The organism is Streptomyces malachitofuscus (assembly GCF_055571035.1).
This window is the reverse complement of the sequence record NZ_JBVIGA010000015.1, coordinates 110626-166840: the sequence shown is the minus strand read 5'-3', so window position 1 is coordinate 166840 and position 56215 is coordinate 110626. Positions and strand designations below refer to the sequence as shown.

Genomic DNA, 56215 nt, shown 5'->3' with positions numbered 1-56215 from the left:
GGCCTCCGCGCCCTCCTGGAGCGCGCGGTGGCGCGCTATGTCCGCCGCGGCCGCCTCCCGCACGAGCGCCTTCATGGACGTACCGCGCTCCTTGGCGATCTGCCGCAGGTCCTCGAGCTCGCGGTCGCTGAACTCCACGTTGAGAGCTGGCATGGGTTCACGGTACCGCTCGGGTACTTACTCGTAAATATGCCCAGGTCACCATGCATCCGAAGGGGTACTGACCGGTGTACGGCACAACGGTGTACCGAGACGCGACGGAGGACGACGCGGGCGATCCCGCGCTGCGCAGCGAGTCGGTGTCGCCGGTGGTGCTGGAGTCGCTGAGCCCCCTGGAGCGGGCGGTGTGCGTCCTGGGCGAGGTCTTCGCCTGTCTACCTGGTGCTGCTGGCGGGCGGCGGCAACGACATCGTGGCGACCCGGCTGCACCTGTCCGTCAACGCGGTGACCTGGGCGGTGCGGATCGCGGTGTTCGCCGTCCCGGCGGTGGTGCTCGTCGTCACCCGGCGCGTCTGTCCCGGCCTGCAGCGGCGTGACCGGGAACTGGTGGCGCACGGCAGGGCGACCGGCGTGATCAAGCGGCTGCCGCACGGTGAGCACGTCGAGATCCACGAGCCGCTCGACCGGGCCCGGTTGCACGCCCTGACCGCGCACGAACGGCCCGCGGAACTCGTGGAGCACGGTCCGGCGGCCGAACGGCCGCCGGACCGCGGGGAGGAACGTCAGCCCTGATCGGCCACGAAGGAGGCCATCCGGGTCAGCGCGGCGTTCCAGTTGATCGTGTGCTCGTTGGTCGACCAGGACTGGATGTCGTCGATGAAGCAGAACTGCCCGACACAGCCCTGCAGTTTCGACTGGGCGTACGGGTCCTGAATGCTGGAGTTGGGCCCGCCCGAGAGCGTGCCGGCGGGCGGGTTCGGCAGGTTCGGGTCGAGCTGGCGGGCGTACCAGCGGCTGTGCTGGTTGTGCGCGTTGACCTCGCCGTAGCCCGTGACGTACGACATGTTCAGGGCGTTGCGGCCCAGGATGTAGTCCATGCTCTGCAGCGCGCCGTCACGGTACTTGCGCGCGCCGGTGAGGTCGTAGGCGGTGGCGAGGACGACCGCGTTGTTGAGCACCTGGTGGCTGGAGCCCCAGTCGTAGACGTTGCCGTCCGGTGCGTACGGCATGCCGTACGCATGCGCCTTCAGCGTGGCCAGATAGCGGTCGGCACCCTTGATCACCGAGCGGCGCACCGCGTCCCGGCCGGGCAGCCGGTTCGGCACGGTCGCCAGGTCGAGCCGGCCGGCCGCCGCGGTGCGCGCCCAGTCGAAGCCGGTCGGGCCGAAGATGTCGGCGGTGTGCACCGGGGAGTTCAGGACGTACTCCTTGAACCGACGTTCCCCCGTGGTGATGTACAGCTCGGCGGCCGCCCAGTAGAACTCGTCGGTCACGGTGTCGTCGTTGTAGGCACCGCCGCCGATGCCGTCGCTCGGGTCGGCGAGGACGTCCGGGTGGGCGAGGGCTGCCGCCCAGGCCTTGCGTGCGGCCGCCAGGGTCGTGGCCGCGAACTCCTTGTCGTAGGAGCGGTAGAGCCGGGCCGCCTGAGCGGCCGTGGCCGCGAGGTTCAGGGTGGCCGCCGTGGTCGGCGGGTGCAGTTCCCGCTTCTGCGGGTCGTCACTGGGCAGCAGGGGCAGTCCCGTCCACTGCTCGTCGTGGATCTTGTGGTGGGCCATGCCGGCCAGCGGCTCGCCCTCGGGGACCTGCATCTTCAGCAGGAACTCCAGTTCCCAGCGGGCCTCGTCGAGGATGTCGGGCACCTTGTTGCCGCTCTCCGGGATGTTCAGCGTCCCGTCGCCGAGCTTGTCCGCCTCGCCGGTGCGGGCGTGCCGGGCGCGCTCGTAGGTGCTGAGGACCTCCCAGGTGCTGATGCCGCCGTTGACGACGTACTTGCCGTGGTCGCCGGCGTCGTACCAGCCGCCGGTGACGTCCAGGGTGTAGTCGCAGACACCCGGCTGACAGGGCACCGCGCCGTCGCCCTGGTTGGGGGCCACGTCCACGTGTCCGGCCGGGCGGCCGTATCCGGGGCGCAGGTCGTCGCGGATCGCGGTGCCGCTGCGCTGGGTGTAGTAGTACTTCGCCGAGTCCAGCCGCAGCCGCTCGTACGCGCGCGCGTCGATGTCGAAGGGGCGGCTGGTCTCGCCGTCCACGACCAGGGTGTAACCGGTCCCGCGTCCCCGGTAGGAGCCGAAGTCGAGGGAGTGCACGTTCTGCCCCGAGGAGCCGTCCACACCTCGCGGCACGGTCCAGCCCTTGCGGACCACCCGGCCGTCGTCGTCCTTCAGTTGCCAGGGCAGCCGCTCACCGGCGTCGGTGACGACGGTGGCGTTCTTCGGCCCCGAGGGCAGGTAGGCGAACTGGTTGACCCGTACCCGGGGCCCGGTGTCGGGTTCGTACGGCTCGGGGGCGACCCCGCCCAGCAGGGAGACGTCGTCCACGCAGAACCGCCAGGGATCCGCGCTGCCGCCGAGCTGGAAGCCGACCTGCCCCTGTGCGGTGTCGACGGGTGAGGTGAAGGTGTACGAGTAGGTGTCCCCCGAGACGCTGAGCTGCGGGGACACCTCGTAGTAGGTGTCGTACGGCTCGACCTGAAGACCGACGATCGCCCGCACGACATGGCCCGCGGGCGCGCCGGTCGCGCTGAAGGAGAAGCGGTACGACTCGCCCTTCACCAGGGTGATGTCGTTCTGGCCCACGGCCGCGTCCCAGCGGTTGGCGGTGCCACCGGGGACGTCGGCGCACAGGCGGCCCTCGGACGGGCCCGCGGTGACGTTGGCGGAGGCCCACCAGGGGTCGGTGCCGGTTTCGAAGGTGCCGTTGCGGACCTGCTCGACCTCGTCGGCGCCGGCCGGTGCGGCGGGCAGCGCGGTGAGGGCGGTCGCCAGCAGGCCGGTCAGGGACAGCAGAGCGGTTCTGCGTCTGTTCACGTATGGGCTCCTCTGCGGAGGTGCGGGGTTATGGGAGCGCTCCCATCTCCGTACGCGGACCATGGTTGTGTCAGGTGTGACGGTCCGTCAACGGTTGGGACAGGACTGGTGACGTTCCGCCCGTCCGCGGGGCGGACGCCGGCTTCGCGTTCGCGTCGGGCCCCGACGCACTAGGCTGGGACCCTGGCGATACACCGGTTCACGGTGAGTGTGCGCGTGGGAGTGGCGACGATGAGGCCGGACGACCCGTTCGACGATGCCGTGACGGCCCGGGCCGTCATCGCCGCCGACGGCACGCTCGCGCGGTGGAGCGAGGGTGCGCGACTGCTGCTGGGCTACCCGCCCGAGGAGGTCGTCGGCCACCCGGTCGCCGAGCTCCTGGCCGACGGGGCGGTCCCGCCCCGGCTTCCGGACGCCCGCTGGAGCGGCACCCTCGTGCTGCGCCGCCGGGACGGTGGCACGGCGACCGTGTGGGTGCTCGCCCATCACAGACAGCCGTCCGGCGGGGGCCCCGGTGAGTGGCTCGCCGTCACCCCCCTGGAGGCATCGGAGCACGAACTGCCCGACGATCCGCTGGTCAGAGCGGCCGTGTACCAGTCACCCTGCGCCGCGATGGTCTTCGACGACGCGCTGCGGCTGCGCGGGGTCAACGACGCGATGGCGCACCTCCTCGGGCTGCCGGCCGGGCATCTGCGCGGCCTCAGGCCCACCGACATCGGCGGCCGGCCGCAGCACACGGAACTCGAACAGCACCTGGACCAGGTGCTGCGTACGGGCCGGCCGCACGAGATGCAGACGCACATGAAGGCCACCAGCGAGACCCGCGCGCACGCCTGGCTGGCCCGGCTCGCTCCGCTCACCGACTCGTCCCGCCGGGTGCGCGGGGTGTGCGTGACGGCCCACGACTTCACCGAGCAGTACCGGGCGCGGGCGAGGCTGCAGTTGGTCAACGAGGCCAGCATCCGTATCGGGACCACCCTGGACGTCACCCGTACGGCGCAGGAACTGGCGGAGGTCTGCGTCCCCGCGCTCGCCGACTTCGTCAGCGTGGACCTGCTGGATCCGGACGAGCCCGGAGGCGAGCCCGCCGAACCGCTGACCACCCCGGTCTCGCTGCGCCGCGTCGCCCATCTGTCCCGCACCCCGGGCGATCCCGAACGGACGGCCGAGGTGGGCGAGATGGTCGTCTACCCGGCCGCCGCGCCCCATGCCGACTCGCTGATCGCGGGCCACAGCATCATGGCCTCGGTGTCCTCGGGCGAACTCGACCCGTGGCTGGCCGTGGACGAGACACGGGCCTGGCAGATCCGGGAGCACGGCATCCACTCGATCCTGTCCGTCCCGCTCCAGGCCCGCGGCACCACGCTCGGCGTCGCCGCCTTCACCCGCTTCAGCCACCCCGAGGCGTTCACCCACGACGACGTGCTGCTCGCCGAGGAGGTCACCGCGCGCGCCGCCGTCTGCATCGACAACGCCCGCCGCTACTCGCGCGAGCGGGAGACCACCCTCGCCCTCCAGCGCAGCCTGCTCCCCCGCACCCTGCCGCGGACGGCCGCCGTGGAGGCCGCCACCCGCTATCTGCCGGCCGCGCGCACCGGTGTGGGCGGCGACTGGTTCGACGTGATCCCGCTGTCCGGGATGCGGGTGGCCATGGTGGTCGGGGACGTGGTGGGGTACGGCATCCAGGCGTCCGCGACCATGGGAAGGCTGCGTACCGCGGTACGCACCCTGGCCGACATCGACCTGGCCCCCGACGAACTCCTCACCCATCTGGACGACCTCGTGCACCATCTGTCGCAGGAGTCGGGCGGCGACCCCGGTGACGGCGAGGTCGGTGCGACCTGTCTGTACGCGGTGTACGACCCGGTGTCCCGGCGCTGCACCTTGGCCCGGGCGGGTCACCCCCCGCCGGTCCTGGTTCCGCCGGGCGGCGCGGCCCGGCACCTCGAGCTGCCGTCCGGCCCGCCGCTGGGCATGGGCGGGCTGCCGTTCGAGTCGGCCGAGCTGGAGCTGCCGGACGAGGCGGTGCTGGCGTTCTACACCGACGGGTTGGTGGAGTCCCACGGACGGGACACCGAGACCGGTCACGCGCTGCTGCGCGAGGCGCTGTCCCATGCCGCCGGCCCGCTCGACGAGACGTGCGACCGCGTTCTGCAGACGGTTCTCGCGCCGGGCGGCGCGACCGACGACGTGGCCCTGCTGCTGGCCCGTACCCACGGGCTGCCGGCCGCGCAGGTCGCCACCTGGGACATCCCCGCCGACCCGGCGCTGGTCGCCCCCATCCGCAAACAGGTCGTCGACCAGCTTGCCGCCTGGGCGCTGACCGAGGCCTCGTTCACCGCCGAGCTGGTGGTCAGCGAACTGGTCACCAACGCCATCCGGTACGGATCCCCGCCCATTCGGCTGCGGCTGATCCACGACGCCTCGACGCTGATCTGCGAGGTCTCCGACACCAGCCACACGGCCCCGCATCTGCGCCGGGCGAAGACGTGGGACGAGGGCGGTCGGGGCCTGCTGCTGGTCGCCCAGCTCACCCAGCGCTGGGGGAGCCGGCACACGGCCGACGGCAAGACCATCTGGTCGGAACTGGCCCTGGTGGACGAGATGTGAGAAGGGGTGACCCATGGTGAACAGGTCGCGGCACCTGGCCGCGTCGGCGTCGGCTGCGCTCGTGGTGCTCGGCGCCCTGGCCTCCTGCGGCACCGGAGGCGGTACACCGGGGACCTCCGCCCGCACCTCGCCGTCCGCCGCCCCGGCGTCGAGCGCCGTCCCGAGCGAATCGGCGGCCTCCACGGTCGCCCGGACGGCCACCGGGCACGCCGACCGTCCCGTGACCCGCTGTCGCACCGCCGAGCTGAGCGCCGCCGTCGGCCGCATGGACCCGGGTGCGGGTCAGCGCAACTTCCCCGTCGTGCTGACGAACGTCTCGTCGCGCACCTGCACCCTGTACGGCCATCCGGGTGCCGCCTTCGTGGACGCGGCCGGAGAGCAGCTGGGCCCGGACCCGAAGCGCACCCCCGGCGGGGCGGCGACGGTGACGCTGGCCCCCGGCGACAGCGCCTGGGCGGGGCTGCGCTACGCGAGCCCCGGGGTCAGCGGCGCACGTACGGCCACCCCGGCGGCCCTGCTGGTCACTCCGCCGGACGAACGGGACCCGCTCGAGGTGCCGTGGCGGGCCGGTGAGGTCCCGGTGTCCGGCAACTCCTCCTCGGTGTTCCTCACGGTGCTGCGTCCGGGGAGCGGGCCCTGATCAGTGACCGGCGATCGGATGCGGTGTGCAGGGCTGCTTCACGTACCGCATCGTCGCCGCTCCTGCCTTTCGGCAAGGGGTCCTCGCCGTCCTCGGTGGCGGACCTGTCAGGTGGAGCGTACGTGTTGGCGCGCACTCGAAGCCGGGTGGACGTCACTCCCGCCGCAGCAGGTCCAGTGCCCGCTCCCAGCCGAACTCCGCCCGGCCGGCGCCCGGTTCCGCCTCGCCCGCGTACGGATCGCCGAAGCGCACGCCCATGCCGCGCAGCCGGGTGAGGCTGTCCCGGTAGGCGGGGTGGGCGGCCAGCGCGCCGGCCACGCACGGCAGGACGGCGATCGGGACCTGGAGGCCGACCGCCTCGCACAGGGTGCCGAGGGCGAGGGTGTCGGCGATGCCGGCCGCCCATTTGTTGACGGTGTTGAAGGTGGCGGGCGCGACCACCACGGCGTCCGGGGCGGGGAAGGGACGGGGGTCGCCGGGAGCGCGCCACGCGGACCTGATCGGGCGGCCGGTCTGCGACTCGACGGCGGCGGCGTCGAAGAAGCCGTTCATGGCGACCGGTGTGGCGATGACGCCGACCTCCCAGCCCCGCTCCTGCGCGCAGATGATCAGCTTGCTGACGTCCGCGGCGACACCCGCGGCGCAGACCACGACGTAGAGGAAGGGCTTCTCGCTCACCCGGGAAACCCTAGTCACCCACGGGAAAACCGATTGCCCCTGCCCGGGGGGACGCCCCAGGATCCTGCCATGACCACCGGATCACTCCCGTCGCCGCTGTCCGCCACCGCGTCCGCCGCGGGCCGACAGCAGCAGTCCGGTCCGTGGGAGGGGCCGACACCGCAGCGGTCATGACGGCCGCGCTGCTCGCGGGGCTGCTCGCCGGCTACGGCATCGCCGTCCCCGTGGGTGCCGTCGGCGCGTACCTGGTCTCCCTCACCGCCCGCACCTCGCTGCGCACCGGGGTCTGCGCCGCCCTCGGCGTCGCCACGGCCGACGGACTGTACGCCCTCGCCGCCACCCTGGGCGGCTCGGCCCTCGCGACGGCCCTGCGGCCGGCCCTGGGCCCGCTCCACTGGGTCTGTGTGCTGGTGCTGCTGGCGCTGGCGGCCTGGGGCGCGGCCACCGCCGTACGGCAGTACGGGAGCCACCGGCTCGCCACCCGGCCCGGGGCCGCGCCCCCGGGCCCCGCCCGGGCCTATGCGACGCTGCTGGGGATCACCCTGCTCAACCCCACCACCGTGATCTACTTCGCGGCGCTCGTGCTCGGCTCCCGGGACGGGGAGGGGGCCGGAGTCCCGGAGCGGGCCGTGTTCGTGACGGCGGCCTTCGCCGCCTCCGCGAGCTGGCAGGTGCTGCTGGCCGGGGGCGGAGCCCTGCTGGGGCGGGCCCTGACCGGTCACCGGGGGCGGCTGGTGACCGCGCTGGTGGCGAGCGGCGTGATGACGGCGCTCGCCCTGCGGATGGCGGTGGCCGCCGCCTGAGCCCGGACCGCGTCCGGATGAAACCGGCGTGCGGTGGTGTTGCACGGGTGATCGACTCGGCCGTGGTACACGAGCGACGATGGGAAGGATGCCATGCCCCTTCAAGGCGAGTACGAACCCAGCCCGACGCGATGGGTGCGCGAACAGGTGGAGCTCTACGAGAGCTCCGGCGGCACCCGGGGGACGACTCTGCAGAACACGCGGCGCCCCGTCATCCTGCTGACCAGCGTGGGCGCGAAGAGCGGCAAGCTGCGCAAGACGCCGCTGATGCGGGTCGAGCACGAGGGGCGCTATGCGGCGGTGGCCTCGCTCGGCGGTGCGCCCAAACACCCGGTCTGGTACCACAACCTCAAGGCCGACCCCCGGGTCGAGCTCCAGGACGGGCCGTCGAAGTGGGACATGACGGCCCGTGAGGTGACCGGGGAGGAGAAGGCCGAGTGGTGGGCGCGCGCCGTCGCGGCCTTCCCGCCGTACGCCGACTACCAGGAGAAGACGGACCGTGAGATTCCCCTCTTCGTGCTGGAACGGTCCGAGCACGACTGACGGACGGGTGCCCGGCGGGTGCGGTGAAGAATCTTCGTTCCGGTGTGCATGAAGCGCCGGCCGCCGGGCATCCGTGCCTCAGGCCCCGCCGCGCTCCCCCGTCGCGGCGGGGCTTTCCCATGCCTCCCGCGCCTCCGGGGAGCCCTGTTCGGTGATGTCGAGGAAGACCTGTTCCGCTTCGGGGAACGCGCGGGCGATGGACCGTTTGATGCGTACCGCGACCTCCTCCACCTGCTCACTGTCCAGTCCGGGCGCCAGATCGACGCGGGCGGCGACCAGCGCGGTGTCCAGGCCGGTCTTCATGGTGAACAGCGCTTCCACACTGTCGATCTCGGGCTGTGCGCGCAGCAGCTCCCGGATGCGTGCGCTCGCCTCCGGGTCGGCGGCCTCGCCGATCAGCTGGTCACGCGCCTCGCGCCCGAGCCGGTAGGCGACATAGACCAGCAGCACCCCGATGGCGAGCGACGCGGACGCCTCCCACACCACCTGCCCGGTGACCATGTGCAGCGCCATGCCGATGATGGCCAGGGTCACGCCCACCACCGCGGTGCCGTCCTCGGCGATCACCGTGCGCAGCGCCGGGTCCCGCAGCCCGCTGCCCCGGCCGCCCTGCCTGCGCACCTGGTACACGGCCCGCAGCAGTGAGCCGCCCTCGGCCAGCAGGGCGACACCGAGCACGACCAGTCCCGCGACGTAGCCGCTCAGATGCTCCTCGCCGCCCTTCCTGAGCGCCTCGACGCCCTGGTAGAACGAGAAGCAGCCGCCCATGACGAAGATGCCGACCGCGGCGAGCAGCGACCAGAAGAAGCGCTCCTTGCCGTAGCCGAACGGGTGACGGCGGTCGGGCGGGCGCCGGCTGCGCCGGAGCGCCGCCAGCAGGAACACCTCGTTCAGACTGTCGGCGACCGAATGCGCCGCCTCCGACAGCAGCGCCGGGGAGGAGGCGGCCAGTCCGCCTACGGCCTTGGCGGCGGCGATCACCAGATTGGCGGCGAGCGCCACCAGCACGGTGATCCGGGTTCTGCGATCCGATCGAGTACTCACCTTCGGCCGATTGCCCCGGTCGGCCCAGGCCACACCGTGCTGTCGGCGGAAAACGGGGAACGCGGTCACAGGGACATCCCAACGGCGACGAGGAGGGCACCATGGGCCGCGACGACGGGGGCGGCGGCAACAGCGCGTACGGCAGGAAGGCTTTCAAGAGGTCGAGGGCCCACTTCACGGACCGGATCACCGCGGACGGCCGGGACGGCTGGCCGGTGGCGGCAGGACGCTACCGGCTCGTGGTGAGCCGCGCCTGCCCGTGGGCGAGCCGGGCTCTGGTTTCCCGGAGGCTGCTGGGCCTGGAGGACGCGCTGTCCCTGGCCGTCGCGGACCCCGTCCAGGACGACCGCAGCTGGCGCTTCACCCTGGACCCGGACGGGCGCGACCCGGTGCTCGGCATCCGGTATCTGAGCGAGGCCTACGACCGGCGGGAGACGGATTACCCCGGCGGGGTGAGTGTGCCGGCGATCGTGGACATACCCAGTGGCCGGCTGGTCACCAACGACTACCAGCAGATCACCCTCGACCTCGCCACCGAGTGGACGTCCCTGCACCGTGAGGGCGCGCCCGATCTGTATCCGCGGGCGCTGCGCGACGAGATCGACACGGTCATGGACGACGTCTTCCGGGACGTCAACAACGGTGTGTACCGGGCGGGTTTCGCCACCGGTCAGGACGAGTACGAGGAGGCGTACGCGGCGCTCTTCCGGCGGCTGGAGCTGCTCGCGCGGCGGCTGGAGGGGCAGCGGTACCTGGTGGGCGACACCATCACCGAGGCGGACATCCGGCTGTTCACCACTCTGGTGCGGTTCGACGCGGTGTACCACGGCCACTTCAAGTGCAACCGGTGGAAGCTGGCGGAGAACCGGGTGCTGTGGGCGTACGCCCGTGACCTGTACCAGACGCCCGGTTTCGGCGACACCGTGGACTTCGACCACATCAAGCGGCACTACTACCAGGTGCACACCGGCATCAACCCGTCGGGCATCGTGCCCCTCGGTCCCGACCTGTCCGGCTGGACCGCGCCCCATCACCGCGAGGAGCTGGGCGGCCGGCCCTTCGGGGTCGGCACGGCGCCGAAGCCGGTGCCGGACGGCGAGGAGGTCCCGGCGCGGGGCCGCCCCTGACCGCCTCCGCGGGCCGCCCGGCCCGGCGGACTCTCATCCGACGACAACGACCAAGCCGAATCAGGAGATTGCCGTGGCGAAGAAGAGCAAGAAGAAGATGCCCCTCGCGTACAAGCCCATCGGTTTCGCGCTCGGCTGGACGAGCGGCACCGTGGCGGGGATGGCCTTCCAGAAGACCTGGAAGGTGATCCGGCACGAGGACGACGCGCCGGACGCGCTGGACAGGGACCGCCGATGGGGCGAGATCCTGCTGGCCGCGGCCATCCAGGGCGCCATCTTCGCGGTGGTGCGCAGTGCCGTGGACCGGGCCGGCGCCAAGGCGATCGAACGGTCCACGGGCACCTGGCCGGTCCCGGACAAGGGCGGTCGCGACTGACCGCCCGGTCAGCCCTGCTTGGGCGCCGTCGGTGTGCCCCGGCGGACGGTGAAGGAGTGGCCCGCCGGGTCGGCGTAGCCGCGCTCCTCGCTGGGTCCGGAGGGGTCGCCCGTCTCCATCGGGCGGCCCCCGAGCCCCACGATCCGGCGTTCCACCGCGTCCAGGTCGTCCACGACGAACTCCAGATGCGCCTGGAGGGAGTTCTCCGGGCGCGGCCAGCTGGGCGCGGTGGCGTTGACGTCGCGGCGCAGGGCCAGACGGAAACCGTCGGCGGCCCGGATCTCCACCCGGTCGACGTGGGCGTCCGCCTCCTCCGCCCCCAGCAACTCCTTGTAGAACTCGGCGAGTTTCTCGGGCTCGGCACAGTCGAGCACCACCACACCCGTCGTCACCAGTGCCATGTCTCCTCCGCAGGGGTCCGGGCGCGGGGCGCTCCCGCACCGCCCTGTACGTGACACCTGTCCCCACTCGCCGGTTTCAGTCGGCCCCGGCGGGACGGCGCCCTGGGGAGACACGAAAGAACTCGGTCGCAATTCGAAGACATATGTCAATCGAACATGCTCAAATTCACTCGACCGAAGGTAACTTGCAGGGCAGGGAACGGTGTTGGGGCCGCTCCCCTCCCCGAGCACGGAGCAGGCTGGAGGCGATGGCGTCGTGCGGTACGAACCTGCACCGCTGACCCGGCATCTGCGCGTCCGCCAGGACCGGGGCCACACGGTGCTGGAATTCCGCGGCGAGATCGACATCGCCGCGGCCGCGGAGATCGTCCCCCATCTGGACATGGCGACCGCCGAACCGCACGCGAGGGTCGTGATCGACCTGACCCATGTCGAGTTCTTCGACTGCTCGGGGCTGCGCCTGCTGTACCGGGCCCGGCACCGGACCACGGACGGATCCGGCAGCCTGCACCTCGTCTGCACGCACGCGCTGACGCTGCGGATGCTCCGCGTCACCGGCCTGTCCCGGCTGCTGCCCCCGTGGCCGACCCTGGACGCCGCCCTGGAGCAGCCCGAGTCCGCCTCCGGTCCGGTCTGACCGGCCCCGCCGGCCGTCGGCGGGTTCCGCGTCCGGGCGCCCGTCGTGCGCCCCCTTCGTGCTTCCGGTGCGGCCGTGCGTCCCAACTTCCTTGTCTGTTCCGGGAACTGAGGGGCATCCGGACTGAAGGGAAGGAGGGCCGTCGCCATGACGACTCCGGTGAAGGGACCGACCGGCCGTGTGCCCGGGTGGGTGAAGGTGGTCGGCTCGCTGGTGCTGCTGCTGGCCGTGCTGTTCGCCGGCATCCGGCTGAGCGTGCTGCCGGGACTGAAGGACCTGTTCGGCACGGAGACCCGGGACCGCTCCGGGCCCGCGCTCCTGGAGTCCATCCAGGACATCAGCCGTTACGACGCCGCCTCGGGCAACTTCCAGGTGGTGGTGGACCTGGAGAAGGACGCGAAGTTCCTCCCCGACGCGATCCGCGGCAGCCGCACGCTCTACGTGGGCGCCGGCACCGTGGACGCCTATGTCGACCTCGGCGAGCTGGGCAAGGACGACGTACGGGTCGACGACGACCGCACGTCCGCCACGCTGCGGTTGCCCCACGCCCGCCTGGGCACCCCGGCACTGGATCCCGAACGCTCCTACGCCGTGTCGAAGCAGCGCGGGCTGCTCGACCGGCTCGGTGACCTCTTCGCCGACAACCCCAACAGCGAACAGGCCGTGCAGAAGCTCGCGGTGCGGCACATCGGCGACGCGGCGAAGGAGAGCGGTCTCATCGCGCGGGCCGAGACCAACACCACCGACATGCTCGAAGGTCTGCTGCGCTCGCTGGGGTTCGAGCGGGTGCGAATCACCTACGGCGACTGACGCCCCTTTCCCGGGGTAACCGCGTTGTGCCGAACGGAAGTTGACGACTGAAGGAGATGTGATGGTTCGCGCCGCCCCGCGTCCGCTGCCTCTGCCCCTGCGGCTGCTGGTGCTGCTGTGCGCCTTCGTCTTCATGGTCGTCTTCGCGGTGGTCCTCGCCCGGCTCACCCTGCAGCCCTCCCCCGCCTCGGAGGCGCTGACCCATACGAACTGGCGTCCCGGACGGTCCCTGCGGGCCTACCTGGACCAGCCCGCGCTCCGTGACGCCGTACGGCAGATCGGCGGCAACATCCTGCTGGGCGTGCCGTTCGGCGTGCTCGCACCGGTCGTCGCACCGAGCACCCGCGGGTTCCTGCGGGTGCTCGTGCTGACGGCCGTCGTGATGCTGCTCGTGGAGTTCGCCCAGGGCTCCCTGGTGACCGGACGAGCCTTCGACATCGACGACGTCATCCTGAACACCTCCGGTGCGCTGATCGGCTATCTGCTCCTGGGCCGGCGCCTCAGCAGGGCCGTGCACGCACGCAAGCCGAAAGCCTGACCGTCGCCGGCGGCGGGCGGTGCGTCCTCACAGGTCCTCGCAGTCGGGGACGCCGTCCAGCCACGCGGGTCCCCGGATGTAGATGTTGGTCATCCAGGCGTCGTAGTCGGGCAGGTAGGACCACACGTCGTTGCTGTACCCCTCCGACGTGACCGGCTCGGCGTGCTTCTGGCAGCCGACCCGGATCGTGGTCGGGCCGGGGAAGGCGTGGACGCGCCGGGCGGCGAGAGCCGGCTCCGCCTTGGTCCACACGCCGGTGCCCCAGGTGCGGAAGACATGCCCGGTCACCGGGCCGGTGTCGACGCGGACCGCCCCGAAGTAGCCGCTGTCGAGGCGCACATCGCTCACCATGATCCTGGTCCCGGACTGCCGTGCCTCGACCATCTTGCCCGCACCGAGGTAGAGAGCGATGTGCTTCAGGTCCTGCGCGGTGCCCCATGCGAGCAGGTCGCCGGGGCGCAACGGGGCGAGGCCCTGTGCGGCGGTGAAGCGTTCGGCGGCCCGGTGCGTGTAGTACTGGGCGCTCGCCACGCCGTTGAGGAGGTCCGAGCCGGTGGCCTCGGCGTAGGCGTGACGTACCAGTCCGGAGCAGTCGAAGCCGAGCCGCTCGGGGTCGTGCCCGCTGGCCGGGTCACTGGGGTCCACCTGTCCGTAGGTGGGACCGGGCTGGGGCCCGTGGCCGCCGCCCCAGGTGTACCAGGTGCCCGCCGCGACCTCCGCGCAGGCCGCGGCGATCGCCCGCTCCGCGGCCGGCGAGGCGCCGGGCGCCAGCACTCCGCACTCCCCGTCGGCGGCGGTCGTGGCCGCGGACGGGGCGGCGGCCGCGACGGTCGCGGGCACCCAGAGCAGGAAGGACAGTAATCCGATGACGGCATGGATGACGCCGGTTCTCCGGAGCACGCCGGACCCCCGTTTCGGTAGCTGTGGTCGGAGCGCCGGTATGGAGCGGACCCCCCGGGACCCGCGTGACGCCGGTCGCCGGTCGCCGGTCGCCGGTCGCCGGTCGCCGGTCGCCGGTCGCCGGTCGCCGGTCGCCGGTCGCCGGTCGCCGGTCGCCGGTGGAGTGTCGCCCGGTGGGGCGCGAGGAACAGTCTCACGGCCGGGGCTCCGGCCCGTCGAGCGTCCGGCGTCCCCCCGTCGGAAGGGCAACGGGAAACCCTCGGGCAACCGCCGCCGAGCTGCACGTCCGCCGCCGACGGGGACGCCGGACGGGTCGTCAGGTACGGGCGCAGGGCGAGCGGGTGACGGGGACGGACAGGCCGGGCACGGACGTGCTCCGCCCGTCGGGGGTCATGTCCTCGCGCAGCCGGCAGATCCGCGTCAGCCGGGCACCGGGGTCGAGGTCCCACAGCCGCACCGTGCCGTCGTTGCTGCTGCTGGCGACCGTGCGCCCGCCGGGGGCGAAGACGACGTCCCACACCGCGTTCGCATGGCCGGTCAGGGTGGCCCACCATCGCTTCCCGGCCACCTCCCACAGCCGGACCGTGCGGTCGTTGCCACTGCTCGCCAGCATGCTCCCGTCGGGAGAGAAGGCCACCCCCCGCACGGAGCCGGCATGGCCCGTCAGCGCCGCCCGCGGACGCTCCCGCCGGGTGTCCCACAGCCGTACGGTGCCGTCGTTGCCGCTGCTGGCGAGGGTGCGTCCGTCGGGGCTGAAGGCCACACCGCGCACCGCTCCCGTGTGGCCGGTGAGGGTGGCCGTCGGCCGGTGCGCGGTCACGTCCCACAGCCGTACGGTCAGATCGTCGCCGGCGCTGGCGAGGGTGCGTCCGTCGGGACCGAAGGCGACCGCGTTGGCGTAGTCGGTGTGGCCGGTGAGGGTGGCGAGCGCCCGTCGCCCGGCCACGTCCCACAGCCGCACCGTCCGGTCGGCCCCGGCGGAGGCCAGGGTTCTGCCGTCCGGGGCGAAGGCCACCGAGAACACCGCGCCGCTGTGTCCGGTGAGGGTGGCCGTGGCCCGGCGGGTGGCCACGTCCCACAGGCGGACGGTGCCGTCGGAGCCCGCCGACGCCAGGGTCCTGCCGTCCGGGGCGAAGGCGACCGAGAACACACTCTCGCGGTGTCCCGTGAGGGTCGTCAGCGGCCGGCGCCCGGCGACGTCCCACAGGCGGACCGTGTGGTCGGCGTCGGCGGTGGCCAGCAGCTTCCCGTCCGGGCTGTACGCCGCCTTCCAGACCTCCGTGAACGGGCGAGTGGTCAGTGTCGGCCCCCGGAGGTTCCACAGCACCACCGACCGGTCGAAGCCGGCGGTGGCCAGCACCGCGCCCGCCGCGTCCACGGCGACCCCGAGGACGTAGTCGGTGTGGCCGGCGAGGGTTCCCGCGGTACGACCGCCGCGCACGTCCCACAACCGGGTCGTGCCGTCCCCGCCCGCGCCGACGACCGTCGTGCCGTCGGGTGTGTAGGCGACGGCGTTGACGTCGTCGCTGTGCCCGGTGAGGGTGGCGGCCGTACGGCGCCCGGCCACGTCCCACAGCCGCACCGTCCGGTCGGCGCCTCCGGTGGCGATCCGGCGTCCGTCCGGGGCGAACGCCGCCCCCAGCACCTCGTCGGTGTGTCCCCTGAGCACGGCGAGCGGACGGCGTGCGGCCACGTCCCACAGCCGTACGGTGCGGTCCGCGCCGGCCGACACCAGGGAGCGCCCGTCCGGAGCGTACGCGAGGGCGTTGACGCGTCCCGCGTGGCCGGTGAGGGAGGCGACGGTACGGTACCCGCGCCCGGTGTCGAGCAGGTGGACTGTTCCCTCCGCGGTCGCGACGGCCAGCGTGCGTCCGCGCGGGCCGAAGGCGAGGGCCCTGGCGCCCTCGGTGTCCGCGGACAGGAGCGTCGTACGGCGGTCGGCCGTGCTCCAGACCCGTACACCGCCGGCCGTCGACGTGGCCGCGAGCTTCCCGCCGTCGGGGCTGAAGGCGATCGAGCGCACGCGTCCGGGGACGGTGAACGTGGCCGTCCTGCGGCGGTCCGCCACCCTCCACAGGGCCACCGTCCCGTCCGAGCTCGCGGTCGCGAGCGAGCGGCCGTCGGGCGCGAAGGCCACCGCGTTGACCGGGCCCCGGTGCCCGTCGAGCCGGGCGGAGAAGGCCTGGGACTGGGTGCTGAGCAGGGCTCCGCGGGCCTCGGGGGTCGTCTCGGCGCGGTAGGCCGCCTCGGCGAGGAGCATGGACGCCTCCGGCCGGCCGCCGGTCAGAGCCTGGGACTGCACCGCGAGGGCCCGCGAGCGCGCGATCCGCTCCTGGTCCAGCGCACCGGCGCGCTGCCGGTGGGCGAGGCAGCCGGCGGTGAGCGCGAGCCCCAGCAGGACGACGAGGGAGGCCAGCGTCCCCTGCCGGATCCTCACCTGACGCCGGGCCTGCTTCTCCCTGTTGGCCTCCTCGGCCAGACTCGCCCGCAGGAACGCCTCCTCCCCGGGGCTGAGCCGTCTCCAGCCGTCCAGCTCGTCGGCCCAGGAGCGCGCGGTCTCCAGCCGGGGGCCGCGGTAGAGGGCGGTCGTGTGGCGGCCCTCGCGCTCCCAGTCGGCGGCCGCCCCGGCCAGCTGCTGGTGGGTGAGGAGTCCGGCACGGTCGGCGTGGATCCAGCCGCGCAGCCGCGGCCAGGCGTGCAGCAGTGCCTCGTGGGTGATGTCGACCGTGTGACGGTCCATGGTGATCAGCCGGGCCCGCACGAAGGCGTCCAGAGCGGTCGTGGCGCCTTCCGCATCCCCCAACTGCTCCAGCAGGGCGGCCCGTTCCATCCGGCGCCGGGTCGCCCCGGCCCCCTCACCAACATGCACCAGCCGGGACAGCAGGCGGCGGATCGTCTGCTGCTCGGCCGGGTACAGGCGGCTGAACACGTCCTCGGCGGTCCGCGCGATGGCTCCGTGGATCCCGCCGGTGCGCTCGTATCCGGCGACGGTGAGCACGGACCCGGCGCGCTGCTGCCAGGTGGCGAGCAGTGCGTGGGAGACGAGGGGCAGCGCGCCGGACGGAGTGTCGCCGGCCTCGGAGGGCCCGGCCCCCTCCCCCGTTCCGTCGCGCAGTCCGGCGTCCCTCAGCAGGAGGGGAACGAGGCCGGGTTCCAGGGTGACGCCCGCCAGTTCCGCCGGACGGGTGATCGACTCCCGTAGCTCGGCCGTGGACATGGGGCGCAGGACGAACAGGCCGTGGGTAAAGACCTCCGCGAGGTCGGGAAGTTCGAGGCAGCGCCCGAGGAAGTCGGCTCTCATGCCGAGCACCACGACGGCCGGGTCGTGGTCCGGGGACGCCGCGAGGGCGCGGAGCGCACGGACGAAGTCCCGCCGCTCGCCCTCGTCGGCGCAGAGGGTGAACAGTTCCTCGAACTGGTCCACGACCACCACCGGGCGGACGGGCGGCTGCCGGACGTCCCCGGTGTCCTCCGACAGCCGGTGCATGGCCTCCAGCAGCATCTCCGGCCGCTGCCGCACATTCCCCACGGTGACGCCGGGATCGGCGCCCAGCGCCTTCGAGAAGCGCTCCAGCAGCTCTGCCAGCGGATGGGCCGTGGGGGTGAGCGCCACCACCGGCCATCTGTCCGTGCCCGGCATCGGGAAGCCGCCGGGGCGTCTCAGGGCGGCCACCAGACCGGCGTTCAGCAGGGACGACTTGCCGGCGCCCGAGGGGGCGACCACCATCAGCGGTCCGTGCCCGATCCGCCCGAAGACCCGCTCCACCAGCGCGGCCGTCGCCCGTTCCCGGCCGAAGAACCACCGGGCGTCCTGCGGGGTGAACGCCGACAGTCCCCGGTAGGGACACGCGGCGTCGAACGGCCCTTCCGGCGCGGTGGCACCGGCCCGATCGCCGTCACCGCCGCCGCGTCCGGCGGATGCGTCCCGGACCAGCTCCAGCAACGCGCCCCCGGCCCCCAGCACTTGGTCGCAGCGGCGGGCCACATCGACGGTCGCGCGCTTCGCGCCCGTCTCGATCTTGCTGAGATATCCCTTGCTGTAGTGCGTCCGGCGAGCCAGGGCGGCCAGTGACAGACCTTGTTCCTGCCGCAGCCGCCTGAGTTCCCCGGGGAAGGACCGCGTGGTCGGCGCGAGCCCTTCGCCTTCGTTTCCCCCGTTGGAAGCAGCCCCGTTCCGTTCCCCCACAGTGGTCCCCCTGACGGTGCGTGTCCGGGCCGTGACGGCATCGCCCAGACTACTGCGGGGGTCCGACAACGCGGGCGGGCTTCCGGTGCCGCTCGGCGGCCCCGGAAGCCCTCACCTGCGCCGTCGCCCGTCGATGACCGCTACGGGCGATTCAGGGTGATCGAGTTGACGGGCGTGAGGTCGCGGTAGACGCCCCTGCCCTCCGGAACGGTCTCCGTGCAGTTGGTGCCGTTGTAGCCCTTGCACAGGCTGGCGCTCGCGCCGCCGTACTGGTTGTTGTAGACCCAGTGGTAGCCGTACTGGTTGTTCAGGTTGTGGGCGCCGTAGCTCCAGAAGACGTGGGTCGGGTGCGGGTTGTCCCTCGGCTCCACGCCCTGCCCGTAGATGCAGACGGCCCCGTACGGGCAGCCGTCCCACTCGTCCGCCGCCGGCTTGGCCTCGGCCGAGCCGCTCAGCGCCATCACCGCGGCCGCCGCGGTCGCGAACGCGGCGGCGCCGCGGAAGAACTTGCCCATGGTGCTTCCCCCTGGTCGGTGTCCCTGCTGGTACGCAGGTCTGCTGGGTGCTGACACCTGAGACTGTGGCCCGCGGGGCCGCCGGGGTCGACGGGTTTCCCGTCGCCCGTCGTGCGGACAGCCGGGAAACCCCCGGTGACCTGGCCGCTCGGGGGGACGCGGGCGACGAACGCCCTTAGGGCCGCTCGTCCTGTTCCTGGCGGGCTCGGGGGGCTTGGCGCAGGGTCCAGGTGAACTTGTCCCCGCCCACCCAGCGGACCACGTCCGGGTCGTCCAGGTCGTGGACCGTGATCCCGAACGCGGCGGCGGCTTGGAGCACGTCGGTGACGGACCTGGCCTCACCGACCACCTGTCCGTCGATCTCCACGATCCGGAACGGCGGAGTCCCGGGCTGTACCCCGAGCACCATGATCCGCGGGTGCGACATGTACGGGCTCGCGCTTTCGGTCATGCATCGAGGGTAGGCCGCAAACGGTGCGAACGCGGGGTCCGGGCGCGCCCCCGCTCACGGCCGCCGCCAGTCGTCGCCCGTCAGATGCGACCCGGCCTGGGGGCCCATGCGCAGCATGCCGCCGTCCACGGTCCAGGAAGCTCCGGTGACGTACGAGGCGTCGGGTCCGGCGAGGAAGGCGATGACCGCGGCGACCTCGCGGGCGTCGCCGGGCCGTCCGAGGGGGACGCCGGGACGGTGCTCGGTGTGCGGGTCGGTGTCCTCCTGACCGGTCATCGGGGTGGCGATCTCACCGGGGGCGACCGCGTTGACGGTGATGCCGTGCTCGGCGAGTTCCAGCGCCATCACCTGGGTGAGCAGCCCGAGACCGCCCTTGGCGGCGCAGTACGGCGCGGCGCCCACCCGCGGCTGGTGCTCGTGCACGGACGTCACGTTGACGATGCGGCCCCCGTCGCCCTGGCGGATCATGTGCCGTGCCGCCTTCTGCCCGCACAGGAACGGGCCGATCAGATCGACGTCGAGGACTTCGCGCACCTTCGCCAGATCCAGGTCGAGGAAGGGCGTCATGGTGCCGGTACCGGCGTTGTTGACCAGCACGTCGACGCGGCCGAGCCGCTCGTACAGCTCGTCGACGGCGTCGGCGGCGGCGGGCAGCCGGGTGAGGTCCATGGGTACCGTCTCGGCCCGCCGCCCGTACGACCTGACCTCCTCCGCGGTCTCCTCCGCCCCGTCCCGGCCGCTGTGCCAAGTGATGCCCACGTCCAGCCCCGCTGCGGCCAGGCGTACGGCGGTGGCCCGGCCGATACCGGAGTCGGCGCCGGTGATCACGGCGGTCCTGCTGGGGGCGGTGGGGAGCGACATGGAGGGCCTCCTGGCCGGAACGGGAGTGCGCTCCGCAGTACCCCGCGCGCACGCGGCCAACCCCGCACGTCCGCCGTGCGGCCGTACTCGCCCTGGGGAACCCTGGAGCGAGGAGGTGGCGATGGACCCCGTCGAGGCGCTGGACAGGATCGCGTTCCTGCTGGAGCGGTCCCTGGCACCGACGTACCGCGTCCGTGCCTTCCGCACCGCCGCGCGGACGCTGTCGGAGCTCGGCCGGGACGAGGTGCGGGAACGGGCGGCGGCCGGGTCGCTCGAGCAGCTCAAGGGGGTCGGGCCGAAGACCGCGCAGGTGGCGCTGGAGGCGCTGGCCGGGGAGGTGCCCGGTTATCTGCGGAAACTCGAGGACGAGGCCGCCGGGGAGCCCACGGACCGCGAGGGGCGGGAGCTGCGGGAGCTGCTGCGCGGGGACTGCCATCTGCACTCCGACTGGTCGGACGGCGGCAGCCCGATCGAGGAGATGGGCCGCACCGCGGCGTGGCTCGGCCACGAGTGGGCCGCCCTCACCGATCACTCGCCGCGGCTGACCGTGGCGCGCGGGCTGTCCGCCGACCGGCTGCGCGAGCAGCTGGACGTGGTCGCGGAGCTCAACGAGACCTGGGCGCCGTTCCGGCTGCTGACCGGCATCGAGTGCGACATTCTCGAGGACGGGTCCCTCGACCAGGATCCGGAGCTCCTCGGGAGACTGGACGTCGTGGTGGTGTCCGTGCACTCCAAGCTGCGGATGGACGCCCGGTCGATGACGCGTCGCATGGTGGCCGCCGTGCGCGACCCGCACTCCGACGTGCTCGGGCACTGCACCGGGCGGCTGCTGGCCGGGCGGGGGCGGCCGGAGTCGCAGTTCGACGCGGACGAGGTGTTCGCGGCGTGCGCGGAGACCGGCACCGCCCTGGAGATCAACAGCCGGCCCGAGCGGCTGGACCCGCCGCGTCGCCTGCTGCGCCGGGCGGTGGACGCGGGCGTGCTGTTCTCGGTCGACACCGACGCGCACGCGCCGGGCCAGTTGGACTGGCAGATCCTCGGGTGCGCCCGGGCGCAGGAGTGCGGTGTGCCGCCCGAGCGGGTGGTCACCGCCTGGTCCCTGGACGAGCTGCTGGCGTGGGCCCGGGAGCGGAAGGTGCCCTCCGGAGTGGCGGGCGGCTGAGGTGGTACCCGTACCGCCCGCGAGGAGAGGAAGGGACCGCGCATGGAACGGGCGGCCGTGTTCGACGTCGACGGCACTCTGGTCGACACCAACCATCTGCATGTGACGGCCTGGTGGGAGGCCTTCCGGCAGGCGGGTCACCGGGTGCCGATGCACGCCGTCCACCGGGCCGTGGGGCTGTCGTCCTCCGATCTGGTCGCGCACCTGCTGGGCGAGGACCGGGACACCGGCCGCGACGAGGAGCTGAGCGCCGCCCACAAGACGCTCTACGGACAGTACTTCGACCGGCTGCCCGCGCTGCCGGACGCCGGGCGGCTGCTGAAGCGGCTGCACCGGGACGGCTGGACGGTGGTGCTGGCCACCTCCGCGGGCGGTGCCGAGCTGAGTGCGTTGCGCCGGGCGATCGACGCCGACGAGGCGATCGGTGCCACGGCGAGCGCCGACGACGTGGCGGAGGGCAAGCCCGCGCCGGAGCCGGTCGAGCACGCCCTCGAGCTGGCCGGGGTGCCGGCGGAGCGGGCCGTCCTCGTCGGGGACACGGTGTGGGACATGCGGGCGGGCAGCCGCGCGGGGGTGCGATGCGTGGGCGTGCTGTGCGGCGGGATTCCGCGCGCCGATCTGGAGGAGGCCGGTGCGGAAGCGGTCTACGACGACCCGGCCCATCTCCTGGCGTCTCTGTCGGACGGGCCCTTGGCATGACGAACCTGTGGCAGAACCGCCGGCCCGGCCGGGACACCCTCTGCTGATGGCATGGCTGGAACACGAGACACGGCAGGGCGACACCGTCGGACGGGGTTCCTCGGTGGCGCGGGCGGCGGCCGCGGTACGGCGCGATCTGCGGTCCTTCGCCGGGGCGGCACGCGCCGCGTGGCGGGGGCCCGGCCGGGAACGGGACCTGCTCGTCCAGTCGCTCAAGGCGGCCGCCGCGGCGCTGCTGGCCTGGCTGGTGGCGCGGGTCTGGATCGGCGACCCGATGGCCCTGATGGCGCCCTGGGTGGCGCTGGTCCTGGTGCAGGCCACCGTCTACAGCTCGCTGGTCCAGGCGGCCCGGCAGTTCACCGCGATCTGTGTCGGGGCCCTGGTGGCGTCGGGCGCGCAGGCGGTCACCGACGACACGACGGGGGCCCTCGCGCTGTCGGTGCCGGTGCTGATACTGCTGTCGAACTGGCCGCGCTTCGGCGACCAGGGCATCTACGCGGCCACCACGGCGGTGTTCGTCATCGCCACGGGCACGGTGAGCGCGGCCGCCGTCGGACACCGGCTGGGACAGGCGGCGCTCGGCGCAGTCATCGGTATCGCCGTCAACGCGCTCGTGCTGCCGCCGATCCATCTGCGGGACGTGCGGGAGAACCTGGCCGCCCTCGCCCGGGAGGCGGGTGATGTGCTGCACACGGTCGCCGGGGATCTGCGCGAGGGCGAGTGGGACGGGCAGACGGCCCTCGGCTGGGTCGGGGCCTCCACGCGGCTCCATGACCGTCTGGAGGCGTTGCGCTCGGCACGCGGCTGGAGCAGGGAGAGCCTGCGGCTGACCTCCGGCGTTCTGCGTGCCCTGAGCCGGGTGCCGACCCAGGCGCTGCCGCCGGAGGAGGAGGACGAACGGTTCAGCCGTGTCACCGGCCATGTCACGACGCTGACCCGCACGCTGGCGGTGGCCGCGGACGAGGGGCGGACGCCCGCCGCGCCGGACGCTTCGGCGCTGCGCCGTTACGCGGAGCTGCTGGAGCTCATCGGTGACAGCTGCCGGGCGGAGGCCGACCGGCTGGTGGACGCCGGTGCGCAGGAGGACCCGCTGCTGGACGAGCGGACGGAGGCGGTGATGCGGGAGCTGCACGAACGGCTCCAGGAGGGGCTGCGGGAGCACGCCGGGCAGGGTGCCGCCCGGACGGCCGTGCTCGGCGCGCTGCTGCTCCAGGCGGAGAATCTCTGGGCCGAGCTGGACGGCAGGGGGCGGAGCCGGTGACGTACCTCACTCCCAGGGGCGGCCGGGAGCGGAACACCCGGAGGTGGTCCCCGGGCCTCACCATTCGCCCACAGGGACGATCGTTCGGCTGAAGCCCTGTGGAGCCTTTCGCCGAGAGGCGACCGCCGTCCGCGCCCACCCTCCGTCCGCCCCGACCGTGATTCCCCCGTCGCGGTCGGGGCTTTCCCGTCGTACCGCCCCGGCGTGGCCGTCCCGCCGGCTGTGCGGGCGTGACGCCCTTCGCCCAGGGGGTACTCGGCCGGCTCCGCGGAGCGTACGGCCGAGAGGAGCGCAGGTGAGCAGCGCAACGGGCAGGAAGGTCGTCGTCACCGGCGCGACCGGCAATGCCGGGACCAGCGTGGTGCGGGTCCTCTCGGAGGAACCGGAGATCGCGTCCGTACGGGGTCTGGCCCGGCGGATCCCCGAGTGGTCGCCGCCGAAGACCGAGTGGTCGGCCGTGGATGTGGCCTCGGACCGGTTCGATCTCGTCGAGGAGTTCGCCGGCGCCGACGCGGTCGTCCATCTGGCCTGGGCGTTCCAGCCGACCCATGATCCGGCGACCACCTGGCGCACCAATGTGCTCGGCAGCATGCGCGTGTTCGACGCGGTGGCCGAGGCGGGGGTGCCGGCGCTGGTGCACGCCTCGTCGGTCGGGGCGTACTCGCCGGGGCCGAAGGACCGGGCGGTGGACGAGTCGTGGCCGACGCACGGCTGGCCGGACGCCGCCTACTGCCGGGAGAAGGCGTATCTGGAACGGGCCCTGGACACGTTCGAGCGGGATCATCCGGGCACCCGGGTGGTCCGCATGCGGCCCGCGTTCCTCTTCAAGCGGGGGTCGGCGAGCGAGCAGCGCCGCATCTTCGGCGGGCGCTTCCTGCCGGGACCGCTGGCACGGCCCGATCTGCTGCCCTTCCTGCCCGATGTCCCGGGGCTGCGGGTCCAGGCGCTGCACACCGACGACGCGGCCCAGGCGTACCGGCTGGCCGTGCTGTCCGCCGAGGCGCGGGGCGCGTTCAACCTGGCGGCCGAACCGACGGTCGACGCGGATCTGCTCGGGGAGATGCTGGGCACCCGCCGGGTGCGGCTGCCGCGCACGGCGGCCCGCTCGGCGGTCGCCGCCGCCTGGGGGCTGCGGCTGCTGCCCGCCTCCCCGCATCTGTTCGACGCCGTGCTGCGGCTGCCGCTGATGGACTGCACGCGGGCGCGGGTGGAACTCGGCTGGCGGCCGGTGCACACGGCCACGCAGGTGGTGGAGGAGTTCCTGCTGGGCGTGCAGCAGGGCGCCGGGGAGGAGACGGAGCCGATGCGGGGGCGGAAGGTGGGCTGAGCGTCGGGTTTCGCCGGTCCGCCTGGAGGTACCCGCGGTGGCTCGCGCACGGATGAAGGGAGAGGGCCGTGACCGACCACCGTCTCGAAGGCCCCGGTGAGAACGGCGCCGGCGTCCCCCGCGACCTGCCCGACCAGCAGGCCGGTCCCGGTGAGGACCCGTGGGACGTTGCGCCGGCCGCCGCGGAACGGGAGAGCGCGAAGAAGGACGAGGAGCCGCAGGAGCCGGAGTCCGGTGAGTCCGGACCCGACGTCCCGGACACCGACGAGGCCGGCACCGGCCGCCAGGGCGCCCCGCACTCGGCGTCTCCCAACCCGGACCAGCCCGTGCCGGACGAGCCCTCCGCGTAGCCCGGCCGGCCGTCCGGCCAGTCCGGCTCAGCGCGGGGTGCGGCTACGCAACCGCGTGTGCCAGGCCGAGGACGGACAGACCGGGCACCCCGGCACTTCCGCTCAGCGGGGGGCGCGGTCGCGCAGGGCCGTGTGCCAGGCCGGGGGCGGGGATTCGGGGTCCGGGTCGGGGCGGCGGCCGCCGCGGGCGAAGAAGTCGGCGAGCGGCAGGATCGCGGCGCCGACGGTGACCGCGTCGGGGCCGAGCCGGCCCAGTTCGATGGTCACCTTCTCGGCCGGGTGGCGCAGCGCGTACGACAGGGCGTGCTTGCGCACGGCGGGAAGGAAGCGGGAGCCGAGTTGGAGGCCGGCCCAGCCGCCCATCAGGATGCGTTCCGGCTGGAAGAGGTTGATCAGGTCGGACAGGCCCGCACCCAGGTACTCGGCGGTCTCCTCCAGAACGGCGAGTGCGACCGGGTCGGGAGCGGTGTCGTCGGCCGGGTAGGCGGCGGCGAGCATCGCCGTCAGTGCCGTCTCCTCGTCGGTGCCGGGCGGCACCCGGCCGCCCTCCTCGTGCCACCGGGCGAGCAGCGACTCCGCGCCCGCGTACGCCTCCAGGCAGCCCAGCGCACCGCAGCGGCAGCGGCGCCCCCGGACCCGTACGGTCAGGTGCCCCCACTCCACGGCCCGGCCGTGCTCCACCTCCGGGGTCACCAGGCAGGCGCCGACTCCGGAGCCGAAGAGCACCACGAGGGCGTTGCGGGCGCCGCGTCCGGCACCGAACCACATCTCGGCCTGGCCGAGGGTCTTGGCACCGTTGTCGATGAAGTACGGCACGGTGCCGGGCAGCGGGGAGCCGGTGCGCAGCAGCGTCTCCAGCGGGATCGTGTCCCAGCCGATGGTCTGGCCGTGCACGACGGCCCCCCGGTCGGGAGTGTGCTCGACGATGCCGGGAACGCCGATGCCGACGCCGAGGAGCCGCTCGGGGGCGAGTCCCGCGGCGGCGAGCACCTCGTCGATGCCGGAGCGGATGTGGTCGACGATGACCTCGACCTCGTAGCGCTGCTGCTCCAGCGGGCGTTCCGCGCGGGCGAGCTCGGTGAGGGTCAGGTCGAACAGTTCGATGCGCACCCGGGTCTCGCCCACGTCGACGCCGATCATGTGGCCGCTGAGCGGCGCCACCCGCAGCAGGGTGCGCGGCCGACCGCCGTCGGAGTCGACACTGCCGGCCTCCTCCACGAGCCCGTCGGCGACCAGATCGGCGACGACGTTGCTCACGGATCCGGAGCTGAGCCCGGTCGCGGGACCGAGTTCGAAGCGGCTCAGCGGTCCGTCGAAGTACAGCCGTTGCAGCACGGCCGTACGGTTGGCCCGTCTGAGGTCGCGCACCGTGCGCCCGTTCCGCCCCGCCATGTGGCTCCTTCCACAACCCTGCCCGACCTGCAACATACCGCCGGGGAGCGGGTCGGCGCGACTTTCCCGACCCCTTATTTAATGCTGTGAACTAACAGAGGTCCTCGATCTCGGCCAGCGCGGCCGTCAGCTCGGGGGCGACCCTCTCCCGGACCCGGCGTCCGCGCTCCTCGCCGACCGCCCGCGGACCCGTCTCCGTGATCATGATGAGGTAGAGGTACGCGCGGTAGAGGGCGAGTCGGACACGGGCCGCCGGGTCGAACGCGGCACGGCCCCCGGCCTTCCGGTAGCCGTCGAGGAACGCCTCGTCCTCACGGATGTCACCCAGCAGCGCCAGGGAGACGAAATCGGCGAGCGGGTCGCCCCAGAACATGCGCTCCCCGTCGATCAGGCCCCCGATCCGGACCTCCCCCGCCGCCGAACGGTCCACCAGGATGTTGCCCGGCCACAGATCGAAGTGGACGAGCGCCGGCTCGGTGACCTCGTCGAGGACCGCGTCGGCGGTGCGGATCACGGCGGCCACCTCGTCGACCGGCCGGGGCAGCCGCGCACCGTGGTCCCGGGCGTCGGCGAGCACGGCGTCAGTCATCGCGGTGAACGCGGTGCGCCAGTCGGGGACGAGCGGTCCGAGGGCGCCGGACGGGTAGCCGAACCCGGGCCCGGTCACCCGGTGCAGCAGGGCCACCTGCCGGCCGATCTCCCCGCGCAGTGCCGCCCGTTCCGTGCCGGAGGGCTCTGCTTCCGTCCAGGACTCGCCCGGGCAGGCGGTCATCAGCAGATGCGGTGCACCGGCGTCGTCGCCGACGGACACGACGTGCGGCGCGGGCACACCGGCCATGGCTGCTCCGGCGCAGAACGCGGCCTCGGCCACCAGGAGGCGCCGTTCGTGCCGGAGGCCGGGGGTGCCGGGCGCGGGCGGGACCTTGAGCACCAAGCGGCTGCCGTCCGTGAGGAGGAACTCCTCGACGGTGTTGTAGGTGCCTCCGCCGAGCGAGCGCACGCGGGCAAGCGCGTCGGGCGGCAGACCGGCTTCCGCGAGCACCCGGCGGCCCCGCTCCCAGGAGTCCTCCACCGCTTCCCCCCTCCCCCTCGGTCACTGCGGTACAGCGTACGGAACGCGCCGCCGGGTGATCGCCGGGAAATTCACTGGCTCCCCGGACCGCCCGGTACCTACCCTGGGGAACAGAAACCTACACCCTTTAGGTTTCGGCGGAGCACGCGTACGGCGTGCACGGCACACGCACGAAGACGGCCTGGAGACGACCCCGATGAGAGCGCTCACCGAGCAGGACATCCGCACCTCGTTCATCAACTGCTCCAAGGGGGAGGCCAAGCGGCTGACCGTGCCCCGGGACCTGGACGAACGCCCCTGGGACGACCTCGATTTCCTGGGCTGGCGGGACCCCGGCGCGCCCGACCGCAGTTATCTCGTGACCGAGCGCCAGGACCGTCTCGTCGGTGTGGCCATGCGGTTCCAGCCCGCCCGGCGCGGCTTTCTGCACCGCAGCATGTGCTCCCTGTGCCTGACCACCCATCCGCGCGGCGGCGTCTCGCTGATGACGGCCCGCAAGGCGGGTGCCGCCGGCCGGGAGGGGAACTCGGTCGGCGCCTACATGTGCACCGACCTCGCCTGCTCCCTGTATCTGCGCGGTGTGAAGGTCCCGGAGACCGGGGCCCGCTTCGAGGAGAGCCTCACCCTGGAGGAGCAGATCGACCGCACGCGCGGGAACCTGTTCGCCTTCCTCGACAAGCTGTAGGCCCTGCTCGCTTGTCCCCCGAGGGGCTAGCGTCGCGTCTGAACACGTTCGATGCCTCCGGGGACGGGGAACCGTCCGAGGATGCAAGTGGTACGTGAGATGACCGCACCGGCCGTTCGCTTCGTCAAGCGGCACCGGGACCCGGTGACCGTGCAGACCATCCGGTCGGCGGCCGCCGCGACGGTCGCCTACGTCATCGCGGTGCGACTGAGTCCGGAGGCCGCCCCGCTCACCGCCCCGCTGACCGCGCTGCTCGTCGTCCAGGTCACCCTGTACGCCACCCTGACCACCGGGATGCGCCGGGTGAACTCCGTGGTGACCGGGGTGGTCCTGGCCATCCTCTTCAGTCTGCTGGTGGGTCTGTCCTGGTGGAGTCTGGGCCTGCTGATCCTGTCGTCGCTGATCGTCGGCCATCTGGTGCGGGTGGACGAGTTCGTTCCCGAGGTGGCGATCAGCGCGATGCTGGTGCTGGGCGTGACCACCCACGGGGACACCGCCTGGGCCCGGATCGTGGAAACGCTCATCGGAGCGGTCGTCGGCATGGCGTTCAACCTGCTGCTGGCCCCGCCGGTGTGGGTGGAGGAGGCCGGCGCGTCGATCGAGGAGCTGGCGCGGCGGGTGCGGCAACTGATGCTGCGGATCGGCGAGGAGGCCGCGGAGGGCCCGCCCTCCGCGCGCGCGGCGGCCCGGCTGCACGAGGCGCGCCGGCTGGACCACGACATCTACGAGGTGGACGCGGATCTCCGGCAGGCCGAGGACAGTCTGCGGCTCAACCCCCGGGTGCGTGAGGGATTGCTGCACCGCATCGTGCTGCGCACCGGCCTGGACACGCTGGAGATCTGCACGGTGGTGCTGCGGGTGCTGGCACGCACCCTGACCGACCTGGCCAAGGAGCGCGGGCCCGGCCGGCTGTTCGAGCCCGAGACGGGCGCGGTCTTCCAGCAGTTGCTGTCCGAGATCGCGGACGCCGTGGTCAGCTTCGCGGTGCTGGTCACCACCAGCGTCAGCGCGAACGCCGAGTCGGCGGAGGAGCGGCTCACCTCCGAGTTGCGCCAGGCTGCGGCCACCCGCGACAAGCTGGCCCAGCTGCTGTTCCAGGAGGCCCGGCGCGACGCCCGCCAGTGGCAGCTGCTGGGGGCGGTGCTGACCGAGGTCAACCGCATCCTCGACGAGATGGACACCGAGCACCGCACACGCCGGCTGTTCGAGGAACTGGACCGGCACTCGCAGGAACAGCGCGAGCGGCTGCCGCGCCTCACCCGGATGCGGGAGCGGCTGGCCGTGCCGGAGCGTCTGCGCCGGAACCGTGCCGGCGCCTCCCGGCGTTCCCAGTGACACGGCGGGACGACCGGGACGGCGGACCCCCGGGCCGCGACAGCCTCGGCGGACGCCTCACCGGTCGCCGTCCGTGCGCTGCCACTGCAGCGCACGGGGGCAGGATGCGGCAGCGGCCTGGGACAGCAGCACGTGCATGCGTTCGGTGAGTTCGGCGACGTCGTCCGCGGGCGCGTGGAACGGCAGACGTACGTCACCGCCCGCGCGGACGCGCTCGATGCGCAGGGTCAGTCCGTGCCGGTCGACGGCGAGCGGCTGGACCCGGACCGCGCCGTGCAGACTGCCGTGGTCGACCAGGCGCGTCAGCCGTTCGACGGCGTCGGCGTGACAGTCGGCGAGGTGGGTCAGCAGCCGGGCCTCGGCAGTGGCGAGCGGGTCGGGCGCGGCGGCGGCGAAGTCGTCGACGTCCACGACTACGGCGCCGGACGGCCGGCGGAGCACCACGCGCGTGGGCCGGAAGGCGAGTTGTCCGCCCTCGACGCGGAACCAGCCGGCCAGCCACAGCCGGGCACGGATCCGGCTGCGCACGGGGACGGGTGCCACGTCGGCGAACTCCAGCACGGCGGACGGCTCTCCGCGGGGCGCGCAGATCGCGGCGGCGAGCAGGGCGCTGTCCTCGGGTACGTCCAGCAGCACCCGGCCGTCGTCGGTCACGGTGTGCGCGCCGACGAACTCCTCCCGGGCGCCCTCCGCGGTCACCGCGCAGGACCAGGCGGCGGCTAGCACCGAGCGGGCCCGCTCCGCCGCACCGGGCTCGGCCGTCCAGCCGTGCGTGTCGTCACCCATCCCGAACCTCCTCTTAGGTAAGCCTTGCCTAAGCTATCGGAGATCGGTGTGCGCGCCAACCAGGTGGCGTGATCTTTACGAGACCTTTCAGGGCCTGAGCACCCCGAGCAGGGCACGCGCGCAGAGGTCGCGTACCTGCTCACGCCCCAACTCCGAGCCGCGCAACCACTCCAGACAGACGGCGGTGGTGAAGGCCAGCCAGCCGCGCACCGCGATCCGGGTGTCCGGCCGGGTCCCGAGCACCGGCCCGAACTCGGGATCCGCCGCGAGCGCGGCCAGGATCTGCCGCTCCTGCGCGGCCAGGGCCCGCCGGTAGACCCGGCGCACCGCCTGGTCCCCCGCCGCGTCGGCACGGTGGAAGGCGCGGTATCCGTGGGCGTGGGCCTCGACGTACTCCAGATAGGTGTCGAGACCCGCGGTGAGCTGTTCACGCACCGGGACACCGGGCACCGCCGCCGTCAGCCGGAGCATCCGCTCGCTCTCGCGCTCCACCACCGCCGCGAAGAAGTCCCGCTTCGTCGGGAAGTAGTGGTAGAGCAGCCCTCGTGAGACCCCGGCGATCTCGGCGACCTGTTCGATCCACACGTCGTCGTAGGGGCTCTCGGAGAACAGCCGCGCGCCGACCGACAGAAGCTGCTCACGGCGCTCCTCGGTGCTGAGCCGGCGGCGCGTCCGCCCGCCCTGGTTCACGCCCATCCCCGCACTTTACTTGACGCCGGTTCAACAACCGGACCAGACTGAGGCGCGTTATTGAACTCGCGTACAACACGTCGCACTCGCTCGCCGGGTCGAAGGAGATCGCGTCATGGCGGAGACGACGACACGGACGGGACTGCCGAAGGGGTTCCGCAGCGCGGAACAGGGCTGGCCCGAGCTGCACCGCATCCCGCACCCGCCGTACCGCGTGCCGCTGGCCGGCGACATCCTCGGCGCGAGCAGACGCACGCCGCTCCAGGACTCCCTGAAGTACGCCCGCCGGCTGGGTCCGATCTTCCGGCGCAACGCGTTCGGCAAGGAGTTCGTGTTCACCTGGGGCGCGGAGCTGGTGGCGGACCTGGCCGACGAGTCGCGGTTCGCCAAGCACGTCGGGCTGGGCGTCGCCAATCTGCGGCCGGTCGCGGGCGACGGGCTGTTCACCGCGTACAACCACGAGCCCAACTGGCAGCTGGCGCACGATGTGCTGGCCCCCGGGTTCAGCCGTGAGGCCATGGCCGGTTACCACCCGATGATGCTGGCGGTGGCGGAGCGGCTCACGGACCACTGGGACCGTGCGGCGGCCGGGGGCCGAGCGGTGGACGTGCCCGGGGACATGACCAAGCTGACGCTGGAGACCATCGCGCGGACCGGGTTCGGGCACGACTTCGGGTCCTTCGAGCGGGCGCGCCCGCACCCCTTCGTCACGGCGATGGTCGGCACGCTCACGTACGCCCAGCGGCTGAACAGCGTTCCCGGGCCGCTGGCCCCGCTGCTGCTGCGCCGGGCGAGCCGGCGCAACGCGGCGGACATCGGGCGGCTCAACCGCATCGTGGACGAGGTGATCCGGATGCGGCGGGCGGGTGGCGGTGGGGGTGGAGACCTGCTGGACCGCATGCTGGACACCGCACACCCGGAGACCGGGGAGCGGCTGTCGGCGGAGAACGTCCGCCGGCAGGTGATCACCTTCCTGGTGGCCGGTCACGAGACCACCTCGGGCGCGCTGTCGTTCGCCCTGCACCATCTGTCCCGCGAGCCCGAGGTCGCGGCCCGCGCCCGCGCGGAGGTGGACCGTGTCTGGGGCGACACGGCGGCTCCGGGGTACGAGCAGGTCGCCAAGCTGCGCTACGTCCGGCGGGTGCTGGACGAGTCGCTGCGGCTGTGGCCGACGGCGCCGGCCTTCGCGCGGGAGGCCCGTGCGGACACGGTGCTGGCGGGGCAGCATCCGATGCTTCGCGGTGCGTGGACGCTGGTGCTCACCCCGATGCTGCACCGGGACCCCTCGGTGTGGGGCACGGACCCCGAGCGGTTCGATCCGGATCGCTTCGACGCGCGGGCGGTGAGGGGGCGGGCGCCGCATGTGTTCAAGCCGTTCGGGACGGGGGCGCGGGCGTGCATCGGACGGCAGTTCGCACTGCACGAGGCGACGTTGGTGCTGGGGCTGTTGCTGCGGCGGTACGAGTTGCGGCCGGATCCTGGGTATCGGCTGCGGGTGACGGAGCGGCTGACGTTGATGCCGGAGGGGTTGCGGTTGTGGCCGGAGCGGCGGGGTGGGTGCGGGGCGGGACCGAGTCCGGCTGAGCCGGTGTGACCGGGGTGCTGTACGCAACCCGGCACCGGGCGGAGTGCCCCGCGTCGGTGTGGGCCGGGGGGTGTTCGCGCAGCCCGGCGCCTGCGGGGTGTCTCCCCCACTCTCGGCTTCGCTCCCAGCGGCACGACTGCCCGCGGGAGCGGGAGCGGGGCGTGGTCGGCGGCTCCGCCCGCCGGGGCGGCTGGGTGGGTCAGTTCTCCGGGAGGTGCAGATGTCGGAGGCGGGACGGGTCGGCGAGGATGTACATGCCGGTGATGCGGTTGTCGGTGATGGTGACGGACATGACCGACTGGATGCGGCCGTCCACCACGCTGAGCAGGCCGAGGGAGTCGTTGACCAGGGCCACTTGGCCCGCGGCGGTGTAGCGGGCGAACATCATCGCCGACTCGGCCACCGGCTTCGCGCCCTGGAGGACCTTGGATCCGGCCACGCCGCGGACCAGCGCGCCCGCGTCGGCCCGCAGCACCACGTCCGGGTGCAGGACGGCGACCAGTGCCTCGAAGTCACCGCTGCGTGCGGCGGCCATGAAGGCGTCGAGGACCTGACGCTGCCGGCCGAGGTCGGGCTCGGACGGAGGCGTCGTGTCGCGCACCCGGCGGCGGGCCCGGCTGGCCAGCTGCCGGGTCGCGGCGGAGCTGCGCTCCACGACCGGGGCGATGTCGTCGAACGGCACGGCGAACATGTCGTGGAGGACGAACGCCAGCCGCTCGTCGGGCTCCAGCTTCTCCAGGACGACCAGCAGCGCCACGCCCACCGAGTCGGCGTGCAGCGCCTCCTGTTCCGGGTCCGTCTGCGGGACGGGTCTGATCACCGGGTCCGGGACGAAGGTCTCGTCCATCGGCTGTTCGCGGCGCGCGGTGCGCGAACGCAGCATGTCCAGGCAGATCCTGCCGGTCACCGTGGTCAGCCAGCCGCCGAGGTTGTCGATACCGGTGGTGTCCGTGCGGCCCAGTCGCAGCCAGGCCTCCTGGACGGCGTCCTCCGCCTCGGCGAGTGAGCCGAGCATGCGGTAGGCGACCGCCTTGAGGTGGCCGCGGTGCTGCTCGAAGCTGCGTGCCAGAAGTTCCTTGTCGTCACCCACGGGGGTCACCGGGGGAACAGCTCGAACGCGACCGCGGGGCGGTTGCCGAACCGCTTGCCCGTCTCCTCGGCGAACCCGGTCAGCAGGCCGCGGGCGTACGCCTCCGGGTCCTCGTCGGTCAACGCCTCGATGTAGGTACGGTGTTCGAGCAGGGAGCGCACCGCGCGCTCCAGTCCGTCGGTCGCGTCCACGGCGTGCGTCGGCGCGTTCGAACCGGCGACGGCCACCCAGCGGACGCCGTTCCAGGGTTCGAGGCCCTGCTCGATCAGCTCCGGGAAGATCCAGCGGTTGCCGGCGTCACCGGCCGCGTCGAGCGTCGCCCGGCCGACCGCCACGTGGTCGGGGGTGTTCCAGTACGTGCCGCCCCAGGTGTCCCGGTGGTTCAGGGTGATCACCAGTTCCGGCCGGTACCGGCGGACGGCGGCGGCGATGTCCCGGCGCAGTGCGGGGCCGTACTCGATGACCCCGTCCGCGTGGTCGAGGAAGCCGACCTCCGACACGCCGACGACAGCCGCGCTCGCCCGTTGCTCCCGCTCTCTGAGCGGGCCGCACTTCGCCGGCTCCAGGGTGTCGATGCCGGCCTCGCCGCGGGTCGCCAGCACGTAGGAGACCTCACGGCCGGCGTCGGTCCAGGAGGCGATCGCCGCCGCGCAGCCGTACTCGAGGTCGTCGGGGTGGGCGACCACGGCCAGGGCGCGCTGCCAGTCGTCGGGCATGGGCTGGAGTTGACTGATCGTCGGCTCGGTCATTCCGGAAGACTAACCCGCCGCACCGACGGCACGGCGGGGTCCGCGTCACGCCTCGTCACGCGCCAGGGCGAGCAGCCGGTCCAGGACGCGGGGGCCGCCGGCCCGGACTCCGTCGTGCTCGAACTCGTCGGTGACCCAGGTGCGCAGGCCGCGGACGGCCCGGGCGGTCTCGAGGGAGTGGGGGGTGTGGACGTACATGTCGTCGTGGTAGACCGCCGCCGCGGCCGGGACCTGGTTGACGGCGAGGCGCGCCGGGTCGTAGAAGGGCGTCCAGTCGGTGCGTGCGGCGAGCAGTTCGGCGGTCTCGCGCAGGGGGCGCAGCGCGGGGTCGCAGTCGAACATCCAGGGGTGGATGGTCTCGCCGGTGAACAGCAGCGGCTCGTCGCCGGCGAGCGTCTTGGCCGCGTCGAACCGCGGGAACTCGGCCCGCACCCGTTCGGCGGACCAGGCGGTGGGCCGGGCGTCCTGGCCGTAGATCGCCTCGTGGACGAGCGCGTACAGCGGGTGGCCGGCGAAGGACAGCAGGCCCTGGGCCTGCTCCTGGAAGGCGTCGGACAGCTCGGGGCCGCCCGGGGTCGGCACGAAGGCGTCCTCCAGGAGGTGGTGCAGCCGGTGGCTGCCCTCGCCGCTGCCGAGCATCATGCCGAGGGACTGGAACGCCTCGACGGTGAAGCGGTAGCCGTTCGGGAGGACGACGTCGTGGGTGAGCAGGTGGTCCGCGATGCGGCGGGCGCGCTCGACGTCCTGCGGGTAGCGGGCGTAGTGGGCGGCGACCTTGCGTTCGACGCGCGGGTAGGCGGCCCGGTAGACGTCGTCGGCGTGGGCGTCCAGGGACGGCAGACCGCCGGTGATGAGCGCGGTGTCCAGTCCCTCGGGGGCCATGGACAGATACGCGACGGTGCAGAAGCCGCCGAAGCTCTGGCCGAGCACGGTCCAGGGGGCGCCGCCGGTCACCCGGGGGCGGATGGCCTCGCAGTCGCGCACGATGGAGTCGGCGCGGAAGCGGGTGAGGTAGTCGGCCTGTACGGCGGGGCCGCCGCGCAGCGGGAGCGTCTGCCGGTTGGCGGGGGTGGAGTGGCCGGTGCCGCGCTGGTCCAGGAGCAGGACGCGGTAGTCCTCGAGGGCACGGCCGAGCCAGGCCGGCTTCCCGATGAAACGGTTCGCCCCGAAGCCCGGGCCGCCCTGGAGGTAGAGCAGCCAGGGCAGGTCCCGGCCGGCCTTGTCGCTCGCGACGGCCTCACGCGCGTACAGCTCGATCGTCTCCCCCGAGGGGTCGTCGTGGTCGAGGGGCACGGTGAAGCGGTGGTCGGTGAGGACCACTCCGGGCTGGCGGTAGCTGACGGTCAACGGGGCTCCCGGGACGAACGGATTGTCGGACCGTGACCCAGTTCAACACATGTTCCTCCGGCCACGAGCCCGGGATCATGAAATTCTTGCTGAACGACCGTCAGCGGGCCGAGAGGCTGGAGCGCCGGACCACCAGTTCCGGGCGGAGGACGACCCGGCGGTGCTCATGGGGTTGCTCGGTGCCGACTCCCTCGGTCTCCTCCAACAGCAGCTCGGCCGCCAGCGTGCCCATGGCGACGGCGGGCTGGCGTACCGAGGTGAGCGGAACGGCCGCAGCGGCGGCGAACTCGATGTCGTCGTAGCCGACGATCGCGAGGTCGTCGGGAACCCCGACCCCGGCGGCGTACATCGCCTGGAGGACGCCGAGGGCGAGCAGGTCGTTGGCGCAGAACACGGCGGTGGGGCGTTCGGCGAGCCCGAGGAGCCGGGCGCCCGCGTCGCGTCCCGCGGCCACGTCGAGCCGCTCGGTGGGCAGCTCGCGCAGCCGGTCCGGGCCGAGGCCCGCCTCGGCGAGGGCGTTGAGGGCGCCGGTGCGGCGGTCGCGGACCTGGTTCAACCCGGGCGGGCCGCTGACGTACGCGATGGAGCGGTGCCCGGCCTCCACCAGGTGCCGCACGGCCAGCGCGCCGCCCGCCACGTCGTCCACGGAGACCGAGCACTCGGTGGTGCCCTCGGCGACCCGGTCGACCAGCACGAAGGGGATGCCGTGCCGCCGGAACGCCTCGATGTTGCGGCCGGTGGCGTCCGCCGGGGTGAGCAGCACGCCCCGTACGCGCTGTTCGGCGAAGAGGGAGAGGTACTCGGCCTCCTCGCCCGCGTTCTGGGCGCTGTTGCAGACCATCACGCCGAGCCCGGCCTTCCGCGCGGCGCGCTCGGCGCCCCGCGCGACGTCGACGAAGAACGGGTTGCCCATGTCGAGGACGAGCAGGCCCATGATGCGGCTGCGGCCGGCGCGCAGCTGACGGGCGGACTCGCTGCGGACGTAGCCGAGCCGGTCTATGGCGGACTGCACCCGGGCCCGGGTCTCCGCGGCGACCGTGTCCGGACGGTTGATCACGTTGGAGACCGTGCCGACGGAGACTCCGGCGACGCGGGCGACGTCCTTGATACCCACCGACTGGGCCATCGGGCTGGAACCTCCAGGGAGACGGGGGGCGGCGCGGCGGGCCATCACATTACCCGCACGCCCGCCCCGGAACGGTCACGGTCAGGCGGGCAGTCGGAAGTCGACGACGTGCAGCGGAGAGGGGGTCGTACCGGCGGACTTCTCCTGGTACATGAACGACAGGACCCCGTCCTGGGCCACGCGGGTCTCGTCGATCACCACCTCCCCGAAGGCGTTCAGTCCGCCGCCGTCGTACAGCAGCCGCCAGTCGGTGTGTCCCGAGGCGGCGGAGGCGCCGGCGACACGGCCGTAGGGGAGGACGGCGTAGGCGTTGTCGTACCGGTCCAGGACCAGCTTGGTGCGCTGGCTGGAGTTCACCGGGACGGGGATCTCCGTCTTCCGCCAGCCGGCGGCGGTCCGGCGGACGTGGAAGGCGCGGCCGTGCGCGGTGCGGTCGGCGACGTAGTCCGTCGTGCACCGGCCGAAGCGGCCGGGGACGTAGGAGATGATCGCGTGCGGCCGGCCGGCGGAGTCGGTGGACTGGCTCTCCTGGTTCATCAGGGAGTGGTCCGGGTTCAGGGGGTCGACCACGAGTCCGGCGTCGGTGACGGAGACCCGGTCTCGCGTTCCGGTCCTGCCGACGACGGTGCCGGCGTCGTCGCGCCAGGTGCGGCCCCGGTCGTCGGAGTACACGTAGCCGGTGTCGTGGTTGGTGAGGCCGCCGCCGCTGCACATCACGGCGCCGTTCTGCTCGCGCCAGGTGAAGAAGGCGTGCAGGCGGCCGGCCCGGTCGTAGTCGATGCCGTGCAGGTACATGTTGCGGGCGGTCGAGGAGCCGTGCTCGCTGGTGTAGGTGCCGGTGGAGGCGCTCCACTCCCCCAGCGCGGTCCACCGACTGCCGTCGTACTCGGCGAGCGCGTTGCGGCCGTTGCCGGAGACGCCTGCCCGGTGGCTGAGCTGGAGCCGGCCCTCGGGGGTGGCGATGAACTGCGGGTAGGTGAACTGCGAGGTGAGGGCGAGGCCGTCGAGCGTGGACTGCGAGGCGCCGAAGCGGCCGGCGGTCCAGCTCAGGCCCGCCGGATCGTCCAGGAGCCCGGCGACGGACCTGACGTAGGTGAAGCCGTCGCTGTGGGCGTCCATCACGAAGTGCAGCCGGCCGTCGGTCCTCGAGACGCCCATGCAGATGACGTTGTGGGAATCGTCGTAGCGCAGGGTGTGACCGAGCCGCGCGCTCTCCCAGGAGCCCGCGCCGAGGGCGCGGCGGCCGGCGACGGCGTTCCGGTCGGCGGTGTACCAGACGGCGTACTGGTGCCCCTGGTGGGTGAGCAGGCCGTTCTTCTGGAACGCGTTGTTGTTGACCAGGCCGTCGTAGGAGACGAAGTAGAGGGCGCGGTCGTCGAGCGTGGTGCTGCCGGTGCGGGTGACCGACGGGCCGGGTGCGGCGGCCCGGGCGGTGCCCGAAGCGAGCGCGGGGGTGGCCGCGGTGCCGAGGAGTGCTCCGGCCAGGAGGGTGCGTCGTCTCATCGCGGGCTCCGTCGTCAGGCGAGGTGGAAGACCTCGGTCAGCGGTTTCATCGCCTCGTCGGGCCGGGCGCCGTCGAGGGACTCGAAGAAGGGGGACATCTCGGCCTGCCAGCGGGCGTTGACGTCGGTGGCCTCCATGCCGGCCTTCGCCGCCTCGAAGTCCTCGGTCTCCAGGTATCCGACGAGCAGGCCGTCGTCGCGCAGGAAGAGGGAGTAGTTGTGCCAGCCGGTGGCCGAGAGCGCCTCGCACATCTCGGGCCACACGGCGGCATGGCGTGCGCGGTACTCGGCGATCCGGTCCTGGCGGACCTTGAGCAGGAAACAGACGCGTTGCACGAGTACCGCTCCTTCGTGGGCCGGCCGGGATCAGAAGTCGAACTGGTCGATGTTCTCGGCGTTGAAGACGGTGGGCTTGCCGAGGTTGATCACGCCGTCCTTGCCGATGGTGTACTCGCCCATCGCGCCGGCCGTGAAGGTCTCGCCCTCCTTGCCGGTGATCTGGCCGGAGGACAGGGCGATCGCGGTGCGGGCGGCCAGCTCGCCGAGCTTGGCCGGGTTCCAGAGCTCGAACGCCTCGACGGTGCCGTTCTTGACGTACTTGCGCATGTCGTTGGGGGTGCCGAGGCCGGTCAGCTTGACCTTGCCCTTGTACTTGGAGCCGGACAGGTACTGGGCCGCGGCCTTGATGCCGACGGTGGTCGGGGAGATGATCCCCTTCAGGTTCGGGTGCTCTTGGAGCAGGCCTTGGGTCTGCTGGAAGGACTGCTGGGCGTCGTCGTTGCCGTAGGCGACCTTGACCAGCTTGATGTCCTTGTACTGGGGATCCTTGAGCTCGTCCTTCATGAACTCGATCCAGGTGTTCTGGTTGGTCGCGGTCTGCGCGGCGGACAGGATCGCGATCTCGCCCTTGTAGCCGATCTGCTCGGCGAGCAGCTGTACCTCGGTGCGGCCCAGGTCCTCGGCGGAGGCCTGCGAGACGAAGGCGTTGCGGCAGTCGGCGGTGGTGTCGGAGTCGTAGGTGACGACCTTGATGCCGTTCTTCATGGCCTGCTTGAGCGCGGTGCACAGGGCGCCGGGGTCCTGCGCGGAGACGGCCATGGCGTCGACCTGCTGCTGGGTGAGGGTGTTGACGTAGGAGACCTGTCCGGCGGTGTCGGTGGCGCTGGAGGGGCCGACCTCCTTGTAGCTGGAGCCCAGTTCCTTGACGGCCTTCTCACCGCCCTTGTCGGCGGTGGTGAAGTAGGGGTTGTTGACCTGCTTGGGCAGGAAGCCGACGGTCAGGCCCTTCTTGACGGGCGCGTCCGGGTCGGCCTTGCCGGCCGAGGCGGCCGCGCCGCCGCCCTCGTTCTTGACGTCCTCCTTGGTGGTGCCGCCGCAGGCGGTGGCGGCCAGGGCGAACGAGGTGACGGCGGCGAGGGCCGCGCAGGTGCGGCGGAGTGATGCCTTGCGCATGGCGGGTTCCTTAGGGGTGAGAAGGGTTCAGGGAGTCGCCAGTGGGCGCCTTGGACGCCGGTGGTGCGGCGGCCCGGCGTCCGGCACGTGCGACGGCGATCTGCCGGGCGACGCGGGGGCCCAGCACGGACAGGACCAGCAGCACACCCGTCACGACGATCTGCGACTGCGCGGAGACGTCCTGCAGGCTCATGACGTTCTGCAGCGCACCGAGCAGGAACACGCCGGCGATCGCACCGCCCAGCGTTCCCTTTCCGCCGTCGAAGTCGATGCCGCCGAGCAGCACCGCTGCCACGACGGAGAGTTCGAGGCCGGTGGCGTTGTCATAACGCGCGCTGGCGTAGTGCAGGGCCCAGAAGACACCGGTGAGGGCCGACATCAGGCCGGTCAGGGTGAACAGGATCAGCTTCTGCCGCCTGACCCGGATGCCGGCGAAGCGGGCGGCCTCCTCGCCGGCGCCGATCGCGAACAGCGACCGCCCGAACGGGGTGGCGTGCAGGGTGACGACGGCGATGGCGAGCAGCACGAGGAACGGCAGGAAGGCGTACGGCACGAACGTGTCGCCGATGCGTCCGGCGGCGAAGTCCAGGTACGGGGCGGGGAAGTCGGTGACCGCGTCGGAGCCCAGCACGATCTGCGCGATGCCCCGGTAGGCGGCCAGCGTGCCGATGGTGACGGCGAGGGAGGGCAGTCCCAGCCGGGTCACCAGCAGGCCGTTGATCAGGCCGCAGACGACGCCGATGAGCAGGCAGACCGGGATGATCGTCTCGATGGTCATGCCCTGGTTCCACAGGGCGCCCATCACCGCGCCGGAGAGTCCGGCCGTGGAGGCCACGGACAGGTCGATCTCGCCGGAGACCACCAGCAGGGTCATGGGCAGGGCGATCAGTGCGATCGGCAGGGTGTTGCCGATGAGGAACGACAGGTTGAGCGCGTTGCCGAAGCCGTCCACGGTGGTGAACGACAGCAGCAGGACCAGGACGAGCAGGGCGCCGACGACCGTGTCCCAGCGGACGGCGCGCGTCAGGGACTCAGGCATGGCGGGCGTTCCTCTTCTTCAGGGCGGAGGCCACGCGCAGCGCGACGATCCGGTCGACCGCGATGGCGAGGATGAGCAGGATGCCGTTGATGGCGAGCACCCACACGGAGCTGACGCCGAGTGCGGGCAGCACGCTGTTGACGGAGGTGAGCAGCAGCGCGCCGAGTGCCGCGCCGTAGACGCTGCCGGAGCCGCCGGTGAAGACGACGCCGCCGACCACGACCGCGCTGACGACGGTGAGTTCGTAGCCGGTGCCGGTGCCGGAGTCGACGTTGCCGAACCGGGCCAGGTACAGGGCACCGGCGAGACCGGCGAGGGCTCCGCAGAAGGTGTACGCGGCGAGGATCCGCTTGCGTACGGGGATGCCGGCGAGCCGGGCGGCCTCCGGGTTGGAGCCGAGCGCGTACAGCTCGCGTCCGCTGCCGAAGTGCTTGAGGTAGTACGCCGTCGCCACGAGCACCACGAGGGCGATGAGCGCCAGGTACGGTACCGCGGAGATGCCGCCGGAGCCGAAGTCGACGAACCCTCCGGGCAGATCGGCGGCGGTGATCTGGCGGGAGCCGACCCAGATGGAGTCGATGCCGCGGATGATGTAGAGGGTGCCGAGGGTGACGACGAGGGCGGGCACCTGACCGAGGCTGACGAGCAGTCCGTTGAGCAGGCCGAAGCCGATGCCGAGCAGGACGGCGAGGGCGAGGGCGAGGACCGGGTTGCCGCCGCCCTGCAGGTAGATGCCGGCGGCGAAGGCGCTGATGCCGAGCGTGGAGCCGACGGACAGGTCGACGTTGCGGGTGATGACGACCAGGGACTGGCCGGTGGCGACCAGCACCAGGATGGTCGCGTTCAGCAGCAGGTCCTTGATGCCCTGTTCGGACAGGAACTCGCTGTTGCCGGCCTGGGTGACGGCGATCATCACCAGGAAGACGACCAGAATGGCCAGTTCGCGCATCTTGAAGACACGGTCGACTAGCCGGGTGGCGCCCGCCTCGGGCACCTCGGCGACGGGGGTGGGGTCGGGGCTGAGCACCGTCATGCGGCTGTCCTCCCCGTGGCTGCGGCCATCACGGTTTCCTCGGTGGCGTCGGTGCGGGGGATCTCGGCGGTGAGCCGGCCCTCGTGCATCACCAGCACGCGGTCGGCCATGCCGAGGATCTCGGGCAGGTCGGAGGAGATCATCAGGACGGCCACACCGTCGGCCGCGAGCTGCGACAGCAGCCGGTGCACCTCGGCCTTGGTGCCGACGTCGATGCCGCGGGTGGGCTCGTCGACGATCAGCACCTTCGGGCCGGTGGCGAGCCACTTGGCGAGGACGACCTTCTGCTGGTTGCCGCCGGACAGGGTGTTCACCGTGTCGGCGATGCGGGCGTACTTGACCTGGAGCCTGACCGCCCAGTCGAGCGAGCGGCTGCGTTCGGCACCACGGTCCATCAGGCCGCCCCTCCTGGTGGTACGGAGTCCGGTGAGGCCGATGTTGCGTTCGATGGACATGTCCATCACCAGGCCCTGGGCACGCCGGTCCTCGGGAACCAGGGCGAGCCCGGCGGCCATGGCGGTGGACGGGGCGCCGTTGGCCAGCTTCCGCCCCTCGACCTCGACCTCCCCGGCGTCCCAGCGGTCGACGCCGAACACCGCGCGGGCGACCTCGGTGCGACCGGCCCCGACCAGTCCGGCCAGGCCGACGATCTCGCCGCGCCGTACGTCGAAGGAGACGTCGGTGAACACGCCCTCGCGGGTCAGCCGGCGCACGCTCAGGGCGATCCCGCCCGGCTTCACGTCCTGCTTGGGGTAGAGCTCGTCGAGGTCGCGGCCCACCATGCGGCGGACCAGGTCGTCCTCGGTCATGCCGTCCAGCGGCTCGCTGGAGATCCAGGCGCCGTCGCGCAGGGTGGTGACCCGGCCGCAGATCTCGAAGATCTCCTCCAGGCGGTGGGAGATGAAGAGCACCGCGGCGCCCTGTTCGCGCAGGGTGCGTACGACGCCGAAGAGACGGGCGACCTCGCTGCCGGTGAGGGCGGCGGTGGGCTCGTCCATGATCAGAACGCGGGCGTCGAAGGAGAGCGCCTTGGCGATCTCGACGATCTGCTGGTCGGCGATGGACAGACCGCGGGCCGGGCGGTCCGGGTCGAGTGCGACACCCAGCCGCCTCATGAGGGCGGCGGTCGCGTCATAGGTGGCCCGGTGGTCGATCCGGCCGAGGGCGCGCCGGGGCTGCCGGCCCATGAAGATGTTCTCGGCGATCGACAGGTCGGGGAAGAGCGTGGGCTCCTGGTAGATCACGGCGATGCCGGCGTCGCGGGCGTCGCCGGGGCCGTGGAAGACGACCGGCGCGCCGTCGAGCAGCACCTGGCCGGCGTCCGGCCGGTGCACTCCGGCGAGCGTCTTGATGAGGGTCGACTTGCCGGCTCCGTTCTCGCCGGCGAGGGCGTGCACCTCCCCGGGGTACAGCTCCAGGGAGACGTCCCGCAGCGCACGCACCGCGCCGAAGGACTTGGAGATGTCCTTGAGCGCGAGAACCGGGGCCGGACCCGTGTCGGACGGGTGGGTCATGAGGGCTCCTCGACGACGCCGGCGGGTCGGCCCTCGCGACGTCGTGAAAGGTTTCAACTGGATTGCCGGGACGTTAGGCGCGCGACGCATGTCACGTCAATGGGTCCCGGTCGAAAAACTTTCGACAGCTGCGGGTGCAGGCCGCTGTCACGGAGCCCGGTCCGCGCGGGAGGGGTTGACACCCCTGCGGGGGCGCCATAGCTTCGCGTCCTGAATCGTTTCACTCAGTGGTCGTTACGACCCGATGTCACAGGAGCCCTGACGTGACCGAGCTCGCCGCGGCGAAGGCCGCTCTCAAGACACAGGCAGTCGAGACGCCGTCGTGGGCGTACGGGAACTCGGGGACCCGCTTCAAGGTGTTCGCGCAACAGGGCGTCCCCCGCACTCCGCAGGAGAAGCTGGACGACGCGGCCAAGGTGCACGAGTTCACGGGGGTCGCGCCGACCGTGGCGCTGCACATCCCCTGGGACCGGGTCGAGGACTACGCGGCGCTGGCCCAGTACGCCGAGGACCGCGGGGTGAGGATCGGCGCGATCAACTCCAACACCTTCCAGGACGACGACTACCGGCTGGGCTCCGTCTGCCACCCGGACGCCGCGGTGCGCAGGAAGGCCGTGGACCATCTGCTGGAGTGCGTCGACATCATGGACGCGACCGGCTCCAGGGACCTGAAACTGTGGTTCGCCGACGGGACGAACTATCCCGGACAGGACGATGTGCGCGCCCGCCAGGACCGGCTCGCCGAGGGCCTCGCCGAGGTGTACGGGCGGCTCGGTGAGGGGCAGCGGATGCTGCTGGAGTACAAGCTCTTCGAGCCGGCGTTCTACACCATGGACGTGCCGGACTGGGGGACGGCGTACGCGCACTGTCTGAAGCTCGGCGAGAAGGCCCGGGTCGTGGTCGACACCGGGCACCATGCGCCGGGCACCAACATCGAGTTCATCGTCGCCACGCTGTTGCGCGAGGGCAGGCTCGGCGGGTTCGACTTCAACTCGCGGTTCTACGCGGACGACGACCTGATGGTCGGGGCCGCGGATCCGTTCCAGCTGTTCCGGATCATGTACGAGGTGGTGCGCGGGGGCGGGCTCACGTCCGAGGTGGCGTTCATGCTGGACCAGTGCCACAACATCGAGGCGAAGATCCCGGCGATCATCCGTTCCGTCATGAACGTGCAGGAGGCCACGGCGAAGGCGCTGCTCGTTGACCGGTCGGCGTTGGCCGACGCTCAGCGGGCGGGGGATGTCCTCGAGGCCAACGCCGTGTTGATGGACGCGTACAACACGGACGTGCGTCCGCTGCTTCGTGAGGTGCGGGAGGAAATGGGGTTGGACCCCGAGCCTGTTTCTGCCTATCGGCGGTCCGGGTGGGGCGAGAAGATCGTTGCCGAGCGGGTCGGTGGTGAGCAGGCGGGGTGGGGCGCGTAGGCGTCTGCCGGGTTTCTGTTCTTCGCAGGCTGCGGGTCCGTCGTGGTTGACCGCGCAGCTCCCCGCGCCCCTGAAGGGGCGCTGCACATCCCCTCGTTCGCAAAGGATTGACCGTTGATGTCCACCCATCCCGCAGCCGCCGCTCTGCTCTCCCGGTCGCACCGGCTCGGTGCCGACCCCCGTAACACCAACTACGCCGGTGGCAACGCCTCCGCGAAAGGTCTCGCGACCGACCCGGTCACCGGTGGTGATGTCGAGCTGATGTGGGTCAAGGGGTCCGGAGGGGACCTCGGGACGCTGACGGAGGCGGGGCTGGCCGTGCTGCGGCTGGACCGGCTGCGGGCCCTGGCCGACGTGTACCCGGGCGTCGAGCGCGAGGACGAGATGGTCGCGGCGTTCGACTACTGCCTGCACGGCAAGGGGGGCGCCGCACCCTCGATCGACACCGCGATGCACGGGCTCGTCGACGCCGCGCACGTGGACCATCTGCATCCCGACTCCGGGATCGCGCTCGCCTGCGCCGCCGACGGGGAGAAGCTGACCGCCGAGTGCTTCGGCGACACCGTGGTGTGGGTGCCGTGGCGGCGGCCGGGGTTCCAGCTCGGGCTGGACATCGCCGCCGTGAAGGAGGCCCACCCCCAGGCCGTCGGGTGTGTGCTCGGGGGGCACGGGATCACCGCGTGGGGTGACACCTCCGAGGAGTGCGAGCGGAACTCGCTGCACATCATCCGCACCGCTGAGGCGTTCCTCGCCGAGCGGGGCCGGCCGGAGCCCTTCGGGCCCGTGATCGAGGGGTACGAGGCGCTGCCCGGGGCGGAGAGGCGGGAGCGGGCCGCCGCGCTGGCGCCGTACGTGCGGGCCGTGGCCTCGCAGGACCGGGCGCAGGTGGGGCACTTCGACGACTCCGACGCCGTACTGGACTTCCTTGCCCGGGCCGAGCATCCGCGGCTGGCCGCGCTGGGGACCTCCTGCCCGGACCACTTCCTGCGCACCAAGGTGCGGCCGCTCGTCCTGGACCTGCCGGCGTCCGCGCCGCTCGACGAGGCCGTCGCCCGGCTGAAGGAACTGCACGCGGCCTACCGCGAGGAGTACGCCGCCTACTACGCGCGGCACGCGGACGACGACTCCCCCGCCCTGCGTGGAGCCGACCCGGCGATCGTGCTGGTGCCCGGCGTGGGCATGTTCAGCTTCGGCAAGGACAAGCAGACCGCGCGGGTGGCCGGTGAGTTCTACCTCAACGCGATCAACGTGATGCGCGGGGCCGAGGCGGTGTCCACGTACGCGCCGATCGAGGAGTCGGAGAAGTTCCGCATCGAGTACTGGGCGCTGGAGGAGGCCAAGCTCCGGCGGATGCCCGAGCCGAAGCCGCTCGCCGCGCGGGTGGCGCTGGTGACCGGTGCGGGCAGCGGGATCGGGAAGGCGATCGCGCGGCGGCTGGTGGCCGAGGGTGCGTGTGTCGTCGTGGCGGACCTGAACGGTGAGAACGCCGTCGCGGTCGCCGAGGAGCTGGGCGGGTCCGACAAGGCCGTCGCCGTGACCGTCGACGTGACGTCCGAGGAGCAGATCGCCGGTGCCTTCAAGGCGGCCGTGCTCGCCTTCGGCGGGGTCGACCTGGTGGTGAACAACGCCGGGATCTCGGTCTCCAAGCCGCTCCTCGAGACGTCCGCCGAGGACTGGGACCTCCAGCACGACATCATGGCCCGTGGCTCCTTCCTCGTCTCGCGGGAGGCGGCGCGGGTGATGACCGCGCAGGAGCTGGGCGGGGACATCGTCTACATCGCGTCGAAGAACGCCGTGTTCGCCGGCCCCAACAACATCGCCTACTCCGCCACCAAGGCCGACCAGGCCCACCAGGTGCGGCTGCTGGCGGCCGAGCTGGGCGAGCACGGGATCCGGGTCAACGGCGTCAACCCGGACGGTGTGGTACGCGGCTCCGGGATCTTCGCCGGCGGCTGGGGCGCCCGGCGCGCCGCCGTGTACGGGGTGCCGGAGGAGAAGCTGGGCGAGTTCTACGCGCAGCGGACGCTGCTCAAGCGGGAGGTGCTGCCCGAGCACGTGGCGAACGCCGTGTTCGCGCTGACCGGCGGCGACCTCTCCCACACCACCGGACTGCACGTCCCCGTCGACGCCGGCGTCGCCGCCGCGTTCCTGCGATGAGCGGCACCGTGAAGTCGTACGCCGCGGTCGACCTCGGCGCGTCCAGCGGGCGCGTCATGGTCGGCCGCGTGGGCCCCGACAGCCTGGAGCTGACCGAGGCCCACCGCTTCCCCAACCGGCCGGTGCGGGTGCCCGAGGGTTTGCGCTGGGACATCCTCGGGCTGTACGCCGGGGTGCTCGAGGGTCTGCGGGCGGCCGGCCCGGTCGACTCCGTCGGCATCGACAGCTGGGCCGTGGACTACGGGCTGCTGGACGCGGACGGGGCGCTGCTCGGCAACCCCGTGCACTACCGCGACGGCCGCACCGAAGGGATAGCGGAGCAGGTGTGGGCGACGGTGCCCGCCGACGAGCTGTACGCGGCGACCGGACTGCAGTACGCGCCGTTCAACACCCTCTACCAACTCGCCGCCGCTCGTGGCTCGGCGCAACTGGCGCGTGCCGAGCGGCTGTTGCTGATTCCGGACCTGCTGACGTACTGGCTCACCGGTGAGCAGGGAACGGAGCTGACCAACGCCTCCACCACCCAGCTGATCGACCCGCGCACCCGCGACTGGGCGCACGGAGTCGCGGACCGGCTGGGCATCGACCTCGGGCTGTTCGCGCCGCTGCGCCTGCCGGGTGATCCGGCCGGTACGCTGCGGCCCGGGGTGCTGGAGGAGACCGGGCTGACCGGACCGGTCCCGGTGACGGCGGTCGGCTCGCACGACACGGCCTCCGCGGTGGCCGCGGTACCGGCGGCGGACGGTGAGCGGTTCGCGTACATCTGCACCGGCACCTGGTCGCTGGCCGGACTGGAGCTGGACGCCCCGGTGCTCACCGAGGAGAGCCGGGCCGCCAACTTCACCAATGAGCTGGGCCTGGACGGCACGGTCCGCCATCTGCGCAACATCATGGGCCTGTGGCTGCTCCAGGAGTGTGTACGGGCCTGGGGCGAGCCGGATCTGGGTGCGTTGCTGCGGGAGGCGGCCGAGGTGCCGGCGCTGCGGTCGGTGGTGGACGCCGGGGACACGGCGTTTCTCGCGCCGGGGCGGATGCCCGAGCGGATCGCCGAGGCCTGCCGGGCCTCGGAGCAGCCGGTGCCGGTCTCGCCCGCCGAGGTCACGCGCTGCATCCTGGACTCGCTGGCCCTGGCGCACCGCAAGGCCGTCGAGGACGCGCAGCGGCTCGCCGGGCGGCATGTCGATGTCGTGCACATCGTGGGCGGCGGCGCCCGGAACGCGCTGCTGTGCCGGCTGACCGCCGACGCCTGCGGGCTGCCGGTGGTCGCCGGGCCGGCGGAGGCGGCGGCGCTGGGCAATGTGCTGACGCAGTCCCGTGCGCACGGGCCGGGCGGTGACCTCACCGGAATACGGCGGCTGCTCACCCGTACCCAGCCACTGACGCGGTACGCACCGCGCGGCGGCACACAGCGCTGGCTGGCGGCGCAGGACCGGCTCGCCCGGGACTGACCCGGGTCTCCCCCGGCCTCCCGCTCCCGCACTACCCTGCATTCACCCGATGATCCAGTCCATGAGGAGCCGCGATGCGTGTCGCTCTGTTCCTGACCTGCGTCAACGACACGCTCTTTCCGGACACCGGGCGCGCCGTGGTGAGACTCCTGACCCGGCTGGGCGTCGACGTCGACTTCCCGATGGCGCAGACCTGTTGCGGTCAGGCGCACTACAACACCGGATACCGGCACGAGACGGAGCCGCTGGCCCGGCACTTCGCCGAGGTCTTCCGGGACTACGAGGCGATCGTGACGCCGTCCGGGTCGTGCGGGGCGATGGTGCGGGAGCTGTATCCCAGGATGGGTGAGCGGGCCCGGGCCGAGGGGCGCGGGGACACCCTCGCGGCGATGCTGGCGCCGGTCGTGCCGACGACGTACGAGCTCACGGAGTTCCTGGTGGATGTCCTGGGGGTGACGGACGTCGGGGCGTACTACCCGCACAAGGTGACCTACCACCCGACCTGTCACGGGCTGCGCGGACTCGGCCTGGGCGAGCGGCCGCTGCGGTTGCTGCGGGCGGTGAAGGGGCTGGAGCTGGTCGAGTTGCCGGGCGCCGAGGAGTGCTGCGGGTTCGGCGGCACCTTCGCGCTGAAGAACTCCGACGTCTCGGCGGCGATGGGCGCCGACAAGGTGCGCAACGCCGAGTCGACGGGCGCGGGGGTGCTGTGCGCGGCGGACAACTCCTGTCTGATGCACATCGGCGGAACGATGACGAGGCTGCGCACCGGCATGCGGCCGGTGCACATCGCGGAGATCCTGGCGAACACGGAGGAGGAACCGGTCGTATGAGCGGGACGTTCGTCGGGATGCCGGCGTTTCCGGAGGCCGCCCGGGACGCCGTGCGCGACACCACCCTGCGCGGCAACCTGCGGCATGCCACGCACACCATCCGGGCCAAGCGCGCGAAGGCCGTGGCGGAGGTGACCGACTGGGCCGAGCTGCGGGAGGCCGGGAAGCGGATCAAGGACCACACGCTCCGTCATCTCGACCGCTATCTCGAGCAGTTGGAGGAGTCGGTGACGGCCGCGGGCGGCACCGTGCACTGGGCCGCCGACGCCGGCGAGGCCAACCGGATCGTCGCCCGGCTGGTCAAGGAGACCGGTGAGTCGGAGGTCGTCAAGGTCAAGTCGATGGCCACCCAGGAGATCGGGCTCAACGAGGCCCTGGAGGCCGAGGGCATCCGCGCCTACGAGACCGACCTGGCCGAGCTGATCGTGCAGTTGGGCGAGGACCGGCCCTCGCACATCCTGGTGCCGGCGATCCACCGCAACCGCGGGGAGATCCGGGAGATCTTCGCCCGCGAGATGGGCGAGTGGGGCCGCCCCGCCCCCGACGGGCTCACGGACACGCCCGCCGAACTGGCGGAGGCCGCACGGCTGCATCTGCGGGAGAAGTTCCTGCGCGCCAAGGTGGGCGTCTCCGGAGCCAACTTCATGGTCGCGGACACCGGCACGCTGGTGGTGGTGGAGTCCGAGGGAAACGGGCGGATGTGCCTGACCCTCCCCGAGACGCTGATCTCGGTCGTCGGCATCGAGAAGATCGTGCCGACCTGGCAGGACCTGGAGGTGTTCCTGCAGACCCTGCCCCGCTCCTCGACCGCCGAGCGGATGAACCCGTACACCAGCACCTGGACCGGCACGACGGAGGAGGACGGGCCGAGCACCTTCCACCTGGTGCTGCTGGACAACGGCCGCACCGACACCCTCGCCGACGAGGTGGGCCGGCAGGCGCTGCGCTGCATCCGCTGCTCGGCGTGCCTCAACGTGTGCCCGGTCTACGAGCGGGCCGGCGGGCACGCGTACGGCTCGGTCTACCCCGGGCCGATCGGCGCGATCCTCAGTCCCCAGCTGCGGGGCACGGGCAGCGCGGTCGACGCGTCCCTGCCGTACGCCTCGTCGCTGTGCGGGGCCTGCTACGAGGTGTGCCCGGTCGCCATCGACATCCCCGAGGTGCTGGTGCATCTGCGGGAGCGGGTGGTGGAGGGCGGCCCGGTGACGCGGGCGGGCAACAAGGTGGTGCTGCAACCCGCGAAGGGGCATGCCGCCGAGCGGGCCGCGATGCGCGCCGCGCGCTGGGCGCTCACCCGTCCCGGAGCCCTGCGGGCGGGCCAGCGCCTCGCCTCGCGCACCCGGCGTCTGCATCCGCGCACCCTGCCGGGCCCGGGCCGGGCGTGGAGCGGCACCCGGGACCTGCCGCCGGTGCCGGCGGAGCCGTTCCGGGACTGGTGGAAGCGTACGCAGAGCGGAAAGGGCGGTGCCGCGTGAGCAGCAGGGAACGGATCCTGGGCCGGGTGCGGCGGGCCCTCGCCGACGTGCCGAGGGACGACACGCCGTACGAGCGGGCGGTGACCCGGGACTATCTGCGCGTGCACGGCGAGCGTACGCCCGAGGAGACGGTCGACCTGCTCGCCGAGAATCTGGCCGACTACCGCGCGGTCGTGCACCGCACCGACGCGGCGGGGCTGGCCGGTGTCGTCGCCGGGCTGCTCGCCTCGCGCGGCGCGTCGTCGGTGCTCGTGCCTGCCGGCCTCGACGCGGCGTGGCTCGCGTCGGCGGACGTGACCCGGGTGGCCGACCGGGCGGAGAGCACCCCGCACGAGCTGGACCGGGTGGACAGTGTGGTGACCGCCTGCGCGGTGGCCGTGGCCGAGACGGGCACGATCGTGCTGGACGGCTCCCCCGACCAGGGCCGACGGCGCATCACCCTGGTCCCCGACCACCACATCTGTGTGGTCCGGGTCCCGGACCAGGTCGTCTCCTCCGTCCCGCAGGCCCTCGGACGCCTCGATCCGGCCCGCCCGCTCACCTGGATCTCCGGTCCTTCGGCGACCAGCGACATCGAGCTCGACCGGGTGGAGGGCGTCCACGGGCCGCGCGCGCTGGACGTCGTGCTGGTCGGGTGAGCCCCCGCGCGGGGTGTCGTTGAGTGCACCCGGCGATACGGGTTCTGCGCCCCGTGTGGTGCGGCCTTCTCCTCCGTAGCGTCTTCGGTGGGCACAGGGCGTGCCGGACGGAGGAGATGACGATGTTTCGCAACGGGGCACGACCCGACCGCGCCACGGAGCCCGCCGCCGAGGCGCTGCGGCTGGTGAAGGTCACCAAGTCCTACGGCACCGCGGACAGTGCCGTGACCGCCCTCGACGGGGTGACGCTCGGTCTGGCGCGGGGCACGTTCACCGCCGTGATGGGGCCGTCCGGCTCGGGCAAGTCGACGCTGCTGCAGTGCGCGGCGGGCCTGGACCGGCCGGACAGCGGCATCGTGCGGGTCGACGGGACGGAGCTGACGGGGGGCGGCGAGGCGGAGCTGACGAAGTTCCGGCGCGGACGGATCGGGTTCGTCTTCCAGCAGTACAACCTGCTGGAGACGCTGACCGTGGCGCAGAACACCGTGCTGCCGCTGAAGCTGGCCGGCAGGCGGGTGGACCGGCGTCGGGTCCGGGAGATCCTCACCGCCGTCGGTCTGGGCGACCGGCTCGGGCACCGGCCCGACGAGCTGTCCGGCGGTCAGCGGCAGCGGGTGGCGATCGCCCGGGCGCTGGTCACCGAACCACGGGTGATCTTCGCGGACGAGCCGACCGGTGCGCTGGACACGCGCAGCGCGCGGGAGGTGCTGACGCTGCTCCAGCAGGCGGTGCGGGTGCACGGACGGACCGTGGTGATGGTGACGCACGACCCGGTCGCGGCCTCCTGGGCGGACAGTGTGCTGTTCCTCGCGGACGGCAGGCTTGCCGGGCGGATGGACACCCCGACGGCCGACGCGGTCGCGGAGCGGCTGGCGCATCTGGGCGACGACGCGCCGGTGGGGGTGTGAGCGATGCTCGTACTGGCTCTGCGGTCGGTCCGGCAGCGGCCCGGACGGTTCCTCGCGACGCTGCTGTCGGCGTTTCTGGGCGCGGCGATCGTCATGGCGTTCCATTCGATGTACGACACCGCCGGCGCGCCGGGCGTCGACGCGGTCAGCTCGGAGACGCTGCGGACGGCGGCCGGGGTGGTCGGCGGGTACGGCACGCTGCTGGTGTTCTTCGCCGTCGCCTCCGCGCTGACGGTCAACGTGCGGCAGCGGGCGGCCGAACTGGAGCTGCTGCGCTGCTCGGGGGCGACGCCCGGGCAGCTGCGGCGGATGGTGGTGGGCGAGGCCGTGGCCGTGGCCGTGGCGGGTACGGCAGCGGCGGTCCTGCCGGCGGTGCTGGGCGGGCGGCTGCTGGTGGAGCTGTTCCAGGACACGGGGCAGGTTGCCGGGTCCGTGGACCACTCCTTCGGGGCGGTGGCGCTGTCGTCCGGTGCCGGCGTCACCCTGGTCGCTTCGGCGGGCGCGGCGCTGCTCGCGATGCGGCGGGTCACGCGGGGGCGGCGACGCACCGTGCGGCGGCGGCCGGTGTTCGCCTGGGCGGCGCTGGCGGCCGGTGCGGTGGCGGCGGCGTCCACGTTCGCCTTGTCCGCGTCGGACGAGATGCTGATGGCGTTCCCGGCGCAGGGGGCGATCCTGCTGTCGGTGGGGTTCGCGCTGATGGCGCCGCGGCTGCTGACGGGCGTGCTCGGCCGGCTGGCGTTCGGCGGGGCGAGCGGCTGGCTCGCGGTGCGGAACCTGCGGCGGCGGGCCGGTGAACTGTCCGGGATTCTGATGGCGCTGATCCTGTTCACGGCGGTGTCCACGGCCACGCTCACCATGCAGGCGGTGGAGAGCGACGCGGTGGCGGCCTCGGGCCGGGTGAAGTCCGTCGACGCCAAGAACCTGGAGACCCTCAACCACACGGTGGTCGGCATCATCGTGGTCTTCGTCTGCGTGATGCTGGTCAATTCGCTGTACGCAGCGACCACCTACCGGGGCCGGGAGTTCGGGCAGCAGCGCCTCGCCGGGGCGACGCCCGGGCAGGTGCTGGGCGTGGTGGGCGTCGAGGGGCTGGTCCTCACGGTCGTCGGGCTGCTGTTCGGCACGCTGGCGGCGCTGGCCGGGATCGTGCCGTTCACCGTGGTCCGCAGTGACGCGGTGCTGCCGGGGCAACTGGCGGGCATGTGGGTGGCCGTCGCCGCGGTCGGCGCGGCGGCGACCCTGGGCACGAGCCTGTTCACGGCCCGGCGCGTGCTGCGCACGCCGGCGGTGCGGGCGGTGGCCGCGACCGCGTGACAGAACGATGAGCAAGCGCTTGGATAGTGTCCGGACACTGCGAAGGTGTCCGGACACCGTCGTTCCCCGTGCTCAGCCGGAGGCCCTGTTGTTCACTTCCGTCGACGACGTCTCCGCGCGCCTCGCCGAGACCGGCTATCTCGCGTCGCCCGCGGTCGCCACGACCGTCTTCCTCGCCGACCGGCTCGGCAAGCCACTGCTGGTGGAGGGCCCTGCCGGGGTCGGCAAGACCGAGCTCGCCAAGGCCGTCGCGAAGGTCGCCGGGGCCCGGCTGGTCCGGCTCCAGTGCTACGAGGGAGTCGACGAGTCGCGAGCCCTGTACGAGTGGAACCACGCCAAGCAGCTGCTGCGGATCAGCGCCGGCCGCGACGAGAGCTGGGACGAGGCGCGCACGGACATCTTCAGCGAGGAGTTCCTGCTGCCCCGCCCCCTGCTGACGGCCATCCGCGGCGACGACCCCAAGGTGCTGCTGATCGACGAGACCGACAAGGCGGACGTGGAGGTCGAGGGTCTGCTCCTCGAGGTCCTCAGCGACTTCCAGGTGACCGTTCCCGAGCTGGGCACCGTCACCGCGACCCGCCGTCCGTTCGTGGTGCTCACCTCGAACGCGACCCGGGAGCTGTCCGAGGCGCTGCGCCGCCGCTGCCTGTTCCTGCACATCGGTTTTCCCGACGCGGAGCTGGAGCGGCGGATCGTCCGGCTGAAGGTGCCGGGGATCGACACCGCGCTGGCCGAGTCCGTCGTCCGGGTCGTGGGGGCCCTGCGTGCGATGGATCTGCGCAAGGTGCCGTCGGTGGCCGAGACCATCGACTGGGCCCGCACCCTGCTGGCGCTGGGCGCCGGCACCCTGGACGAGACGGTCGTGCGCGACAGTCTCGGCGTGATCCTCAAGCACCGGGACGACATCCAGAAGGCGGCGGCCAAGCTCGACCTGGACGCCGTGTGAACGCCGTGGCGGACCAGGACCTCGCCGCCCGGCTGGCCGGGCTCGTGGACGCGCTCCGCTCCCACGGCGTGCGCATCGGCACGGGCGAGACCGTGGACGCCGCCCGGGCGGTGGAGGCGCTCGGACTCGCCGACCGGGACCTGCTCCGCGAGGGCCTGGCGGCCACCGTGCTGCACGGCACCGCACAACGCCCGGTGTTCGACGCGGTCTTCGACCTGTACTTCCCCCGCCGGGTCGGCGCCCCTCAGGGCGGGTCCGGGGACCGGGACGACCTGCGGGAGCGGCTGGCGGCCGCGCTCGCCGACGACGACACCGCACGGCTGGGACGGCTGGCGGTGGAGGCGGTCGACGGCTTCGGCGGATACGGCAGTTCACCGGGCTCGGACGGCTGGTCGTCGTACCAGGCCCTGGACCGGATCCGTCCGCAGACGCTGCTGGCGCGGGTGCGGGACGAGGTGCGCGGGAGGGACGGCGGCGGAGGTTTCGCCGACCGGTTCCTGGAGGACGAGATCCGGCGGCGCATCGAGGAGTTCCGCCGGATGGTGGCCGTGGAGGCACGGCGCCGCGTGGCGGAACGGCGGGGCCGTGACGAGGTCGCCCGGCGTGCGGTGGCGCCGACGGCCGACCGGGTCGACTTCCTGTTCGCCGGGAAGGACCGGCTGGCGGAACTGCGGCGGACGGTGCAGCCGTTGGCCCGGAAGCTGGCGACCAGGCTGGCCGCCCGCCGCCGCAGGGCAGCGCGGGGCACGATCGATCTGCGCCGCACCCTGCGCGGCTCACTGTCGACCGGCGGGGTGCCGATGCGGCCCGTGCTGCGCCGGCGCCGGCCCGCACGGCCCGAACTGGTGCTGCTGTGCGACGTGTCGGGCTCGGTGTCCGGGTTCTCCGACTTCACGATGCTGCTGGTGCAGGCGCTGCACGACCAGTTCAGCAAGGTGCGGGTGTTCGCCTTCGTCAACCGGATCGACGAGGTGACGGGGCTGCTCGAGCACGGCGCGGCCGACGCGGAGGGCCTGGGCGCCCGCATCCGCTCCGAGGCGACTCTCACCGGCTGGCACGGCAGCAGCGACTACGGCATGGCGCTGGGCGAGTTCACCGAGCGGTACGCCGACGCCGTGGGCTCCCGGACCACGGTGTTCGTTCTCGGCGACGCCCGCACCAACATGGGCGATCCGAACCTGGCGGCCGTGCGGGAGCTGGTCCGGCGCGCCCGGCGCGTGCACTGGCTGAACCCCGAGCCGCGTTCCCTCTGGGGCACGGGCGACTCCGCGGCACCCGAGTACGCGCAGCTGCTGGAGATGCACGAGTGCCGCACCGTAGGGCAGTTGAACGCGCTGGTGGGACGGCTGCTGCCGGTGTGACCCGGCCGCCGGCCCGGGTGCCGCCGTTCAGCCGTGCCAGACGGCCCGGACCTGATCGGCGTATTCGGCCCCCTGCCGCAGTCCCGCCCGGGCCGCGCCCGGAACGCGGGAGGCGTCCAGGGCGTTGCGGCCGAAGGCCCGTCGGGCCTGGCGGTCGGGCGTCAGCAAGGTGGCGCGGGCACCGCCCGCCCGCAGTGCGGCCACCTGGCCGACGGCGCTGGGGCTCGCTCCCGGCCCCTTGGGAATCGGTGCCAGGACGACGACCCTCCGGCAGTCGTCCACCAGGTCCGCGTTGGTCGTGGACCGCACGCCTCCGTCCATCCAGCGCCCCTCCCCCACCGGGATCGGCGGGAACACCGGCGGCAGCGCGCAGGTGGCCGCCACGGCCCGCAGCAGTTCGACGCCGCTGTCGGCGCCGAACCCCTCGGTCCG

52 protein-coding genes and 1 pseudogene (2 of these 53 running past the window's edge) are annotated in these 56215 nt (G+C 72.7%); 28 read left to right on the top strand and 25 right to left on the bottom strand.

All coding sequences use genetic code 11. The features are described 5' to 3' along the window. On the bottom strand, positions 1–153 hold the 5' portion of the coding sequence (locus ACZ44S_RS22670; RefSeq protein WP_149549039.1) for a hypothetical protein. 93 nt of this gene lie to the left of the window's left edge; the window shows 153 of its 246 coding nt (coding positions 1–153); it begins with the start codon at positions 151–153; the stop codon falls past the left edge of the window. A gap of 219 nt (positions 154–372) precedes the next feature. On the opposite strand from ACZ44S_RS22670, the pseudogene ACZ44S_RS22665 reads away from it, so the two are divergent. After that, positions 373–732: pseudogene (locus tag ACZ44S_RS22665) on the top strand (cytochrome bc1 complex cytochrome b subunit); the annotation flags it as partial. On the opposite strand, the gene ACZ44S_RS22660 reads toward ACZ44S_RS22665, so the two are convergent. Further along, positions 723–2966 carry a glycoside hydrolase family 9 protein gene (locus ACZ44S_RS22660; protein ID WP_466931781.1) on the bottom strand — a complete coding sequence of 748 codons (2244 nt, stop codon included), beginning with the start codon at positions 2964–2966 and terminating at the stop codon, positions 723–725. The pseudogene ACZ44S_RS22665 and the gene ACZ44S_RS22660 sit on opposite strands and share 10 nt — an antisense overlap. A 231-nt stretch (positions 2967–3197) precedes the next feature. Here ACZ44S_RS22660 and ACZ44S_RS22655 point away from each other — a divergent pair, with 231 nt between their 5' ends. Both ACZ44S_RS22655 and ACZ44S_RS22650 read left to right on the top strand, forming a co-directional pair. Continuing rightward, entirely contained in the window at positions 3198–5576 is a 2379-nt protein-coding gene (locus ACZ44S_RS22655) for a SpoIIE family protein phosphatase (RefSeq protein ID WP_466931780.1), read from the top strand. 13 nt (positions 5577–5589) lie between these two features. Further along, positions 5590–6216 (top strand): DUF4232 domain-containing protein, encoded by a 627-nt coding sequence (locus tag ACZ44S_RS22650; RefSeq protein ID WP_466931778.1) that lies wholly within the window; start codon positions 5590–5592, stop codon positions 6214–6216. A 153-nt stretch (positions 6217–6369) separates the two neighbouring features. Here the strand turns inward: ACZ44S_RS22650 and ACZ44S_RS22645 are convergent, their stop codons facing one another. Next, positions 6370–6894 carry a flavoprotein gene (locus ACZ44S_RS22645; protein WP_466931776.1) on the bottom strand — a complete coding sequence of 175 codons (525 nt, stop codon included), beginning with the start codon at positions 6892–6894 and terminating at the stop codon, positions 6370–6372. A gap of 170 nt (positions 6895–7064) precedes the next feature. Between ACZ44S_RS22645 and ACZ44S_RS22640 the strand changes: the two genes are divergently transcribed. Both ACZ44S_RS22640 and ACZ44S_RS22635 read left to right on the top strand, forming a co-directional pair. Further along, on the top strand, positions 7065–7697 hold the full coding sequence (locus ACZ44S_RS22640) for a LysE family transporter (RefSeq protein WP_466931774.1): 633 nt from the start codon (positions 7065–7067) through the stop codon (positions 7695–7697). A 93-nt stretch (positions 7698–7790) separates the two neighbouring features. Then, complete coding sequence (locus tag ACZ44S_RS22635; RefSeq protein WP_466931772.1) at positions 7791–8240, top strand: nitroreductase family deazaflavin-dependent oxidoreductase; 450 nt, start codon at positions 7791–7793, stop codon at positions 8238–8240. Between the two features lie 78 nt (positions 8241–8318). Here the strand turns inward: ACZ44S_RS22635 and ACZ44S_RS22630 are convergent, their stop codons facing one another. Beyond that, positions 8319–9284 (bottom strand): cation diffusion facilitator family transporter, encoded by a 966-nt coding sequence (locus ACZ44S_RS22630; RefSeq protein ID WP_466931770.1) that lies wholly within the window; start codon positions 9282–9284, stop codon positions 8319–8321. A gap of 101 nt (positions 9285–9385) precedes the next feature. Here ACZ44S_RS22630 and ACZ44S_RS22625 point away from each other — a divergent pair, with 101 nt between their 5' ends. Together ACZ44S_RS22625 and ACZ44S_RS22620 are read left to right on the top strand one after the other, a co-directional pair. Beyond that, positions 9386–10411 carry a glutathione S-transferase family protein gene (locus ACZ44S_RS22625; RefSeq protein ID WP_466931769.1) on the top strand — a complete coding sequence of 342 codons (1026 nt, stop codon included), beginning with the start codon at positions 9386–9388 and terminating at the stop codon, positions 10409–10411. 97 nt (positions 10412–10508) lie between these two features. Further along, on the top strand, positions 10509–10787 hold the full coding sequence (locus ACZ44S_RS22620; RefSeq protein ID WP_190162793.1) for a DUF4235 domain-containing protein: 279 nt from the start codon (positions 10509–10511) through the stop codon (positions 10785–10787). Positions 10788–10795: 8 nt separating this feature from the next. Here the strand turns inward: ACZ44S_RS22620 and ACZ44S_RS22615 are convergent, their stop codons facing one another. Continuing rightward, positions 10796–11188: a VOC family protein gene (locus tag ACZ44S_RS22615; protein WP_466931767.1), complete on the bottom strand. Its 393-nt coding sequence runs from the start codon at positions 11186–11188 to the stop codon at positions 10796–10798. A 256-nt stretch (positions 11189–11444) separates the two neighbouring features. On the opposite strand from ACZ44S_RS22615, the gene ACZ44S_RS22610 reads away from it, so the two are divergent. The 3 genes from ACZ44S_RS22610 (at position 11445) to ACZ44S_RS22600 (ending at position 13173) form a co-directional block, all read left to right on the top strand. Next, on the top strand, positions 11445–11825 hold the full coding sequence (locus ACZ44S_RS22610; protein WP_466931765.1) for an anti-sigma factor antagonist: 381 nt from the start codon (positions 11445–11447) through the stop codon (positions 11823–11825). A 147-nt stretch (positions 11826–11972) separates the two neighbouring features. After that, positions 11973–12635, top strand: coding sequence for a DUF4230 domain-containing protein (locus ACZ44S_RS22605; protein WP_466931763.1), 663 nt, complete (start codon positions 11973–11975; stop codon positions 12633–12635). 61 nt (positions 12636–12696) lie between these two features. Beyond that, positions 12697–13173, top strand: coding sequence for a VanZ family protein (locus ACZ44S_RS22600; RefSeq protein ID WP_466931761.1), 477 nt, complete (start codon positions 12697–12699; stop codon positions 13171–13173). A 27-nt stretch (positions 13174–13200) separates the two neighbouring features. Here the strand turns inward: ACZ44S_RS22600 and ACZ44S_RS22595 are convergent, their stop codons facing one another. The 5 genes from ACZ44S_RS22595 to ACZ44S_RS22575 all read right to left on the bottom strand — a co-directional run bounded on the left by ACZ44S_RS22595 (position 13201) and on the right by ACZ44S_RS22575 (position 20086). Then, positions 13201–14073, bottom strand: coding sequence for a C40 family peptidase (locus ACZ44S_RS22595; protein WP_466931759.1), 873 nt, complete (start codon positions 14071–14073; stop codon positions 13201–13203). Positions 14074–14389: 316 nt separating this feature from the next. Further along, positions 14390–18259: an nSTAND1 domain-containing NTPase gene (locus tag ACZ44S_RS22590; protein ID WP_466931757.1), complete on the bottom strand. Its 3870-nt coding sequence runs from the start codon at positions 18257–18259 to the stop codon at positions 14390–14392. Positions 18260–18399: 140 nt separating this feature from the next. Continuing rightward, positions 18400–18774, bottom strand: coding sequence for a hypothetical protein (locus ACZ44S_RS22585; protein ID WP_466931755.1), 375 nt, complete (start codon positions 18772–18774; stop codon positions 18400–18402). A 175-nt stretch (positions 18775–18949) separates the two neighbouring features. After that, positions 18950–19225, bottom strand: coding sequence for a hypothetical protein (locus ACZ44S_RS22580; protein ID WP_466931754.1), 276 nt, complete (start codon positions 19223–19225; stop codon positions 18950–18952). A 54-nt stretch (positions 19226–19279) separates the two neighbouring features. After that, positions 19280–20086 (bottom strand): SDR family oxidoreductase, encoded by an 807-nt coding sequence (locus ACZ44S_RS22575; RefSeq protein ID WP_466931752.1) that lies wholly within the window; start codon positions 20084–20086, stop codon positions 19280–19282. Between the two features lie 121 nt (positions 20087–20207). Here ACZ44S_RS22575 and ACZ44S_RS22570 point away from each other — a divergent pair, with 121 nt between their 5' ends. From ACZ44S_RS22570 to ACZ44S_RS22550, 5 genes are all read left to right on the top strand, one after another. Continuing rightward, positions 20208–21248, top strand: coding sequence for a PHP domain-containing protein (locus tag ACZ44S_RS22570; protein WP_466931750.1), 1041 nt, complete (start codon positions 20208–20210; stop codon positions 21246–21248). A 42-nt stretch (positions 21249–21290) separates the two neighbouring features. Then, positions 21291–21947, top strand: coding sequence for an HAD family hydrolase (locus tag ACZ44S_RS22565; protein ID WP_466931748.1), 657 nt, complete (start codon positions 21291–21293; stop codon positions 21945–21947). 46 nt (positions 21948–21993) lie between these two features. Further along, on the top strand, positions 21994–23208 hold the full coding sequence (locus ACZ44S_RS22560; RefSeq protein WP_466931746.1) for an FUSC family protein: 1215 nt from the start codon (positions 21994–21996) through the stop codon (positions 23206–23208). 295 nt (positions 23209–23503) lie between these two features. Next, positions 23504–24535, top strand: a complete 1032-nt coding sequence (locus tag ACZ44S_RS22555; protein WP_466931744.1) for an SDR family oxidoreductase — start codon at positions 23504–23506, stop codon at positions 24533–24535. Positions 24536–24603: 68 nt separating this feature from the next. Beyond that, positions 24604–24885, top strand: a complete 282-nt coding sequence (locus tag ACZ44S_RS22550; RefSeq protein ID WP_466931743.1) for a hypothetical protein — start codon at positions 24604–24606, stop codon at positions 24883–24885. A 102-nt stretch (positions 24886–24987) separates the two neighbouring features. Here ACZ44S_RS22550 and ACZ44S_RS22545 read toward each other — a convergent pair whose 3' ends face one another. Both ACZ44S_RS22545 and ACZ44S_RS22540 read right to left on the bottom strand, forming a co-directional pair. After that, positions 24988–26277, bottom strand: a complete 1290-nt coding sequence (locus tag ACZ44S_RS22545) for an ROK family protein (RefSeq protein WP_466931742.1) — start codon at positions 26275–26277, stop codon at positions 24988–24990. A 91-nt stretch (positions 26278–26368) separates the two neighbouring features. After that, on the bottom strand, positions 26369–27349 hold the full coding sequence (locus ACZ44S_RS22540) for a phosphotransferase family protein (RefSeq protein WP_466931740.1): 981 nt from the start codon (positions 27347–27349) through the stop codon (positions 26369–26371). A 196-nt stretch (positions 27350–27545) separates the two neighbouring features. Between ACZ44S_RS22540 and ACZ44S_RS22535 the strand changes: the two genes are divergently transcribed. Together ACZ44S_RS22535 and ACZ44S_RS22530 are read left to right on the top strand one after the other, a co-directional pair. Next, positions 27546–28034 (top strand): FBP domain-containing protein, encoded by a 489-nt coding sequence (locus ACZ44S_RS22535; RefSeq protein ID WP_466931738.1) that lies wholly within the window; start codon positions 27546–27548, stop codon positions 28032–28034. Between the two features lie 81 nt (positions 28035–28115). Continuing rightward, positions 28116–29369: an FUSC family protein gene (locus ACZ44S_RS22530; protein WP_466931736.1), complete on the top strand. Its 1254-nt coding sequence runs from the start codon at positions 28116–28118 to the stop codon at positions 29367–29369. Between the two features lie 57 nt (positions 29370–29426). On the opposite strand, the gene ACZ44S_RS22525 is transcribed toward ACZ44S_RS22530, so the two are convergent. Both ACZ44S_RS22525 and ACZ44S_RS22520 read right to left on the bottom strand, forming a co-directional pair. Then, positions 29427–30155, bottom strand: a complete 729-nt coding sequence (locus ACZ44S_RS22525; protein WP_466931734.1) for a DUF2470 domain-containing protein — start codon at positions 30153–30155, stop codon at positions 29427–29429. A gap of 87 nt (positions 30156–30242) precedes the next feature. Beyond that, positions 30243–30851: a TetR/AcrR family transcriptional regulator gene (locus tag ACZ44S_RS22520; protein ID WP_466931732.1), complete on the bottom strand. Its 609-nt coding sequence runs from the start codon at positions 30849–30851 to the stop codon at positions 30243–30245. Between the two features lie 109 nt (positions 30852–30960). Between ACZ44S_RS22520 and ACZ44S_RS22515 the strand changes: the two genes are divergently transcribed. Next, the gene (locus tag ACZ44S_RS22515; RefSeq protein ID WP_466931730.1) at positions 30961–32439 is read left to right on the top strand and encodes a cytochrome P450; all 1479 of its coding nucleotides are present in this window, start codon (positions 30961–30963) and stop codon (positions 32437–32439) included. Positions 32440–32629: 190 nt separating this feature from the next. Here the strand turns inward: ACZ44S_RS22515 and sigJ are convergent, their stop codons facing one another. From sigJ to ACZ44S_RS22465, 10 genes are all read right to left on the bottom strand, one after another. Further along, entirely contained in the window at positions 32630–33529 is a 900-nt protein-coding gene (sigJ, locus tag ACZ44S_RS22510; RefSeq protein ID WP_466931728.1) for an RNA polymerase sigma factor SigJ, read from the bottom strand. Next, positions 33526–34269, bottom strand: a complete 744-nt coding sequence (locus ACZ44S_RS22505) for a PIG-L deacetylase family protein (RefSeq protein WP_466931726.1) — start codon at positions 34267–34269, stop codon at positions 33526–33528. Before ACZ44S_RS22505 ends, sigJ begins: the two co-directional genes overlap by 4 nt. Before the next feature lie 45 nt (positions 34270–34314). Continuing rightward, positions 34315–35616, bottom strand: coding sequence for an alpha/beta fold hydrolase (locus ACZ44S_RS22500; protein ID WP_466931724.1), 1302 nt, complete (start codon positions 35614–35616; stop codon positions 34315–34317). A gap of 100 nt (positions 35617–35716) precedes the next feature. Beyond that, on the bottom strand, positions 35717–36742 hold the full coding sequence (locus tag ACZ44S_RS22495) for a LacI family DNA-binding transcriptional regulator (RefSeq protein WP_466931722.1): 1026 nt from the start codon (positions 36740–36742) through the stop codon (positions 35717–35719). A gap of 81 nt (positions 36743–36823) precedes the next feature. Beyond that, complete coding sequence (locus tag ACZ44S_RS22490) at positions 36824–38245, bottom strand: BNR repeat-containing protein (protein ID WP_466931720.1); 1422 nt, start codon at positions 38243–38245, stop codon at positions 36824–36826. Positions 38246–38259: 14 nt separating this feature from the next. Continuing rightward, positions 38260–38580, bottom strand: coding sequence for an L-rhamnose mutarotase (locus ACZ44S_RS22485; RefSeq protein WP_466931718.1), 321 nt, complete (start codon positions 38578–38580; stop codon positions 38260–38262). Positions 38581–38610: 30 nt separating this feature from the next. Beyond that, the gene (gene rhaS, locus ACZ44S_RS22480; RefSeq protein WP_466931716.1) at positions 38611–39696 is read right to left on the bottom strand and encodes a rhamnose ABC transporter substrate-binding protein; all 1086 of its coding nucleotides are present in this window, start codon (positions 39694–39696) and stop codon (positions 38611–38613) included. A 10-nt stretch (positions 39697–39706) separates the two neighbouring features. Further along, on the bottom strand, positions 39707–40735 hold the full coding sequence (locus tag ACZ44S_RS22475; protein WP_466931714.1) for an ABC transporter permease: 1029 nt from the start codon (positions 40733–40735) through the stop codon (positions 39707–39709). Continuing rightward, complete coding sequence (locus tag ACZ44S_RS22470) at positions 40728–41768, bottom strand: ABC transporter permease (RefSeq protein WP_466931712.1); 1041 nt, start codon at positions 41766–41768, stop codon at positions 40728–40730. Before ACZ44S_RS22470 ends, ACZ44S_RS22475 begins: the two co-directional genes overlap by 8 nt. After that, the gene (locus tag ACZ44S_RS22465; protein ID WP_466931710.1) at positions 41765–43282 is read right to left on the bottom strand and encodes a sugar ABC transporter ATP-binding protein; all 1518 of its coding nucleotides are present in this window, start codon (positions 43280–43282) and stop codon (positions 41765–41767) included. Before ACZ44S_RS22465 ends, ACZ44S_RS22470 begins: the two co-directional genes overlap by 4 nt. 263 nt (positions 43283–43545) lie before the next feature. Here ACZ44S_RS22465 and rhaI point away from each other — a divergent pair, with 263 nt between their 5' ends. The 10 genes from rhaI (at position 43546) to ACZ44S_RS22415 (ending at position 55783) form a co-directional block, all read left to right on the top strand. Then, entirely contained in the window at positions 43546–44706 is a 1161-nt protein-coding gene (gene rhaI, locus ACZ44S_RS22460; protein ID WP_466931708.1) for an L-rhamnose isomerase, read from the top strand. Positions 44707–44823: 117 nt separating this feature from the next. Then, a complete protein-coding gene (locus ACZ44S_RS22455) occupies positions 44824–46863 on the top strand; it encodes a bifunctional aldolase/short-chain dehydrogenase (protein ID WP_466931707.1) in 2040 nt (679 codons plus the stop codon). Further along, complete coding sequence (locus ACZ44S_RS22450; RefSeq protein WP_466931705.1) at positions 46860–48311, top strand: rhamnulokinase; 1452 nt, start codon at positions 46860–46862, stop codon at positions 48309–48311. The genes ACZ44S_RS22455 and ACZ44S_RS22450 overlap by 4 nt, the downstream gene beginning before the upstream one ends. Positions 48312–48385: 74 nt before the next feature. Then, positions 48386–49141, top strand: a complete 756-nt coding sequence (locus tag ACZ44S_RS22445; protein WP_466931703.1) for a (Fe-S)-binding protein — start codon at positions 48386–48388, stop codon at positions 49139–49141. Continuing rightward, positions 49138–50616, top strand: coding sequence for a LutB/LldF family L-lactate oxidation iron-sulfur protein (locus ACZ44S_RS22440; protein WP_466931701.1), 1479 nt, complete (start codon positions 49138–49140; stop codon positions 50614–50616). Before ACZ44S_RS22445 ends, ACZ44S_RS22440 begins: the two co-directional genes overlap by 4 nt. Beyond that, a complete protein-coding gene (locus tag ACZ44S_RS22435; protein ID WP_466931699.1) occupies positions 50613–51254 on the top strand; it encodes a LutC/YkgG family protein in 642 nt (213 codons plus the stop codon). Before ACZ44S_RS22440 ends, ACZ44S_RS22435 begins: the two co-directional genes overlap by 4 nt. Positions 51255–51376: 122 nt before the next feature. After that, positions 51377–52162, top strand: a complete 786-nt coding sequence (locus ACZ44S_RS22430; RefSeq protein ID WP_466931697.1) for an ABC transporter ATP-binding protein — start codon at positions 51377–51379, stop codon at positions 52160–52162. Between the two features lie 3 nt (positions 52163–52165). Then, on the top strand, positions 52166–53476 hold the full coding sequence (locus ACZ44S_RS22425) for an FtsX-like permease family protein (RefSeq protein ID WP_466931695.1): 1311 nt from the start codon (positions 52166–52168) through the stop codon (positions 53474–53476). Between the two features lie 88 nt (positions 53477–53564). Next, complete coding sequence (locus ACZ44S_RS22420) at positions 53565–54422, top strand: AAA family ATPase (protein ID WP_466931693.1); 858 nt, start codon at positions 53565–53567, stop codon at positions 54420–54422. Next, a complete protein-coding gene (locus ACZ44S_RS22415; protein ID WP_466931691.1) occupies positions 54419–55783 on the top strand; it encodes a vWA domain-containing protein in 1365 nt (454 codons plus the stop codon). Before ACZ44S_RS22420 ends, ACZ44S_RS22415 begins: the two co-directional genes overlap by 4 nt. Positions 55784–55810: 27 nt before the next feature. Here ACZ44S_RS22415 and ACZ44S_RS22410 read toward each other — a convergent pair whose 3' ends face one another. After that, a protein-coding gene (locus tag ACZ44S_RS22410; protein WP_466931689.1) for a patatin-like phospholipase family protein crosses the window boundary here: on the bottom strand, positions 55811–56215 show its 3' end. Its footprint extends 435 nt past the window's final position; 405 of the gene's 840 nt are visible here — the last part of the coding sequence; the start codon falls outside the window, past its right edge; it ends in the stop codon at positions 55811–55813.

Coding starts and splice junctions, on each gene's coding strand:
- ACZ44S_RS22520 (WP_466931732.1), bottom strand. CDS start 30,851: ATGGGCGTGAACCAGGGCGGGCGGACGCGCCGCCGGCTCAGCACCGAG.
- ACZ44S_RS22575 (WP_466931752.1), bottom strand. CDS start 20,086: ATGTCGCTCCCCACCGCCCCCAGCAGGACCGCCGTGATCACCGGCGCC.
- ACZ44S_RS22465 (WP_466931710.1), bottom strand. CDS start 43,282: ATGACCCACCCGTCCGACACGGGTCCGGCCCCGGTTCTCGCGCTCAAG.
- ACZ44S_RS22470 (WP_466931712.1), bottom strand. CDS start 41,768: ATGACGGTGCTCAGCCCCGACCCCACCCCCGTCGCCGAGGTGCCCGAG.
- ACZ44S_RS22600 (WP_466931761.1), top strand. CDS start 12,697: ATGGTTCGCGCCGCCCCGCGTCCGCTGCCTCTGCCCCTGCGGCTGCTG.
- ACZ44S_RS22425 (WP_466931695.1), top strand. CDS start 52,166: ATGCTCGTACTGGCTCTGCGGTCGGTCCGGCAGCGGCCCGGACGGTTC.
- rhaS (WP_466931716.1), bottom strand. CDS start 39,696: ATGCGCAAGGCATCACTCCGCCGCACCTGCGCGGCCCTCGCCGCCGTC.
- ACZ44S_RS22570 (WP_466931750.1), top strand. CDS start 20,208: ATGGACCCCGTCGAGGCGCTGGACAGGATCGCGTTCCTGCTGGAGCGG.
- ACZ44S_RS22640 (WP_466931774.1), top strand. CDS start 7,065: ATGACGGCCGCGCTGCTCGCGGGGCTGCTCGCCGGCTACGGCATCGCC.
- ACZ44S_RS22450 (WP_466931705.1), top strand. CDS start 46,860: ATGAGCGGCACCGTGAAGTCGTACGCCGCGGTCGACCTCGGCGCGTCC.
- ACZ44S_RS22650 (WP_466931778.1), top strand. CDS start 5,590: ATGGTGAACAGGTCGCGGCACCTGGCCGCGTCGGCGTCGGCTGCGCTC.
- ACZ44S_RS22505 (WP_466931726.1), bottom strand. CDS start 34,269: ATGACCGAGCCGACGATCAGTCAACTCCAGCCCATGCCCGACGACTGG.
- ACZ44S_RS22535 (WP_466931738.1), top strand. CDS start 27,546: ATGAGAGCGCTCACCGAGCAGGACATCCGCACCTCGTTCATCAACTGC.
- ACZ44S_RS22605 (WP_466931763.1), top strand. CDS start 11,973: ATGACGACTCCGGTGAAGGGACCGACCGGCCGTGTGCCCGGGTGGGTG.
- ACZ44S_RS22545 (WP_466931742.1), bottom strand. CDS start 26,277: ATGGCGGGGCGGAACGGGCGCACGGTGCGCGACCTCAGACGGGCCAAC.
- ACZ44S_RS22440 (WP_466931701.1), top strand. CDS start 49,138: ATGAGCGGGACGTTCGTCGGGATGCCGGCGTTTCCGGAGGCCGCCCGG.
- ACZ44S_RS22565 (WP_466931748.1), top strand. CDS start 21,291: ATGGAACGGGCGGCCGTGTTCGACGTCGACGGCACTCTGGTCGACACC.
- ACZ44S_RS22490 (WP_466931720.1), bottom strand. CDS start 38,245: ATGAGACGACGCACCCTCCTGGCCGGAGCACTCCTCGGCACCGCGGCC.
- ACZ44S_RS22515 (WP_466931730.1), top strand. CDS start 30,961: ATGGCGGAGACGACGACACGGACGGGACTGCCGAAGGGGTTCCGCAGC.
- ACZ44S_RS22525 (WP_466931734.1), bottom strand. CDS start 30,155: ATGGGTGACGACACGCACGGCTGGACGGCCGAGCCCGGTGCGGCGGAG.
- ACZ44S_RS22620 (WP_190162793.1), top strand. CDS start 10,509: ATGCCCCTCGCGTACAAGCCCATCGGTTTCGCGCTCGGCTGGACGAGC.
- ACZ44S_RS22580 (WP_466931754.1), bottom strand. CDS start 19,225: ATGACCGAAAGCGCGAGCCCGTACATGTCGCACCCGCGGATCATGGTG.
- ACZ44S_RS22635 (WP_466931772.1), top strand. CDS start 7,791: ATGCCCCTTCAAGGCGAGTACGAACCCAGCCCGACGCGATGGGTGCGC.
- ACZ44S_RS22615 (WP_466931767.1), bottom strand. CDS start 11,188: ATGGCACTGGTGACGACGGGTGTGGTGGTGCTCGACTGTGCCGAGCCC.
- ACZ44S_RS22625 (WP_466931769.1), top strand. CDS start 9,386: ATGGGCCGCGACGACGGGGGCGGCGGCAACAGCGCGTACGGCAGGAAG.
- ACZ44S_RS22560 (WP_466931746.1), top strand. CDS start 21,994: ATGGCATGGCTGGAACACGAGACACGGCAGGGCGACACCGTCGGACGG.
- ACZ44S_RS22430 (WP_466931697.1), top strand. CDS start 51,377: ATGTTTCGCAACGGGGCACGACCCGACCGCGCCACGGAGCCCGCCGCC.
- ACZ44S_RS22655 (WP_466931780.1), top strand. CDS start 3,198: ATGAGGCCGGACGACCCGTTCGACGATGCCGTGACGGCCCGGGCCGTC.
- ACZ44S_RS22445 (WP_466931703.1), top strand. CDS start 48,386: ATGCGTGTCGCTCTGTTCCTGACCTGCGTCAACGACACGCTCTTTCCG.
- ACZ44S_RS22495 (WP_466931722.1), bottom strand. CDS start 36,742: ATGGCCCAGTCGGTGGGTATCAAGGACGTCGCCCGCGTCGCCGGAGTC.
- ACZ44S_RS22475 (WP_466931714.1), bottom strand. CDS start 40,735: ATGCCTGAGTCCCTGACGCGCGCCGTCCGCTGGGACACGGTCGTCGGC.
- ACZ44S_RS22585 (WP_466931755.1), bottom strand. CDS start 18,774: ATGGGCAAGTTCTTCCGCGGCGCCGCCGCGTTCGCGACCGCGGCGGCC.
- ACZ44S_RS22530 (WP_466931736.1), top strand. CDS start 28,116: ATGCAAGTGGTACGTGAGATGACCGCACCGGCCGTTCGCTTCGTCAAG.
- ACZ44S_RS22455 (WP_466931707.1), top strand. CDS start 44,824: ATGTCCACCCATCCCGCAGCCGCCGCTCTGCTCTCCCGGTCGCACCGG.